This is a genomic window from Gammaproteobacteria bacterium (assembly GCA_016200485.1).
Taxonomy (GTDB): domain Bacteria; phylum Pseudomonadota; class Gammaproteobacteria; order Tenderiales; family Tenderiaceae; genus JACQEP01.
This window is the reverse complement of sequence record JACQEP010000006.1, coordinates 1-57671: the sequence shown is the minus strand read 5'-3', so window position 1 is coordinate 57671 and position 57671 is coordinate 1. Positions and strand designations below refer to the sequence as shown.

The 57671-nt window shown below is 51.2% G+C and carries 48 protein-coding genes, 7 tRNA genes and 3 pseudogenes; 46 read left to right on the top strand and 12 right to left on the bottom strand.

Annotated features, from left to right (window positions below; translation table 11 throughout):
* The first annotated feature begins 105 nt into the window (after positions 1-105).
* The 10 genes from HY272_03130 (at position 106) to HY272_03085 (ending at position 11341) form a co-directional block, all read left to right on the top strand.
* A complete protein-coding gene (locus HY272_03130) occupies positions 106-1317 on the top strand; it encodes a hypothetical protein (GenBank protein MBI3771675.1) in 1212 nt (403 codons plus the stop codon).
* Positions 1310-6844 (top strand): VCBS repeat-containing protein, encoded by a 5535-nt coding sequence (locus HY272_03125; GenBank protein MBI3771674.1) that lies wholly within the window; start codon positions 1310-1312, stop codon positions 6842-6844. The genes HY272_03130 and HY272_03125 overlap by 8 nt, the downstream gene beginning before the upstream one ends.
* Positions 6841-7119, top strand: coding sequence for a hypothetical protein (locus tag HY272_03120; GenBank protein ID MBI3771673.1), 279 nt, complete (start codon positions 6841-6843; stop codon positions 7117-7119). Before HY272_03125 ends, HY272_03120 begins: the two co-directional genes overlap by 4 nt.
* A 285-nt stretch (positions 7120-7404) precedes the next feature.
* A complete protein-coding gene (locus HY272_03115) occupies positions 7405-7932 on the top strand; it encodes a transposase (GenBank protein ID MBI3771672.1) in 528 nt (175 codons plus the stop codon).
* Positions 7933-8014: 82 nt separating this feature from the next.
* Positions 8015-8863: a hypothetical protein gene (locus tag HY272_03110; GenBank protein MBI3771671.1), complete on the top strand. Its 849-nt coding sequence runs from the start codon at positions 8015-8017 to the stop codon at positions 8861-8863.
* Between the two features lie 26 nt (positions 8864-8889).
* Entirely contained in the window at positions 8890-9237 is a 348-nt protein-coding gene (locus tag HY272_03105) for a hypothetical protein (GenBank protein MBI3771670.1), read from the top strand.
* Positions 9238-9414: 177 nt separating this feature from the next.
* Positions 9415-9651, top strand: coding sequence for a hypothetical protein (locus tag HY272_03100; GenBank protein MBI3771669.1), 237 nt, complete (start codon positions 9415-9417; stop codon positions 9649-9651).
* Between the two features lie 250 nt (positions 9652-9901).
* The gene (locus HY272_03095) at positions 9902-10246 is read left to right on the top strand and encodes a hypothetical protein (protein ID MBI3771668.1); all 345 of its coding nucleotides are present in this window, start codon (positions 9902-9904) and stop codon (positions 10244-10246) included.
* Between the two features lie 173 nt (positions 10247-10419).
* Positions 10420-10764, top strand: coding sequence for a hypothetical protein (locus HY272_03090; protein ID MBI3771667.1), 345 nt, complete (start codon positions 10420-10422; stop codon positions 10762-10764).
* Between the two features lie 253 nt (positions 10765-11017).
* Complete coding sequence (locus HY272_03085) at positions 11018-11341, top strand: hypothetical protein (protein MBI3771666.1); 324 nt, start codon at positions 11018-11020, stop codon at positions 11339-11341.
* 37 nt (positions 11342-11378) lie between these two features.
* On the opposite strand, the pseudogene HY272_03080 reads toward HY272_03085, so the two are convergent.
* Positions 11379-11721 (bottom strand): annotated as a pseudogene (locus HY272_03080) (HEPN domain-containing protein).
* A gap of 914 nt (positions 11722-12635) precedes the next feature.
* Between HY272_03080 and HY272_03075 the strand changes: the two are divergent.
* From HY272_03075 to HY272_02970, 22 genes are all read left to right on the top strand, one after another.
* Positions 12636-13019 carry a response regulator gene (locus HY272_03075; GenBank protein MBI3771665.1) on the top strand — a complete coding sequence of 128 codons (384 nt, stop codon included), beginning with the start codon at positions 12636-12638 and terminating at the stop codon, positions 13017-13019.
* A gap of 88 nt (positions 13020-13107) precedes the next feature.
* Positions 13108-14226, top strand: coding sequence for an alanine dehydrogenase (gene ald / locus HY272_03070; GenBank protein ID MBI3771664.1), 1119 nt, complete (start codon positions 13108-13110; stop codon positions 14224-14226).
* Positions 14227-14450: 224 nt separating this feature from the next.
* The gene (locus HY272_03065; protein ID MBI3771663.1) at positions 14451-15149 is read left to right on the top strand and encodes a hypothetical protein; all 699 of its coding nucleotides are present in this window, start codon (positions 14451-14453) and stop codon (positions 15147-15149) included.
* A gap of 22 nt (positions 15150-15171) precedes the next feature.
* The gene (gene prmB, locus HY272_03060) at positions 15172-16134 is read left to right on the top strand and encodes a 50S ribosomal protein L3 N(5)-glutamine methyltransferase (GenBank protein MBI3771662.1); all 963 of its coding nucleotides are present in this window, start codon (positions 15172-15174) and stop codon (positions 16132-16134) included.
* A gap of 65 nt (positions 16135-16199) precedes the next feature.
* A complete protein-coding gene (gene hemN / locus HY272_03055; protein MBI3771661.1) occupies positions 16200-17588 on the top strand; it encodes an oxygen-independent coproporphyrinogen III oxidase in 1389 nt (462 codons plus the stop codon).
* Between the two features lie 57 nt (positions 17589-17645).
* The gene (locus HY272_03050) at positions 17646-18401 is read left to right on the top strand and encodes a hypothetical protein (GenBank protein MBI3771660.1); all 756 of its coding nucleotides are present in this window, start codon (positions 17646-17648) and stop codon (positions 18399-18401) included.
* A 63-nt stretch (positions 18402-18464) separates the two neighbouring features.
* Positions 18465-19574 (top strand): chorismate synthase, encoded by a 1110-nt coding sequence (gene aroC / locus HY272_03045; protein ID MBI3771659.1) that lies wholly within the window; start codon positions 18465-18467, stop codon positions 19572-19574.
* Positions 19575-19590: 16 nt separating this feature from the next.
* Positions 19591-20751, top strand: a complete 1161-nt coding sequence (locus HY272_03040; protein MBI3771658.1) for an MFS transporter — start codon at positions 19591-19593, stop codon at positions 20749-20751.
* Between the two features lie 92 nt (positions 20752-20843).
* Positions 20844-20920: transfer RNA gene (locus HY272_03035), tRNA-Pro, on the top strand.
* 68 nt (positions 20921-20988) lie between these two features.
* Positions 20989-21065: transfer RNA gene (locus HY272_03030), tRNA-Arg, on the top strand.
* A 49-nt stretch (positions 21066-21114) separates the two neighbouring features.
* Positions 21115-21190 (top strand) — tRNA-His (locus HY272_03025).
* 6 nt (positions 21191-21196) lie between these two features.
* A tRNA-Lys gene (locus HY272_03020) sits at positions 21197-21272 on the top strand.
* Positions 21273-21364: 92 nt separating this feature from the next.
* Positions 21365-22426 (top strand): GGDEF domain-containing protein, encoded by a 1062-nt coding sequence (locus tag HY272_03015; protein ID MBI3771657.1) that lies wholly within the window; start codon positions 21365-21367, stop codon positions 22424-22426.
* Between the two features lie 110 nt (positions 22427-22536).
* Positions 22537-22621: transfer RNA gene (locus tag HY272_03010), tRNA-Leu, on the top strand.
* A gap of 71 nt (positions 22622-22692) precedes the next feature.
* Positions 22693-24000, top strand: coding sequence for a trigger factor (locus HY272_03005; GenBank protein MBI3771656.1), 1308 nt, complete (start codon positions 22693-22695; stop codon positions 23998-24000).
* Positions 24001-24079: 79 nt separating this feature from the next.
* Positions 24080-24697 (top strand): ATP-dependent Clp endopeptidase proteolytic subunit ClpP, encoded by a 618-nt coding sequence (gene clpP / locus HY272_03000; protein MBI3771655.1) that lies wholly within the window; start codon positions 24080-24082, stop codon positions 24695-24697.
* Between the two features lie 73 nt (positions 24698-24770).
* Positions 24771-26066, top strand: a complete 1296-nt coding sequence (clpX, locus tag HY272_02995) for an ATP-dependent Clp protease ATP-binding subunit ClpX (GenBank protein ID MBI3771654.1) — start codon at positions 24771-24773, stop codon at positions 26064-26066.
* A gap of 153 nt (positions 26067-26219) precedes the next feature.
* A complete protein-coding gene (gene lon, locus HY272_02990; GenBank protein MBI3771653.1) occupies positions 26220-28670 on the top strand; it encodes an endopeptidase La in 2451 nt (816 codons plus the stop codon).
* Between the two features lie 307 nt (positions 28671-28977).
* Positions 28978-29250, top strand: coding sequence for an HU family DNA-binding protein (locus HY272_02985; GenBank protein ID MBI3771652.1), 273 nt, complete (start codon positions 28978-28980; stop codon positions 29248-29250).
* 16 nt (positions 29251-29266) lie between these two features.
* Positions 29267-29342 (top strand) — tRNA-Val (locus HY272_02980).
* A gap of 20 nt (positions 29343-29362) precedes the next feature.
* Positions 29363-29439: transfer RNA gene (locus HY272_02975), tRNA-Asp, on the top strand.
* 90 nt (positions 29440-29529) lie between these two features.
* Positions 29530-31449, top strand: coding sequence for a SurA N-terminal domain-containing protein (locus HY272_02970; protein ID MBI3771651.1), 1920 nt, complete (start codon positions 29530-29532; stop codon positions 31447-31449).
* Positions 31450-31562: 113 nt separating this feature from the next.
* Here HY272_02970 and HY272_02965 read toward each other — a convergent pair whose 3' ends face one another.
* Positions 31563-32348: an enoyl-ACP reductase gene (locus tag HY272_02965; protein ID MBI3771650.1), complete on the bottom strand. Its 786-nt coding sequence runs from the start codon at positions 32346-32348 to the stop codon at positions 31563-31565.
* Between the two features lie 195 nt (positions 32349-32543).
* On the opposite strand from HY272_02965, the gene HY272_02960 reads away from it, so the two are divergent.
* The 7 genes and pseudogenes from HY272_02960 (at position 32544) to trxC (ending at position 41950) form a co-directional block, all read left to right on the top strand.
* The gene (locus HY272_02960; GenBank protein ID MBI3771649.1) at positions 32544-34748 is read left to right on the top strand and encodes an ABC transporter substrate-binding protein; all 2205 of its coding nucleotides are present in this window, start codon (positions 32544-32546) and stop codon (positions 34746-34748) included.
* A 4-nt stretch (positions 34749-34752) separates the two neighbouring features.
* On the top strand, positions 34753-35730 hold the full coding sequence (locus tag HY272_02955) for an ABC transporter permease (GenBank protein ID MBI3771648.1): 978 nt from the start codon (positions 34753-34755) through the stop codon (positions 35728-35730).
* Positions 35727-37129: pseudogene (locus HY272_02950) on the top strand (ABC transporter permease). The gene HY272_02955 and the pseudogene HY272_02950 overlap by 4 nt, the downstream one beginning before the upstream one ends.
* 6 nt (positions 37130-37135) lie before the next feature.
* A complete protein-coding gene (locus HY272_02945) occupies positions 37136-39145 on the top strand; it encodes an ABC transporter ATP-binding protein (GenBank protein MBI3771647.1) in 2010 nt (669 codons plus the stop codon).
* Positions 39146-39233: 88 nt separating this feature from the next.
* Complete coding sequence (locus HY272_02940) at positions 39234-40016, top strand: dienelactone hydrolase family protein (protein ID MBI3771646.1); 783 nt, start codon at positions 39234-39236, stop codon at positions 40014-40016.
* 691 nt (positions 40017-40707) lie between these two features.
* Complete coding sequence (locus HY272_02935; GenBank protein ID MBI3771645.1) at positions 40708-41340, top strand: PEP-CTERM sorting domain-containing protein; 633 nt, start codon at positions 40708-40710, stop codon at positions 41338-41340.
* 172 nt (positions 41341-41512) lie between these two features.
* Positions 41513-41950, top strand: a complete 438-nt coding sequence (gene trxC, locus HY272_02930; protein ID MBI3771644.1) for a thioredoxin TrxC — start codon at positions 41513-41515, stop codon at positions 41948-41950.
* 2 nt (positions 41951-41952) lie between these two features.
* Here the strand turns inward: trxC and HY272_02925 are convergent, their stop codons facing one another.
* Positions 41953-42717 (bottom strand): hypothetical protein, encoded by a 765-nt coding sequence (locus tag HY272_02925; GenBank protein MBI3771643.1) that lies wholly within the window; start codon positions 42715-42717, stop codon positions 41953-41955.
* A gap of 24 nt (positions 42718-42741) precedes the next feature.
* Complete coding sequence (locus HY272_02920) at positions 42742-44403, bottom strand: hypothetical protein (GenBank protein MBI3771642.1); 1662 nt, start codon at positions 44401-44403, stop codon at positions 42742-42744.
* A 152-nt stretch (positions 44404-44555) separates the two neighbouring features.
* On the opposite strand from HY272_02920, the gene HY272_02915 reads away from it, so the two are divergent.
* Complete coding sequence (locus HY272_02915) at positions 44556-44717, top strand: hypothetical protein (protein ID MBI3771641.1); 162 nt, start codon at positions 44556-44558, stop codon at positions 44715-44717.
* 99 nt (positions 44718-44816) lie between these two features.
* Here HY272_02915 and HY272_02910 read toward each other — a convergent pair whose 3' ends face one another.
* Entirely contained in the window at positions 44817-45071 is a 255-nt protein-coding gene (locus HY272_02910; GenBank protein ID MBI3771640.1) for an RNA-binding protein, read from the bottom strand.
* 127 nt (positions 45072-45198) lie between these two features.
* A complete protein-coding gene (locus tag HY272_02905) occupies positions 45199-45405 on the bottom strand; it encodes a cold-shock protein (GenBank protein ID MBI3771639.1) in 207 nt (68 codons plus the stop codon).
* Between the two features lie 328 nt (positions 45406-45733).
* Between HY272_02905 and HY272_02900 the strand changes: the two genes are divergently transcribed.
* Positions 45734-46933 (top strand): NnrS family protein, encoded by a 1200-nt coding sequence (locus tag HY272_02900; protein MBI3771638.1) that lies wholly within the window; start codon positions 45734-45736, stop codon positions 46931-46933.
* Between the two features lie 246 nt (positions 46934-47179).
* Here HY272_02900 and HY272_02895 read toward each other — a convergent pair whose 3' ends face one another.
* From HY272_02895 to HY272_02875, 5 genes are all read right to left on the bottom strand, one after another.
* Positions 47180-47578 (bottom strand): hypothetical protein, encoded by a 399-nt coding sequence (locus HY272_02895; protein MBI3771637.1) that lies wholly within the window; start codon positions 47576-47578, stop codon positions 47180-47182.
* A 250-nt stretch (positions 47579-47828) separates the two neighbouring features.
* Positions 47829-48233 (bottom strand): response regulator, encoded by a 405-nt coding sequence (locus HY272_02890; protein MBI3771636.1) that lies wholly within the window; start codon positions 48231-48233, stop codon positions 47829-47831.
* 11 nt (positions 48234-48244) lie between these two features.
* The gene (locus HY272_02885) at positions 48245-51169 is read right to left on the bottom strand and encodes a PAS domain S-box protein (protein MBI3771635.1); all 2925 of its coding nucleotides are present in this window, start codon (positions 51167-51169) and stop codon (positions 48245-48247) included.
* 111 nt (positions 51170-51280) lie between these two features.
* Entirely contained in the window at positions 51281-52750 is a 1470-nt protein-coding gene (locus HY272_02880) for a methyl-accepting chemotaxis protein (protein MBI3771634.1), read from the bottom strand.
* A gap of 59 nt (positions 52751-52809) precedes the next feature.
* Positions 52810-53451 carry a hypothetical protein gene (locus HY272_02875; protein MBI3771633.1) on the bottom strand — a complete coding sequence of 214 codons (642 nt, stop codon included), beginning with the start codon at positions 53449-53451 and terminating at the stop codon, positions 52810-52812.
* A 259-nt stretch (positions 53452-53710) separates the two neighbouring features.
* Here HY272_02875 and HY272_02870 point away from each other — a divergent pair, with 259 nt between their 5' ends.
* The gene (locus HY272_02870) at positions 53711-54187 is read left to right on the top strand and encodes a hypothetical protein (GenBank protein ID MBI3771632.1); all 477 of its coding nucleotides are present in this window, start codon (positions 53711-53713) and stop codon (positions 54185-54187) included.
* A 42-nt stretch (positions 54188-54229) separates the two neighbouring features.
* Here HY272_02870 and HY272_02865 read toward each other — a convergent pair whose 3' ends face one another.
* Complete coding sequence (locus tag HY272_02865; GenBank protein MBI3771631.1) at positions 54230-55087, bottom strand: Tim44 domain-containing protein; 858 nt, start codon at positions 55085-55087, stop codon at positions 54230-54232.
* Positions 55088-55183: 96 nt separating this feature from the next.
* On the opposite strand from HY272_02865, the gene HY272_02860 reads away from it, so the two are divergent.
* From HY272_02860 to arsB, 4 genes and pseudogenes are all read left to right on the top strand, one after another.
* The gene (locus HY272_02860) at positions 55184-55522 is read left to right on the top strand and encodes a helix-turn-helix transcriptional regulator (protein ID MBI3771630.1); all 339 of its coding nucleotides are present in this window, start codon (positions 55184-55186) and stop codon (positions 55520-55522) included.
* Positions 55519-56004, top strand: coding sequence for a glyoxalase/bleomycin resistance/dioxygenase family protein (locus HY272_02855; GenBank protein ID MBI3771629.1), 486 nt, complete (start codon positions 55519-55521; stop codon positions 56002-56004). The genes HY272_02860 and HY272_02855 overlap by 4 nt, the downstream gene beginning before the upstream one ends.
* Before the next feature lie 9 nt (positions 56005-56013).
* A pseudogene (locus tag HY272_02850) lies at positions 56014-56503 on the top strand (arsenate reductase ArsC).
* A 35-nt stretch (positions 56504-56538) separates the two neighbouring features.
* Entirely contained in the window at positions 56539-57567 is a 1029-nt protein-coding gene (gene arsB / locus HY272_02845) for an ACR3 family arsenite efflux transporter (protein MBI3771628.1), read from the top strand.
* The last annotated feature ends 104 nt before the right edge of the window (positions 57568-57671 follow it).

Below are 57671 nucleotides of genomic sequence, written 5' to 3'. Positions count from 1 at the left end.
AATCAAGGTCAAGTAGTTGGAATATTAGAATTCAATAATGGAGTGCAGGTACCTAAACCGCTTAGGCCCGCCTCTAAAAATAACAATCAAGAGTGGGGATCAAGGATGTTTGCACGTAAAAGCCTGTTGTTCATTGGACTGTCTATTCTTGCCAGCCTGGCGCAAGCAGCAATGGATGGAGCCACTCCCGCAAGCTTCGCAGTCAATGCAAATGGCTCGGCTACCTACACAATCCCAATCCAGGTTCCGCCAGGTTTCAACGGTATAGAACCCAAACTTGCCATTATTTATAACAGCCAGCAAGGTAATGGTCTGCTCGGGGTGGGCTGGTCGCTGTCCGGGCTTTCAGCAATCTCCCGCTGCCCGGGCACCATCGCAGTCGATGGTGCCCGCAGTGGTATTGATTTAACTGCCGAGCGTTTTTGTCTGGATGGGCAACGGCTGATTAAATCTGCAACAGGAACAGGCTACAACGAATATCGTACCGAGATTGATTCCTTCTCGCGTATCCGTGCCTACTTTACGGGCTCAGGAACCAGCACAGCAATTAATCCTGATTACTTCAAAGTGTGGACCAAATCAGCGCAGATTCTCGAGTATGGAAATACATCAGGAAACACCTCAAATTCAAAAATACTCATGGGGACTTCGGCGCTGACCTGGGGCCTCAACAGGCAACAAGATATAAGAAAAGACGCAGGCGGAAATGATGTTGCGGGCAACTTCCTTAATGTTACCTATGCCACGACTTCAGCGTACATTCCCAACAGCACCCAAGCATTTGGCGCAGGCGTGCTTTATCCAACAAAAATCGAATATTCAGCAGCACCATATTCAGGTTTCACCCCAGTATTACGCTCGGTTGAGTTTGTCTATCAGACGCGTACCGACAATAAAAATACCAAATATGTGGCGGGTTATAGTGTCCTGACGAATGCCTTGTTGGATAAAGTGGTCACCAAGTATTCCGGTACCACTGTTCGCTCCTATGACCTTGATTACGAAAATGAAACCACAGGCGCCGCCCGCTCGCGACTAACTAATGTATATGAAGGTGGAACCGACAGCGTCAATTTGACCAAACCGATTTCAATTGTCTGGCGGGCAAGCTCAAATGCAGCGCCTGCAATGGCGAGCGCTGGTACTCAGGCAGTAGCGACCGCATCAGGCAAGACATACGCCGATCTGAATAAACACATCGATGTAAATGGCGATGGTTGGGTGGATCTGATTACAGCCGATCCGTCTGCCGGGTCTGCAACAGTCTATTTGGCAAAGAGCACGTTGGGGGGGGCAGGTAAGCGCAGGCGTGTTTAATATCGAGTCCGCTGACAAAACGCTGGATAAGTGGAATGAAATCGCTGATCTGAATGGTGATGGAATAGTCGATATTCTCAAGATTTCAAGTACGGGTAGTGCCGCGGTTTATTATGGAAATGGCTCATCATTTTTTCAGTTTGTTTATAATGGAACGTTCACTATCAGCGACACGGCAATAGATGCGCGTGGTTTTCGTTATGCCAATCAGCTCATCGACATGAATGGCGATGGCCTGATGGACATCGTGAACGTGAGTGGGGCCAGTTTTAGTGTTCGTTATGGCCAAATTAGTTCTGGTAATTTTAGTTTTGGCACGGCCCAGCCCAAGGGGGCACTATTGGCTAGCTACGATACTACTTCAGCGGAGGGGTTCCGTAGCAACAACATGTTTGCTGACGCCAATGGTGATGGACTCGTTGATGTAATACGAATGACGAAAACTCAATTAGTTCAGGTCGTTATGGCTAGCCCAGATGGCTCATTTAGTGTGAAAGGGGGATCTCAGCTGTTGTCGAAGTCTAATTACATTGGTGCCACTAATGGGCAATATCCCACCTTTACCAATCAGATGGTGGATGTGAACGGCGATGGCATTTTGGATATTGTGAGTATAGGCTTCGATGCCTCTGATTTCACCAAGACGAATTCCGCACATTTTGTTAAGAAACAATATTTCTATTTTGATGGAGCTAATAATCTTGCATGCCCTAATCCAGATGGAACTCCTTTTACGACGAAGGATATAAACCATAAATACGCAAGCTCGCCTTACGGCAGCGATCCAAAATGTCAACAATATTATGGTACTAACTTTAGTTATGTGCCTGCCAACCGCGTTTACTATTATTACACAGATGACTATACCGTTAATAATAATGTTAATGTAGCAATTGGTACTGGGGATGGTGGCTTTGTTAATGTCGGAAAAAGTATAAACGTCATTGAGTTAGCGGGTATGAATATCATTCCCGCCGATGTAAGTTCTACATGCAATTCGCATGTTGATAATCCGAGTAATGAAACTGCGTTTCAAACGCTTGCCACGATAGATCGGTTTGATGATTCAGGGTGTACTGCAGTAAGTTATAAGTTGGATAATTATAAGGGGTTCACTAATAACAACCAGTTCGCCGACATCGATGGTGATGGCTTCGTTGATATTGTCAGTGTGACCGGTACCACCATGTATGTCGCCTACGGCGTGGGCGATGGTACGTTCAAAAATCGAGTTTCAATTTCCAATGGTCCTGCAGTCGCGGTTGACTCTGTCGGAGGCTTCCGCGCTTGGAACCAGCTAATGGATTACAATGCCGATGGCATCACAGATATCTTTAGCGTAACAGCGCCCGCTACATCGCCTAGCCAAGGAACGATGTATACCGGTAGTTCATTGATGCCCAGTCTCGTTGAATCATTTAGCAATGGGGTTGATCTCAAAACGACAGTAACATATTCCAATCTCACAAAATATATGGGTGGCCAGTTTGGTGTGGTCGGAGCATATCCGCAGCGATATGTGACGCCGCCCATGTATGTAGTGACACAGCATTCTGAGCAGGATAACAGTCCTGCTCAGAATAGCCGTATCTATGGCTATAATTTCGCGGGTGCCAAAATCGACTTTACGCGCGGCTGGCTGGGCTTTGGGTTCATGGGGCGGGAAGATTTTAACGGTAGTGGCACCTATGAAAGTACTACCTTCCGCCAAGATTACCCCTATATCGGTAAGATCAGTTCGGTGTCGTTGAAAAAGCGAACTTCCACCCAGAAACTCAGATCGGCGGCATACGTTTGGGGTAGCTACCAAGCCCCGAATCAGAACTATCGCATGATATACGAGGCCTCTCATACCGAAGATCAGTATGACGATAACTCAGCGATTGTTAATACGCGTACCACCACGTATCAAGATACGAGTGCAGACGGTGTGCCGTATGATAGCTACGGCAACCCAGAAAAGATTTATGTGACCAATACTAAAGATGCGCACACGAGTACCACAACCTTTAGTAATACCTATCATGCTGACACGGTAACCAATGTTCTCGGGTTGCTGAAAACGCAGGATGTAACCACGACCCAGGTGACGCCAGAGGGTGGCTCAGGGAGTAGCAGTGCCCATCGCGAGTTTGACGCAGCGGGCCGTTTGACACTGGAACAAGCGAATTCCGCTGATCCGCTCACGCTTAAAAAGCAGTACACCTATCACGATTTTAATATGGTGAAAGATGAAACGGCCACGGGTTGGGATGGCAGCTATGATGCGAGTGGCAATACGCCTACTGGGACAAATAAGACGCGTACGACGTCGTACGACTATACGGGCTTAAACAACGCCCGTTATTGGATCAAAACGACCAAAACCACCGTGGGTGCAACGACTCATGACGATGCTATGCAATATGATGGTTACTGGGGTGTGCCCGATGAACGCACCACGCCAGACCTCATCAAAACCAAATGGGGTTACGATGCGCTCGGTCGGGTGACGGGCGAAACGCGATATAGCGGTAGTACCAGTCCGATTACAACCAGCACAACGTACAGTGCGACCTGTCCGACAGGTGTGGTATGTGCCACCAGTGCCCGCATGGTTGTCACGGTTACCGTGCCAGGCCAAGGGATAACGGTTAAACAAATCGATGCTCTGGGTCACGAGGTACGCACCGCAACGCAAAATGCGGCAGGCACGTACACCTACGTTGATACTGAGTACACGATAGCCGGCATTATCTCGCGTGTCTCTGAGCCCTATACCACTTCCGCGGCTCAATGGACAACCTACACGAATCTGGATGCGTATTCACGCCCGCAAACCGTAACTTCTCCCAACGGTTTGGTGGTGACCACCACACGGCAGAACGCTGGCTATACGACACTTGTAAATCGAACCACCACGGATCAACCGAGTACCGCCACCACATACCTTCGTGACAGCCAAGGCAATGTCGTGGACGTTACCGATGCCAAAGGTGGTCAGACCCATTACACCTACAAACCATTCGGCCTGGTGACACAAATCAAGGGTGAACTCGGTAAAACGGATGCCAGCGCCATCAGCACCATGGGTTATGACGTGTTTGGCAACAAACTTAGCCAAAACGACCCTGATTTGGGTAATTGGCTTTATCGTTACAATGCTTTTGGCGAAGTCGTTTGGCAAAAAGACGCCAAAGGCCAAATCACCGGCTATGAATACGACGAACTTGGCCGTCTGAAAAAGCGCACAGAAGTGGGAACAGGTGCCATCACTAGCTGGAGTTACGATACCGCCGGTAAAGGTTTGCTGGACAGTATTGTGCGCGCCGGTGTCACCGTTAGCTACGGCTATGACGCCAAGAAGCGACCAACGACCGTCACCACCAATAACGGTACCAACTATATCGTGACCACCGCCTACGATGACGCCAATGATCGTGTGGATACGCTCGAATACCTCACAGGTGTTCCCGAAGCACTTAAAGTAAAGTATGGCTATTACAACAATGGCTTGTTGAAAAACATCACCGAGGTAGCGACCAGCAAACTTCTGTGGCAGGCCGATACCTATACCGAACGCAATCAGGTCAACACTGAAAACTGGGGCACCAGTGGCGTTGCCAGCACCCGTGGCTACGATCCTGCCACCGGGAAGCTGACCAGCATCGTTACTAACAAAGGCATTAACGCCCTCCAAAATCTCGGCTATACCTATTTCATGTCGGGCAATCTCTGGAAACGCAACAACACCCTGGCCGGAGTCTCGGAGATATATAGCTACGATGCGCTCGATCGGTTGACGGGCGTTATCCCCAGCAATGCCGCCGCGATCAGCTATGAATATGATCTCGAAGGCAACATCAAGTACAAGAGTGGTGTCGGCACTTATACCTATGGTGCTGCTAACACCCGTCAGGATCCTATCACTGGCAATTTTACCGCCAAGGCCGGTGCGCATGCGGTCACCGGCATCAGTGTTGCCTCGGTAGCGCCGTATAGTAACAACGACATCACGAATACCGTGAATCAGATTATGGAGCGTAGCACGACCGGTGGCGTTAATTGCCAGAATGACACGGCGATGAACGTCCTCGACGTCCTTTGCATGTACAAACGTAACGCCGACATTAGTGCCGGTGGTGTAAGTACCACCTACACCTATGATGCCAACGGCAACGTACTCACCGGCAACGGCCGCACGTATACTTATAACTACTTCAACAAACCGCTCACCATCAGCGCCACCGGCAACAGCACCAGCTACACCTACGACCCCGATGATCAGCGCCTCACCAAAAACGTCAACAACGGCGCCAAGGTCACCACCTACATCGGCAAGCTGTATGAAAAAACCGTCAGCGGCGCCACCACCGAACACCGCTACTTCATCAGCGCCGGAGATCGGCTCGTCGCCCAGATCAACACGGTCGGCGCCACCAAGACCTACTACAACGTCCACACCGACATGCTCGGCTCAGTCGACGTCATCACCGATGCCAGCGGCGCCAAAGCCAGCGACATCAGCTTTGACGAATTCGGCGACCCACGTCCCGGCAACTGGGGCACTGGCGCGCCTAGCCTCAGCATGACCAGCCGCGGCTACACCGGCCACGAGACAGACGCCGAATCCGGCCTCATCAACATGAACGCACGCCTGTATGACCCCGTCATCAGCCGCTTCGTCAGCGCCGACACCGTCATGGATGACATGTTCAATGCCCAGAACCTGAATCGGTACAGCTATGTGCGGAATAATCCGTTTGCCTATACGGATCCGACGGGGCATGTGCCGTACCTAAATGGTAATTTCGATAATTATTATGTGCCGTCGGTAACTCAAATGGCGGGTACGTGGTCCAACAACATCAGTCTCTCGGGTTACAGTTCCAGTCCGATGATCTATATGCCAAATACGCAACCGTTCAATGGCGTTGGTTCGGAAACGGGGAATCCAAATACTGGGGCTATTGTCTTTCAGTTTGCTACGCAGCAGCAAAATTATCAGCAGATGACGCATGAATCGCCAAGTGCGGCGCCGGAATCCGTTATTGCATTCAATGATTATGTTGAACGTGTTGTAACTGGTCAGGTGTTTAAGAATAATGTTGACAAATTGTATTCCGATCTCACAAGCGGTGATCCGGCATTATTGATGAATGTATTGCCGATTGGACGTGCGGCTCGGATAGCGGAAACGGTTGAAGCAAAAGCGTATTCAACTTTATTTGAAACAGAACTTAAGACCAGTTCATATCCCAGAGTGTCTCGGCAACGGCATTTTCAGGAGTCTAATGAAAATCTACTGCGCCAAATGGAAGGGGATTCTGAATTTGCAAGTATGATGCAGAATTCAGGCGTGAATTTGTCGCGGACTTCAACTGGGCTGGCTCCACGCAAGCCACCAGAAAACTTTACATGGCACCACGAACAGGAGTCTGGAGTAATGAGATTGGTACCAAAAGAGCAGCACACGCCAGGCAGTTCATTTTGGAATGTATTACACCCAGAAGGTAAAGGTGGTTGGTCAATATGGGGTAAACAATGACATTACTTGATGCGATAAAAGTTCTAGATAAACTAGATGAAAATCTTACCATTTATGCTCAAGCGCCGTGGGAGTTATCGTCCAATGTGTCTATCGAGTTAGAACCCGATGATGGAAGTTTGCCAATGTCCGCGGATGAAAATTCACACGTATATTTCTTAGAGGTTTTTATTGCTAAGGAGTTTGTTGATGGATGGATATCTAGTTTAGGCAAGCGGCCTTCAGACGAGGAAATCTGCAAGAGACTGATTTCTTACGCGATAAATGATGCATAACCCATAACGTTGGTTTGTAACGCGGTAACGTAATGGAATGGACGCCCACTTTCTAAAACGGCATCTAAGTGCCAAAGCAAGCGTAGCCCGGATGGAATGAAATGGAATCCGGGGAACGGATGTGATGAACATGCGGGTTGATACGAACACGAACGGCATTATGGGGTGCGGAATGATATCCCGGATTTCGCTGCGCTGCATCCGGGCTACCTTGATGTTTTTTGATGGCGTGTAATCTGGATGAAATGAAATGGAATCCGGGGATATAAACGACGGGCGGTAATGATGGTCGCCTATCGACGCAGCCGTGTGGCGGGAGGAACCTATTTCTTCACGGTCACGTTACGAGACCGCGCATCGCGGCGGTTGGTGGAACATGTGGCCGAATTGCGCGAGATTATTCGTGTTGTGATGCGCGAACGGCCGATGAACATCGACGCCATGGTGGTGATGCCGGATCATCTGCACGCGGTGTGGACATTGCCGCCGGGAGACGAAGACTATGCGGGGCGCTGGCGGATGATCAAATCCCGCTACACACGTACCCTTGCCCGGGCGGGTGTGGAAATGATGCGCAACGAAAAAGGCGAATACGACCTGTGGCAACGGCGGTACTGGGAGCATACGGTACGTGATGAAAAGGATTTGGAGAGGTGCGTGGATTATATCCATTACAACCCAGTGAAACACGGCTGGGCGAAACGGGTAAACGAATGGCCCTATTCGACGCTCCATCGCTATGTGCAAAAGGGTATCTATCCGGTTGACTGGGCGGGCGCGGTTAACGAACCGAATGAAACTTATGGCGAATGAACCCCGGATTCCGTTTCACTCCATCCGGGCTACGCTTGTTAAATTGAACGCAATCACAAAACATGACGTTAAGGTGAGAAAAATGATTAAAAAAATACTTCTGGGGATGAAACGCGTACCGGCTATTCTGCTGATATGGATGATCGGGCAGGCGGCCTACGCTATCCCTGGATACACGATCACCAGCAGCGTCACCAACTACCCTTATGTGGATGTCACGGTCGAGCTTACCAATAACGCCACCACTGCAAACTACAACCCAATCGCCGGCCTGCAATTCGATTTGTTCTACCCCGCATCTACCTTGCAATATGTATCGGTAACCCCCGGTGCTTTGGTCTCGCCATTAACGAATAGGGATCAAAATGCAGCAGCGCAGAACGGATCGGCATTGCGGGTGATGATGTATTCGCAAGCGAATGCCAGCATTGCGCCCGGTAGTTATGGCCAGGTCGCCGTAGTCAGATTTAAGAAAATTGGAGTCACAACTGCTTCGCCATTCACCTTGCTTTATTCAATATCGGGAGACCCAACGGCTAATTCAGTGGCAGTGAACGCTGATTCAGTCACCACCAGCTTTAACTGGGGGCCAGATACTGATAGCGATGGCACGCCCGATACCTGGGATGAAGATGATGACGGCGACGGCATGCCAGACATCTGGGAAAATAAATACAGTGCGATACCGGGTGGCGCAGCTGGGTCCGGATTCAATTCATTAAGCCCGCAAACAGGGACTAGTTTTGCAGTCAGCGCCGACTACGATGGCGACACGCTAACCAACCTTGCGGAATCGCAAAAAGGCACTAATCCATTCCTTCAGGACACTGATGGCGATGGTGTAAATGATAACCTGGACATAAATCCACTGTTGGATAACAAATTGATTCCGGCGATTATCTCGATTATCAACTCCTTGTTGCTGAACTAGTGGGTTGTTGAAGAAGGGTGTAAATCATGAAATCGCTAATTAAGGTAGCAATTCTTTTGGGTTCAATGGCGTCATCAGTCGTATTTGCGGCTAGTGGCTCGTGGACAGGTACTCTTTTGGGTACTTATTGGGACGCAAAAAGAGTTGGGGCTGGCGTAGGCGGATTAACAGGTACTGGTTGTCCACTGCAAGGTCTGATGATCTATGACGGAAATGTTCCCGGTAACACCGATTTGGCAGCTGTTGCCAGTAGCTTGGATGTTGCGTACACCACGGGTAAAACGATAACGATTTGGTATAACGGCTGTACTGCGAGTGGCCATCCTGCGATTACTAATATACAGGTGGGTGTGTTTAATCATTTGGGAAATTAATTTTCGATTGGTGAATTTGGCTGAAGCACAAAGCCCAACATTTGCGGGTGATGATGGATGTGAGAGAAGTGGTATGTATTGGATAGCATAGTGCGATTAGCTATGAAAGCGATTTAAAAAGAAACAGTCGTTTCCTGTTTGACAGCTGTAGAACAGAAGTGTAGAGGATAAATGATAATGAGATATTTGGCTCTCGCCGGAATAATTATGCTTTTACCCATTGCCGCGAATGCTGCAAATGGGTCGGCAACGTTTACTGTGAATTTTGTTGGCGCTGACTCAACTGCTGATCCAAACACTGTGGTACGAGATATGCCAAATGTTATGTTCGACAGTACCGTCCAGTTGGGTGCTTGTCCTTTGGTTGATGGCATGGTCTATTTCGAAAGTATTGGAGCGGATACAAAAATCTAGACACTCTTGTTGAGCGCAAAGGTTAGTGGCAGGCCCGTGAAGATATATTGGGATGATAACTTCCGTAATACACGAGGATATTGTTTGGTTAAAGCTGTAGAGCTGCACTAGCGAGTCCGGTGGCACGAGGCCCAACGTGAGTTCGTCGTTCACGTCTTGGTCAATCCGGCCGCCCGTGGGGGCGTGGTGTGTATTGGTGGGTGTAGGAAATCGCGCTCCGACTTTGATTGTGTTTATTACGAGGTGAGAAATGAAAAAATTGATAGGGCTTGTTATTGTTATGTTTTCTGTTAATTCATATGCTGGCTCTGCGGCTAGCGGAACAATCAGTAGCCCCTCCTTTTTTAATGATGGACAGGTGGTTGTATATACGAATGGCGCAAGAACTGGATATCCATTATCGTCACCATCATGTAGTGGTGGCAACCCATCTGCCTTTGCGTTTGATGGAAAAACCGCAGAAGGGAAGGTGCTGCTAGCGGGCCTATTGTCTGCATATACTACAGGAAAACAAGTAGCAATAATTGGCACCGGTTCTTGTCCGGTATCATTTACCAATATGGAAGCAATTAGCTATTTCTACATCACAAATTAAATAAAAATATTAAACCAGCAGCCTTGTTACAAAACACGGCCGGAATATTGGAATGAAAACGTTGAGACTGATTTTGGTATGGCTGGTGGTATGGTGGGAACTTTTCAGGAAATGATTAAATGGATCGATGTCATGGTTTTGTCGCTTATTGATTTTGAGGGTAACTGAGAAATATGAAAAGATTAAAGATAGTCGTCATATTAATTCTTTTGGCGTCCGCGCCATCATTGCAAGCTGGGGCAGGCTATACCGCTTGGGCTGTTCCATCGCAGATAATAACAACCAATGATGGGATGTTAATTGTAGGCGCGTTTGGTAATCCTGGTGGATGTGGAAGTAACTATGGGGTAATCGTTCAAAACACTGCTTCTGAATATAATTTTATTAAAGCAACGGTTTTGGCGGCGCTCATGGGCGGTAAACAAGTACAATTTTATATTTACGATTGCTATAACGGGTACGATAATTTGAATCTTGGCTTGGTCTATCCATATCGATATATATCAATAAAAAACTAAGCAACTGTACTCCGGATGAAGTGAAATATAATCCTGGATAGGCGGTGGAATAAACGATAGCTCTCTTGGTTCCGCTGGCTTGGTTCCGAGTCTATCAGGGATCGGATCGGAACTATGCTCAATTGTCGTGCATGTCGCAGCGGTCGTCAGCGGGCGATGGGTGTGGAGGATAAACATAGGAGGGTGAGGTGAGATTGTGTGCCGCCCCTGATTGTTGTTGATTGCTTTATTACATATGCTGAAATGATAGAATATGAATTTTCTTAGTAATTCTTTAGTGAAACGAATCCTAGGCACGGTAATATTGGCGCTAATATCAATGTCCTCAAGCGCAGCAATGTATGAAACTGATATTAAGCTAATTCGTTCTTGGGGGGCGGGTAATTTTACATTTCAAACATCAGCTAACAACACCTGTAATGGTGCTAGTTTCTGGTGGATATTTGATTCGACGGTCGATAAGGCCTATGCAGTGTTAGTTACAACAGCATTTACAACAGGTAAGAGAGTTCAAATTTGGGATAATGGTTGTGATGGAATTTATGCCAAGATAGGCGATTTCAGAGTATTAAAATAATCCAGACAAGATAAGAGTGTAGTAAGTCTGTTCAAGTTCATAGATCCGAAGCCCGCGCAGTAATAATGGTCTGCATTGCCTGGATAAATACTTGAGCTTGTGATGCTGCCCAGCTGCGTTTTTCCGTTCAACTGGATCGCCTGTGTAGTCGGCCGCAAAGCGGAGTTCTTCGTCTTTATAAAGTGTTTTGCCAATCTCTACTGAGAAATGGCCTGTTTTAACGAGGTGGAGGCTGAAAGCAGATATCAAACACGTGTGTGTTCTGATGTTCTCGAGTTGAACAGAGGTGCATTAGAGGCGAGCAATGCTGCACGTGCTGCGTCGAACATGGCGTAATAGGCGCGGTTACATGCACCATCGACATCGCCGGCATCAAGCATACTTTGACTGAAGCCGCCGCTCTAAGTCGGCCGCCAGGGAAACAATGCGTAAGCGAGTGATGGCGGCTGGCCCCCGGGTAGGCTAGGGCCGGATGTTTTGTCGGAATCTGCGCGGACGCAGGACAGCCCGAGTCTTGCCGCCAATTTTTCGCTCCTTTTGGGGACTTGGATGTCCCAAAAGGTTTCGCGAAAAATGGCGGCACTATCACTGGTACACTTAACTGGTACACAAACTCACTTATACATTTGCGTAACTATTTGTTATTCAAAATAATAAGTGATTTGGTGGAGTGTCCCTCCCTCTCCGCCAAATTTACTTTGCTCGAAATTATTTCCAAATTTCCTAACTTTGATTTGTTCTTAAGGGTTCGAACCCTCGGGTCAAACAGTGGTTCGACGACCGAGCGCTAAAGCGCGAGGGCCGGACTGTGCTACCAATAATCTCTTCTCCGTCGATGTTTTTTGAACTGTAATTTAACGTTTGGCCAAAAGGTCAGGATTGACACACAAAATGGTACTTGCCGGTGTGCTGACCTAATGTCCGCGATTGCAATTACCTTATCTCTGGGAGTCTAATTAATTGTAAATATTGTTCAAAATCCTAATTCGCCATCAGGATATCGAATTGAGGGTATCTTAGACAAGGAAGTCTTAAACCTATTATCGTCAGTTGAAGTTTCGTCCCAGTCACTGATATGAAAAAAGGCCGTTTGGCAGGATAAGCCTAATTGGCCAAAACCGATTGATTTAAACATTCTTCTGCAGGCGGTCGATAGTCTGGTAACTAGAGAAAACCTCTACTAATCTGTACATTAGTATGGTTATTATTGAGGCGGATCTGGAGATGTTTTTGTAATCAACGAGAAACATGCTGAGCCTCGCAACCATCAGTAAAGATGCGGCAAGGAGAGTATATGGCTAATGAGTTACGCAAAATTCTTTATGTTGAAGACGAGCCGGATATTCAGGCTGTGGCACAGCTGGCGCTTGAGGCCGTGGGTGGCTTTGAAGTAAAGATTTGTGGTTCCGGGCAACAGGCTTTGCAAAATGCCGTTGCGTTTAACCCCGATCTATTCTTGCTGGATGTCATGATGCCGGGGATGGATGGGCCGACTACCTTGGGTAAGTTACGGGAGATTCCGCAACTGGCCTCAGTGCCTGCAATTTTCATGACTGCCAAAGTGCAGCCACAAGAGGTGGCGCAATTTAAATCCTTGGGGGCGCTCGATGTCATCGCCAAACCTTTTGATCCGATGACGCTGGCCCAACAGATTCGTGATTCTTGGGCCCGGCGGTAGGGGCGGGTTAACGGTAGGGGCGATTCGTGAATCGTCCTTACTCATTCTGGCGCACAGAATTACATCATAACGGAGGATTTCTGAATTTATGCGCATCGGTATTCCCAAAGAAATAAAGGATCATGAATTTCGTGTCGGCGCTACGCCTGCCGGTGTGCAGGCACTTGTAAGCGCCGGACATGAAGTGTGGGTGCAGACCCAGGCGGGTACTGCGATCGGCTTTGATGATGATATGTATCAGGCCGTAGGTGCCAAGATTGTGGCCGGGCCGAAGGATGTTTATGATTGTTCGATGGTCGTCAAGGTAAAGGAGCCGCAGGCCAGCGAATTTCCATTGTTGCATGAAGGCCAGTTGTTATTTACCTATTTGCATCTGGCGCCTGATCCTGAGCAAACAAAAAATCTGCTAAAACAAAAAATCGTCGGCGTTGCCTATGAAACTGTGACCGATGCTCAAGGTGGCTTGCCGTTATTGGTGCCGATGAGTGAGGTGGCGGGGCGGGTCGCTATGCAAGCCGGCGCTACAGCACTGCAAATGATTAACGGTGGTCGCGGCGTGTTGTTGGGCGGTGTGCCCGGTGTTGCGCCGGGTAAGGTGGTGATTGTCGGTGGCGGGATTGTCGGCACTGAGGCGGCGAAGATGGCGCTGGGCCTGGGCGCCGATGTCACCATTCTTGATACCAATCTCAAACGGTTGCGGGCGCTGGATGATTTATTTGGTCCGGCGTTGCGGACGCGTTATTCAGAGGCGCATGCCCTGGAAGAGTTATTGTTGGCAGCGGATTTGGTGATTGGCTCGGTGTTGATCCCGGGGCATGCGGCGCCAAAACTGATTCGTCGTGATCTCGTCAAGCGCATGAAAAAGGGCGCCGTGATTGTCGATGTGGCGATCGATCAGGGCGGTTGCTCTGAAACCTCACGCCCGACTACACATTCGGTGCCTCTGTATATTGATGAGGGCGTGGTGCATTATTGCGTCACCAATATGCCCGGGGCTTGTGCCCGTACCGCGACCATGGCACTTACCAACGCAACTTTGCCCTATGTATTAAAACTGGCCAAGTTGGGGCATGTCGAGGCGTTGCGGCAGGATGTTGGTTTGCGCAATGGCTTGAATGTGTGTCTGGGACAGGTGACCAATCAGGCCGTGGCCCAGGATTTGGGTTATTCTTATGTGACTGCGGAGTCGGCGTTGGGGATTGCTTGACCTGGTCATTATTCACCACAGAGGCACAGAGTACACGGAGTGAGCGCTTAGGCGCTTACTGAAAAATGTTTTATTGTTCCGTCCCTCCGGGAGAAGGTTTGTAGGGGTGGGTTTCAAACCCGCCCCTACTGCTCAATATCGCTGTGTCCTTCGTGCCTCTGTGGTGAATCGTTGCTTTATTTGTAACGCGTCTATCGGCAAAGATCGCGGTTATAGGGGTACAAATGAAAGTTTTTAACGTTCGTTATCGATTCCGATTCAATGATGGCCGGGAAAAAGTTTTTGTTGAAAACTTTCGTGCCGATACTTTGGAACCCATTGGTAAACCCTCCAGGCCTCCGGCGTGGACAGCACTCGAATATCATCGTTGCAGTAATTGTCCACTGAATCCGGCGCAGCAGGCCTATTGCCCCGCTGCGCTCAGCCTGGTGAAACTGATCGAAGAATGCGCCGAACTTGATCCCTTGGAAGCAGTAATATTGGAAGTGACGACGGCGGAACGAGTCGTCACGCTTTCGACGACGGTGCAAAATGGGGTCGGCAGTCTGATGGGGCTGGTGATCGCCGCCAGCGGTTGTCCGCATTCGTCATTTTTTCGCCCGATCGCCCGCTACCATGTGCCGCTGGCCAGCGAGGAAGAAACCATATTCCGGGTTGTCTCCATGTACTTTTTAGGGCAGTATGTGCGCCAACAGGCCAAGCTGGGTGGCGAATTGACGCTGGATGGCCTGTTCGAGGTGTACCGCCAGTTGGAAACGGTCAATAATGGTATTGCCCAGCGGCTGCGGGCCGCAGGTGAGGCCGAGATCAGCGTCAAAACGCTGATGGGATGGGATGTGTTTTCCGGCATGTTTCCCATGCGCACCTCAGAGATTCTTGAGCGCATGAAACTTCTGTTCGCGGCATATTTGAAGTCATCATAAGCAAGTTTTCCGGGTTAATTGCATGTCTGTATTATCCAAAGAAAGTGCTGCAGAAGCAGTCGCGCAGTTGTTCACCATTGCTGACTTTGTGCGTTGGGGCGCCAGCCGTTTCAATGAAGCGGAATTGAGTTTTGGTCATGGCACCAGCAATGCGATTGATGATGCCTTGACGCTGGTGCTGCATGCCTTGCATCTGAAGCCGGGTTTGCCGCCGGAGGCGATGCAGGGACGGCTCACAGAATCCGAGCGCCGGGCGGTGGTTGTCTTGTTAAGCCGGCGTATCAATGAACGTCTGCCTGCACCTTATCTGACGCATGAAGCCTGGTTTGCAGGCCTGGATTTTTATGTCGATGAACGAGTATTGGTGCCACGCTCGCCGATCGCGGAATTGATCGAGAAACAGTTTGAGCCGTGGCTTGATCCGGATCAGGTATCTAGAGTGCTGGATTTGTGTACTGGCGGCGGTTGTATTGCCATTGCCTGCGCCTATGCATTTCCCGAGGCGGAGGTGGATGCCGTCGATATCAGCGACGATGCCCTGGCCGTGGCCGAAATCAATGTCGCGCGTCATCACCTGCAACAGCGGGTATATCCGTTGCGATCCGACTTGTTTTCCGATCTGCCTGCGGGTGTCCAATATGATCTGATCGTCAGTAATCCGCCCTATGTCGATGCGGAGGACATGGCCGCGCTGCCACAAGAATATCATCACGAGCCGCAACTGGGATTGGCGGCGGGGGAGGATGGCCTTGATGTGGTGATTCAAATACTGGCGCAAGCCGCTGATTATTTGAGCGATCACGGTTGTCTAGTGGTGGAGGTTGGCAATAGCGGCCACGCCCTGGTTGATCTCTTCTCCGAGGTTCCCTTCGTCTGGCTGGAATTTGAACGTGGGGGGCATGGTGTCTTTTTATTGACCTGCGAATCCTTGTTAGAACATAGAGATAGCTTTGAACGCGCCCGTTCCCAACGGATGGCAGTTTAACCAGAAGTACCCTAGGCGTAGAAATTCTTTATAATTCGACGATAGGGTGGTTTTAGGAGTGTGCAGTGGATCAATCATTAATCTTCGATCTGGAATTAATCAAACGCTACGATAAATCCGGCCCGCGTTATACCTCCTATCCAACGGCGGTGCAGTTTCATACCGGTTTTGGCGAAGCAGAGTATCGCCAGGTGGCGCAGGCGACCAATAGCGAAGCGCAGCCGCGCCCGTTATCGCTTTATTTCCATATCCCCTTTTGCGATACCGTTTGTTTTTATTGTGCCTGTAACAAGATTGCGACTAAAGATCGTTCCAAGGCGCAGCCATATCTGAATCGCGTTTATAAAGAGCTTGCGATGCAAAGCAAGTTGTTCGATCGCTCGCGTCCTGTCGATCAATTGCACTGGGGCGGCGGTACGCCAACCTTCATCAGTCACGAGCAGATGCAGGAATTGATGCACAAGACACGAGAGAGTTTTACCCTGCGTGATGACGATAGCGGCGAATATTCAATCGAGATTGATCCTCGTGAGGCAAGCCCGGAAACCATCACCCTGTTGCGCCAGCTTGGGTTTAATCGCCTGAGCCTGGGGGTGCAGGATTTCGACACTGCCGTGCAGGAGGCGGTGAATCGCCTGCAAACGGAAGAAGAAACATTTGCTGTATTGCAGGAAGCGCGCCGCACGGGTTTCCGCTCCATCAGCATCGATTTGATTTATGGTCTGCCGCTGCAAACACTCAAGGGATTCGGCAAGACGTTGGACAGAGTGCTGGCGCAGTCGCCGGATCGGCTGTCGGTATTCAACTATGCCCATCTGCCGGAGATGTTCAAACCGCAACGGCGGATCAATGTTGAAGAGCTGCCTTCAGCGGCGGAAAAACTTGAAATCCTGCAAATGGCGAGTGAAAAGCTGGCGGCCGCAGGCTATGTCTATATCGGCATGGATCACTTCGCCAAACCGGAAGATGAGTTGGCGGTGGCGCAGCGTAATGGCCAACTGTATCGCAACTTCCAGGGCTACTCGACGCATGCCGACTGCGATCTGATCGGTTTTGGCGTAACCTCGGTCGGTAAAGTCGGCAATAGCTACAGCCAGAATGTCCGTACCCTGGAAGAGTATTATCACAGTATCGATCAAGGACGCCTGCCAGTATTTCGTGGTATTGCGCTTGATAACGATGATCTGTTGCGCAGGGAAGTGATTACCCAGTTGATTTGTAATTTTGAACTGGATAAACAGGCGATTGCTAAAAAATACAACGTCGACTTTGATGAATATTTTACCGATGCTGCAACAGATCTGCAGCAAATGCAAACCGATGGCCTGATTAAAGTGGATGCGCGTTCAATCCATGTTCAGCCGGGTGGCCGATTGCTGATTCGTAATATTTGCATGGCGTTCGATAAATATCTGCGGCAAGCAACGGAACAGCGATTCTCCAAGGTAATTTAATCTCTTTTCAGTGGCGCGGTTCACCGCCGCGCCAATCTTTTTTCCGGAGCCCTTTCAATGAATAGCTATATCAAGTCAAGTTATCCGCTGTTCAATGATTTACCTTCATCTTTGAAGTTGCTCTACACCATGGTCTTGCTAACACTGGGCTTAGGTTACCTCTTTGCCATGATTCAGATTTATGAAGTGCATGCGGGACGCGATGGCAAGCCCGGATTGTCTGTTCGCGACATACAGATCGCCTATCGTGGCAACAAGTCGGATAGCCGTATCGAAGCGGCAATCAAAGGGCCAATGGCCGGGATGTTGCCCGAGAATGAAAAGGTAGTGATCATCGATTGGGTACAGTCGGGCGCAACCCAGGCAACGTTTGAAAGTACGGTGAAGCCAGTGCTGAAAACGCGCTGTTTAATGTGTCACGACGGCTCGAATCCGCATATCCCGAATCTGAGCGATTTCGATCATGCCAGCCAGGTGGCGGTGATAGATACCGGAGTGAGTATTGGAACTCTGGTGCGCGTATCGCACATCCACCTGTTTGGACTGACCTTCATTTTTGCCTTTATGGGGTTGGTATTCAGTCATGCCTATGTGCGGCGGCAGTGGGTCAAGAACCTGGTCATCATTGTGCCTTTTTTCGCTATTTTCGGTGACGTCCTTTCCTGGTGGTTGACCAAGGTTGCCGATCCTTTTGGATATTTCGTGGTGATGAGCGGTGCAGTGATGGGCTTGTCGTTTGCCTATCAATGGTGTGTGTCGATGTATCAGCTGTGGTTCTTTAAATGTCCTTCGGATGAGGTCTGTGTTCCCTGATCATATTTCCAGCAGGCTGCTAAAGATTTTCCATTGAGCACATGAACCCGCTACAATAGTCGCATGTCTGGCAATACGATTGGCAAACTGTTTACCGTTACCGGCTTCGGCGAAAGTCATGGCCCGGCTTTGGGCTGTATTGTCGATGGTTGCCCGCCGGGATTGGAACTCAGCGAAGCCGATTTGCAACACGATCTCGATCGGCGCAAACCCGGCACCTCGCGTCACACCACGCAGCGCCGTGAAGAAGATAAGGTGCAAATCCTGTCCGGTGTCTTCGAAGGCAAGACCACCGGCACGCCGATTGGTCTGCTGATTCACAACACCGACCAGCGCTCCAAAGATTACTCCGACATCATGGACCGTTTCTGTCCCGGTCACGCCGATTACGTCTATCAGCAAAAATACGGCATTCGCGATTATCGCGGTGGCGGCCGTTCCTCTGCCCGTGAAACGGCGATGCGTGTCGCGGCCGGCGCAATTGCCAAGAAATATCTCAAATCACGTTATGGCATTGAGATTCGCGGTTACCTGGCGCAGTTAGGCCCGATCAAGGCCGAGCAGTTTGACTGGTCAGTGGTAGAACAAAATCCCTTCTTCTGTCCCGATGCGGGCAAAGTGGCAGAGATGGAAAAGTACATGGATGCGCTCCGCAAAGAAGGTAATTCCATCGGAGCGCGGATCAATGTTGTGGCGACAGGCATGTTCCCTGGTCTCGGCGAACCGATCTTCGATCGCCTCGATGCCGACATCGCGTATGCGATGATGTGCATTAATGCAGTGAAGGGTGTCGAAATCGGTTCCGGCTTTGCCGCCGTCGAGCAAAAGGGCACCGAGCATCGCGATGAAATGACGCCACAGGGGTTTCTCAGTAATCACGCCGGTGGCGTGCTGGGCGGAATTTCCAGCGGTCAGGATATCGTCGTCAGCATTGCACTCAAACCCACCTCCAGCATTCGTCTGCCTGGGCGTAGCGTCAATGTGCGAGGCGAGCCGGTGGAAGTGATCACCACTGGCCGCCACGATCCTTGTGTCGGGATTCGCGCCACGCCCATCGCCGAGGCAATGCTCGCCATCGTGTTGATGGATCACGCCTTGCGCCACCGCGCGCAAAATCTCGATGTGCGTTCGGCGACACCGGTAATTCCGGCGAGTCCGATTTCCAAACCCTGAGCGGGGCCTTCGGCTAATGGTGGCAAACGCTTCAGTGCCGTATTGGCGACTGTCGATGTTTTATCTGTTTTTCTTCGCTTCCATCGGCGCCTTTGTTCCCTATTGGACGCTGTACCTCAAGTCGCTCGGTTTCAGTCCGGCAGAGATCGGCGAATTAATGGCCATCACCCTCGCCACTAAAATCGTCGCGCCCAATGTCTGGGGTTGGCTGGCCGATCACAGCGGACGACGAATGCTAATTGTTCGTGTTGGCACCTTCTGTGCGTTGGTCGCATTTAGTGCCGTTTTTATCGGGCAAAGTTATGGCTGGATGGCGCTGGTGATGTGCGTGTTCAGTTTTTTCTGGAACGCCGTCTTGCCGCAATTCGAAGCCACCACCATGCGCCACCTCGGCGCACACTCGCATGGTTATAGCGCGATTCGACTCTGGGGTTCGATTGGATTCATCGCAGCGGTCATGGCGCTGGGGCCAGCGCTGGATAAGTTCGATACCGGATTGTTGCCGCAAGTGATTTTGCCGATGTTGCTGGCGATTTTTCTCGCCAGTCTGTGGGTGCCCGAAGAACGTGAATCCCCCATTGCCCATCATCATGGTTCGATTTTGTTGGTCTTGCGGCAACCGCCGGTGTTGGCGCTGTTGGGTGTCTGTTTCCTGATGCAGTTGAGTCACGGGCCATATTACACCTTTTTCACTATTTATCTCGAAGATCATGGTTATAGCCGCAGTTTGATCGGCCAGCTCTGGGGGTTGGGGGTGATGGCCGAAATCGTAGTGTTTTTGTTCATGGCGCGATTGATGCCACGTCTCGGTGCACGGCGGCTGATGATAGGGAGCCTGGGGCTGGCCAGTCTACGCTGGGTGTTGATCGCCTTATTTCCTGACCAGCTGGCGATCATCCTCTTTGCCCAGGTTTTGCACGCCGCCAGCTTTGGCGTCTGCCACGCAGTGGCCATCCACCTGATCCATCGCTTGTTCGTCGGCCGGTTTCAGGGGCGTGGCCAGGCCCTCTACAGCAGCCTCAGTTTCGGTGCTGGCGGGGCGGTGGGGAGCTTTGGCAGTGGCTATGTCTGGAGCCACAGCGGACCCGCGGTGATGTTTCTGATCGCGGCCGGGGTGAGTGCCGTGGCCTGTGTCGTGGCCTGGCGCTATTTGACTGAACCTGGCCATGAAGATTGACGCCATTGTTTCCGTTGACGAGCTTATCCTCGCCGGGTATCATGGCGCCCTTTACGCCAGTAGCATGCCGCAAGGCGACGAAGGTGCGAAATCGGGGTATAGCGCAGTCTGGTAGCGCGCCTGTTTTGGGAGCAGGATGTCGGGGGTTCAAATCCCTCTACCCCGACCAAATTCCGGATTGGTGTGGTAAGCGCCAGGGTCGGGTTAGCGTCGGAAGCGGGTAAGTCTGCGAACCACGCGCCCGTAGCTCAATTGGATAGAGCATCGGCCTTCTAAGCCGAGGGTAGCAGGTTCGAATCCTGCCGGGCGCGCCATCTTCTTCCGGTAGCGGTTTCGACTACTTCAGGCAACAAGGTATCGATGGTGGGCGTAACTCAGTCGGTAGAGCCCCGGATTGTGATTCCGGTTGTCGTGGGTTCGATCCCCATCGCTCACCCCATCTTTTGGGCCGTTAGCTCAGTTGGTAGAGCAGCTGACTCTTAATCAGTTGGTCGCAGGTTCGACCCCTGCACGGCCCACCAATTTTCTCGCAAGTAGTGGTTCCCTCGCGTTTTACTCGAATGCTATGCTGTCGGTGTCGCGGCGCTGTCGCGCTTCAGCTCAGCAGGCACGGATGGCCAAAGATAAATCGAAAAACAGTTCCGGATCAGTCGCCCGCTCATCGCACCATCCGGCGGAAATCGCTTTTATTGAAGTATTGCAAGCCATCGCGCATGCGGCGAGTGAAATGCAGGATGCCGAGGAAATCACGCGTCTCTGTCAGCAGTGGGTAGATCATCTGCAACATGGCAAGCAACCCCCGACAGAAGTGGACTCGGTAACGCCCGCCTGGGATCACGCGCGCGATTTTGCCATCAAATTACTGCGCCGCGAACATGATTACACCGTCACGCGGCTCGGTGATTTCCGGCAAATGATCTGGGTGGTGATTCAGGGTTTGCGGGAAGCATTTCGCGACGAGCAAAGTTCAGATCAGGAAGTGACCGTGCATCTGGATCGGTTGCGCAATGCAGTGGAAACCGACTCCATCGACGAGTTGCGCAATGAAGTGGTGGCGGCCGTCGTGATCATCGCCCGCACGCTGGAAGATCGTAAACGGCGGCAGCGTATGCAGTTGGAGGAATTGGGTGCACAGCTCACACGCATGCGCAGTGAACTGTTGCGTGCGCAACAGGAAATGGCGCTTGATCCGATGACGCGCCTCTATAACCGATCCTCGTTCGATGAATTGCTGGGCAAGACTATTCAGCTCAGCTTGTTTTCCGGCCAGACAGCCTGTCTGTTGCTGATTGATGTCGATTATTTCAAAAAAATTAACGATACCTGGGGCCATAGTGCGGGTGACCGGGCCATCCTGGCCGTGGCCGAGGCATTGCAAAAAACATTTCCGCGCAAAGGTGATTACGTCTGCCGTTTTGGTGGCGACGAATTTGCCGTCATCCTGCAGGATACGCATCTCAACGATGGTGAGATGCTCGCTAAGCGCGTCCTGGCCGTGATCAAGGCCGTGGATCTCGGTCTCGAGGAGGGGACAGCGATTCCGCTATCGATATCGATCGGGGTGGCAGAGCTGGCAAAGGGGGATGAGCCTCGTGACTGGATCAATCGCGCCGATCAAGCCCTGTATCAGGCCAAGCGAGCGGGGCGGGGGCGCGTTGGGTGTGGGGAAAAATGATGTTTTGCCCAAGGCGTGCAGCAGTGACAGAAATTTGCCGCTCGGGGTTACCCCGCGAGCGTCTATCTGTATAATACAGACCACCCATAGAGCGGTATCAAAGGTTGATTGCGAAAGTGGCGGAATTGGTAGACGCACTGGATTTAGGTTCCAGCGGGCTAGCTCGTGAGAGTTCGAGTCTCTCCTTTCGCACCATTTGATAACTGCCAATTCTTTAGTAATCACAAATTCATCGAATGTTGGCCATCAGGCCCTGAGGAATGAACATGCAAGCATCAGTGAAGTCAGTAGAAGGTTTGGAGCGTCGTTTGACGCTGGAAGTCCCCGCCGAGCGCGTTGTGCAGGAAGTGGAGCAACGCCTGAAGTCGATGGCCGGACGTATCCGGCTGGCAGGTTTCCGTCCGGGCAAGGTACCGCTCAAGGTCGTGAAGCAGCATTACGGTGCTCAGGTGCGGCAGGAAGTCGAAGCCGATCTGACCAGTCGTGCGTTTTACGAAGCGGTGCAGCGCGAAAATCTGCGTCCTGCGGGCGCCCCCAAGTTGGAGCTGAGCGCTTCCGGTGACGATAAATTGTCCTTCACTGCAACCTTTGAAGTTTATCCTGAAGTGAAGGTGCAGATTCCGAGCAATTTCACTGTCAACAAAATAACGACGACTATTGCTGATAGCGATGTCGATAACATGATCGATAAACTGCGCAAACAACGCGCAGCCTGGGAAAATGCCGATCGTGCGGCGCAAGACGGCGATCGCGTGACCATCGATTTTCTCGGCCGGATCAATGGTGAAGTCTTTGCCGGTGGTGAGGGTAAGTCCTATCCGCTGGTATTGGGTTCCAAGCGCTTTATCGCAGGTTTCGAGGAGCAAGTGATTGGCGCCAAACTCGGTGAGCATCGTGAAGTGGCTGTCACCTTCCCTCAAGCCTATCAAAACCAGGAATTGGCAGGTAAAGCCGCCATATTCTCCGTTACCGTGCAACGGATCGAAGGGCCAAAGTTGCCGTCGCTGGAAGATCCCGAATTCTTGCGCTCCCTGGGCGTGACTGAAGGTGGCTTGGCAGCGCTGCGTAAAGATGTGCACGACAGCATGCAGCGTGAGCTGGATCAAACCCTGTCCAATCAGGTGAAGCAGGATGCCCTGGACAAGCTGTTGGCCGCCAACCCGATTGCGCTGCCGAGTGCCCTGGTGGAAACCGAAATTCAGCAGATGGCCGATCAGGCCCGTCAAAGTATGGGCATGCAGGGTCAGCAGCCAGTCACCGATGAAATCCGCGCTGTCTTTATCGAAGGTGCCCGCCGTCGGGTTGCGCTCGGATTGCTGGTCGGAGAACTGGTCCGTGCCCAGGGATTCCGGGCCGATCCAGAACGCGTGCGCGCCCGTATCGATGCCTTGGCCGCCAGCTATGAAGATCCATCAGCTGTGATAGAGTGGTATCAAAAGGATCGTTCCCGCCTGAGCGGGGTCGAGGCCTTGGTTCTGGAAGACCAAGTGATCGAATGGTTGCTGTCCCAGGCGAAGGTCGAGACTGTCACCAAAGGCTTTGATGCAGTGATGGCCGAGCCGGGGCGCGCCTAGAAATTGTTTTAAAAACAAATTGTTATACAAACAACTTAAGAATTGCCATCTAAAGGGAATGAGATTAATGGCCGATAATATGTTTAAGGGCGGAGCAAATCGCGAAATTACCGCTACTTTGGTGCCCATGGTCGTCGAGCAGACCGCTCGCGGCGAACGGGCCTATGACATTTACTCCCGTCTGCTCAAGGAACGCGTTATTTTCTTGACGGGGCCGGTGGAAGATCATATGGCGAATCTAATCGTGGCCCAGTTGCTGTTTCTCGAGTCAGAGAATCCTGACAAAGATATTCACCTGTATATCAACTCGCCTGGCGGTTCGGTCTCCGCGGGCCTGGCGATTTATGACACCATGCAGTTTATCAAGCCTGACATCAGCACCATGTGCATCGGCTTGGCCGCCAGCATGGGGGCTTTGTTGCTGGCCGGGGGCGCGGCAGGCAAGCGCCACAGCCTTCCTCACTCCCGGATCATGATCCATCAGCCGCTGGGCGGTTTCCAGGGTCAGGCCTCGGATATTGACATTCACGCCCGCGAGATTTTGCTGGTACGGGAACGTCTGAATAAAATCTTGTCTAACCATACAGGGCAACCGTTGGAGAAAATCGCCAACGACACTGATCGCGACAATTTCATGAGTGGTGAGCAGGCTGCCGAATACGGTTTGATCGATACCGTCTTGACCCAGCGTGGCTAAGGGATTGGATGAAACAGGAACGGATTTTGCTTAAGTTTACACAGAGACTCGGTCCAGCGTGTGAGGTAACGGCATGAGCGACGATAGAAACAAGGGTGACGAGGGCAAGAAACTGCTCTACTGTTCCTTCTGCGGCAAGAGCCAGCATGAAGTACGCAAGCTGATCGCCGGTCCTTCGGTGTTTGTCTGCGATGAGTGCGTGGAACTCTGTAACGATATTATTCGTGAGGAATTACAGGAAAGCTCTGCGGTCGGTAAGGGGCGCAAGCTGCCGACGCCACGCGAGATCAATGCCATTCTGGATGAATATGTGGTGGGCCAGGAACGCGCCAAAAAGGTGCTCTCCGTAGCGGTTTATAACCACTACAAGCGCCTGGAAGTGGGGCAGAGTCAGAAAAAGGATGAGGTCGAGCTGGCCAAGAGCAACATCCTGTTGATCGGTCCCACCGGGAGCGGTAAGACCTTGCTGGCCGAGACTTTGGCACGTCTGCTTGAGGTGCCGTTTACCATCGCCGACGCCACCACGCTGACGGAAGCGGGTTATGTCGGTGAGGATGTCGAAAACATCATTCAGAAATTGCTCCAGAAGTGTGATTACGATGTCGAGAAGGCGCAAACGGGTATCGTCTACATCGACGAAATCGACAAGATTTCCCGTAAGTCTGACAACCCCTCGATCACCCGTGATGTCTCCGGCGAAGGTGTGCAACAGGCGTTATTGAAATTAATCGAAGGCACGGTGGCGTCTGTGCCGCCGCAAGGAGGCCGTAAACATCCGCAACAGGAATTTTTGCAGGTGAATACCTCCAACATCCTGTTTATTTGCGGGGGTGCGTTTGCCGGCCTGGAGCGCATTATCCGTGATCGTTCCGAGAAGGGCGGGATAGGCTTCTCGGCGGAAGTGAAGAGCAAAATCGACAAGAAGCGGGATAGCGAGCTATTGCATCAGGTAGAGCCGGAAGACCTGATTAAGTTCGGTTTGATTCCTGAATTTGTCGGCCGTTTGCCGGTAGTGGCGACGCTCAACGAGCTGGATGAAGATGCCTTGATTCAGATCCTGACGGAACCCAGGAATTCCATTACCAAACAGTACATAAAATTGTTTGAGATGGAGGGCTGCGAAGTTGAGTTCCGTGAGGATGCGCTACGTGCTATCGCCCGCAAGGCGATGGACCGTAAGACGGGGGCTCGTGGCTTGCGCTCCATTCTCGAACATGTCCTGCTGGATACCATGTACGATTTACCCTCGCTGGATAATGTTTCCAAGGTGGTGATCGACGAAGGTGTGATCGGCGGCGAATCGAAACCGATCCTGATCTACGATCAGAGCGAACAAGTGCAACCGTCGGCAAAGACGGCGAATAATTAAAATGGGCCGCCCTGGGGCTTGAAATTCCCAGGGAGGGCCTCTATCTCTAGAGGCACTGACGTCGCTGGGGTGGTCGGTGCTAACAAGTTCCAGTTTGCTTCCCTAGATGTTGCAGAGCAGAAATCCCATTAGCTAAGAGGCGGCTAAACAGATATGGAAAAAAATCCGCAGAGTCACGATACAAAGCTAACACGCAGCAAAGTGTTGCCGGTGTTACCGCTGCGTGATGTGGTTGTTTATCCCCATATGGTGATTCCATTGTTTGTGGGGCGCGAAAAATCGATTCGGGCCCTTGAGTCGGCGATGGAGACCGAAAAACAGATCCTTTTGGTAGCACAGCGTAGCGCCTCGCTGGATGATCCAGGTCCGGACGATATCTATCACATCGGAACCTTGTCGAATATTTTGCAGTTGTTGAAGTTGCCGGACGGCACCATCAAGGTATTGGTGGAAGGGGTCGAACGGGCGCAGATCGGTGAATATGTCAATCAGGAACCTTTCTTCACGGCCAAGGTAGAGGTGTTGCCGGCGGCGCCCTTGAATGAGCGTGAAGCGGGAGTCCTGAGTCGTTCGCTACTCAATCAGTTTGAACAATACGTCAAGCTCAATAGTAAAGTGCCACCTGAAATTCTGTCTTCCTTGGCGGGTATTGAAGATGACGGCCGTTTGGTAGATACCATCGCTGCCCATATGTCGCTCAAGATTGACGAGAAGCAAGTCATTCTCGAGTTGGTGAGTGTGCGCGAGCGCGTCGAAAAAATGATGGGCGTCCTGGAATCTGAAATCGATCTGTTGCAGGTGGAAAAGCGGATTCGTGGCCGCGTCAAGCGGCAAATGGAAAAGAGTCAGCGTGAGTACTATTTGAATGAACAGATGAAAGCCATTCAGAAAGAACTCGGCGACATGGAAAATGCTCCGAACGAAATCGAGGATCTTGGCAAGAAGATTGAAAAGGCCGGGATGAGCAAAGAAGCCAAGACCAAGGCTCAGGCTGAATTGAATAAATTGAAAATGATGTCGCCGATGTCTGCTGAGGCGACCGTGGTGCGCAACTACATTGACTGGATGGTCAATGTGCCCTGGAAGAAACGTACCAAGATCAAGAATGATTTGGCAGCGGCTGAGGCTATTCTCGAGGCCGATCATTACGGGTTGGATCGGGTCAAAGAACGCATCCTCGAATACCTTGCAGTTCAACAACGCGTGAACAAGCTCAAGGGACCGGTATTGTGTTTGGTCGGGCCGCCAGGTGTTGGTAAGACTTCCCTGGGCCGTTCCATTGCGCGGGCAACAAATCGTGAATTCGTGCGTATGTCACTGGGTGGCGTGCGTGACGAGGCTGAGATCCGCGGTCATCGCCGTACCTATATTGGTTCGATGCCGGGCAAGATTGTGCAAAACATGGCAAAAGTAGGTACCCGTAATCCGTTATTCCTGCTGGATGAAGTCGATAAGATGTCGATGGATTTCCGGGGTGATCCTTCGTCGGCGCTGCTCGAGGTGCTGGACCCGGAGCAAAATCACACTTTTAACGATCACTACCTGGAAGTCGACTATGACCTGTCGGAAGTGATGTTTGTGGCGACGGCCAATAGTCTCAATATTCCTGGGCCGCTGCTTGACCGCATGGAAGTGATTCGCATCTCGGGTTATACCGAGGATGAGAAGGTCAATATTGCGCAACGTTATTTGCTGACGAAGCAAATTGAGGCCACTGGTCTCAAACCTGATGAGATTAGTGTTAATGAGGCAGCGATTCGCGACATCGTTCGTTTCTATACGCGCGAAGCAGGCGTGCGCAGTTTGGAGCGCGAGATTTCCAAGATCTGCCGCAAGGTGGTGAAAAGCATCTTGCTGAAAAAAGGCAAGTCGAAGAAACGGATTTCGGTGACTTCACGGAACCTGGAACAATATCTGGGTGTGAAGCGTTTCCGTTATGGTCAGGCAGAAGAGAAAGATCAAATCGGTCAAGTCACAGGATTGGCCTGGACTGAAGTCGGCGGTGATTTGTTGACGATAGAATCTGCCGTGGTCCCTGGTAAAGGCAAGCTGACGATCACCGGACAATTAGGTGATGTTATGCAAGAATCGGTGCAGGCGGCGATGACGGTGGTACGTAGCCGTACGGAGCGTCTAGGTATCGATTTAGAGTTTTATCAGAAAAATGACGTACATATTCATGTGCCTGAAGGTGCAATTCCAAAAGATGGTCCAAGTGCGGGTATTGGCATGTGTACGGCGTTGGTATCGGCATTGACGCAGATTCCAGTGCGTGCCGATGTGGCAATGACGGGTGAGATTACTTTGCGTGGTGAAGTGTTGCCGATCGGTGGCTTAAAAGAAAAATTATTGGCAGCACATCGCGGTGGTATTCGCATGGTGTTGATCCCGGCGGAAAACAAGCGTGATCTCACGGAGATACCGGAGAATATTAAGGATCAACTCGAGATTCGGCCCGTGAAATGGATTGATGAAGTGTTGGAGTTGGCATTAAAACATATGCCGGTCTCCAAGGAAAAAGCAAAATCTGTTTCTGAAATTGCGGGCAAAGTTGTTGCTAATAAAAGCAAAAAAGGGAAACAAGATCGCGTGCGTCATCATTAGACGCGCGTTTTGCTTGACATCAAGTGAAGTGAATTGCTATAAGTTCACCCCTTGCGGAACTTCTTGGCGATAAGATAACCAAGTGATGCTCGGTGAAGTGTTAGATAAGTTGGGCCGAGAGTTGCAAATTCGTTCCGATAAGGGTCGCCACTAAATTCAAACATTTGCGTGTCCTTAGGACATATTGGTGATGTCTTCGTGACTGAAGATCATGGTGATTCATTGTGAGGGTGGGCCCGGCAGACAATTAAAATTGCTGAGGCGAGATGCTGAATCATAAAGACTATTTAAAGAGGAGTTTGCTCAAATGAATAAACAAGAATTGATTGATGCTGTAGCGGATTATGCTGACATGACGCGTGCGGAAGCAGGTCGGGCTGTGGACGGTGTGATGGCGGCTATTTCCGATTCGCTGAAAAAGGAACAGGATGTCGCCTTGGTGGGTTTTGGCACCTTTACCGTCCGCGAGCGGGCGGCACGTACCGGCCGTAATCCCCAAACTGGCGCCACCATCGAGATTGCAGCGGCAAAAATTCCTGCATTTAAGGCTGGTAAGGCGCTCAAGGATGCCGTAAAATAGCGGCTCTTTTTGCCCAGGGTGCTTAGCTCAGCTGGGAGAGCGTCGCCCTTACAAGGCGAATGTCGGGGGTTCGATCCCCTCAGCACCCACCAGAACACAAGTTTTAAAGTGCGGAGTGGTAGTTCAGTCGGTTAGAATACCGGCCTGTCACGCCGGGGGTCGCGGGTTCGAGTCCCGTCCACTCCGCCATTTATTCTGCCTAAGGGTGCATCGCTGGGTCAGCGTGCGCCCTTTTTGGCATCTGGGGACATCGTCGAACAACGGGTAAGGATAAACATCATGTTACAGGCCATTCGAGACAGAGCGCAAAGCTGGATAGCGATCGTGATCATAGGGATGCTGATTTTGGCGTTGGCAGCCTTTGCCTGGGACGCTTATTTTGGCCCCGATCCCAAAGTGCCGGTGGCGAGTGTCGATGGTGAGAAGATTTCGCAGAGTGACTTTCAGCAAGCCTACCAGAGAGAACGTGCCCGCTTGCAGGCGATGCTGCCGGCCGGTGCCGATATCAATCAATTGATTCCCAATGATGCCGAGTTCAAGAAAAATATATTGCAGAGCCTGATCAATGAACAGTTGATCTTCAAGTCGGCGCAGGATGCAGCTTATCGTGTCAGTGACCAATGGATTCGTCAGCAAATCCAGGGCTATGAAGGGTTCACCACGGGTGGCCACTTTGATCACAATCTTTATGACCAATTCCTGCGCCAGCAGGGGGCCACTGCGAGCGGGTTTGAGGCCAAGCTGCGCCGGGATGAATTGGTCAATCAATATCGGGCTGGGGTTGCCCTGACGTCGTGGGTGACTCCGGCGGAGCGTGATCGCATCCTGAATTTGCAGCAGCAACGCCGTGATCTTGGCTATGCCGTGGTGCCGGTGGCCAAGTTCATGAGCACTGTGCAAATCAGCGATGCTGAACTACAAAAATACTACGATGCCAATCCTAAAAAATTCGTTGCTCCTGAACGGGTAAGCATCAGTTACATTGAATTGTCGGCGGTGGATTTGATGTCGCAGGTAAAAGTAACTGAAGAAGCGATTCAAGAACTATATAAAGAGCGTCAAGGTGATTTTGGTTCACCTGAAGAGCGTAAAGTGCGGCATATCCTGTTTGAAGCGCAGGGTTCTGACGAGGCGGCGTTCAAGAAGGCGGGGTCTCAAGCGGCGGATGTTTTGAAACAGATTCGCGGTGGAGCCAATTTTGTCGAGATGGCGAAGAAGTATTCGAACGATGTCGGTTCGGCGGCGAGTGGTGGTGACCTTGGTTTCCTGAGTCGTGATGCGATGATGGATCCTGCATTTGCGCAAGCAGCGTTTGCATTGAGCAAAAATCAAATCAGTGAGCCTGTAAAAACACGTTATGGATATCATTTGGTTCAATTGCTTGATATCAAGGCAGGCAAGGTGAAGCCTTATGCCGAGGTGCGTGCACAATTGGAGCATGATTATCGCCAGCGCGAAGCAGAGGAATTGTTCTTTGATCGTAGCGAGCAGTTGTCTAATCTAAGTTATGAGACTCCAGATAGTCTGGAGCCGACAGCAAAGCAATTGCAATTGCCGATCAAGACGACGCCAGCGTTTTCCCGTGATGGTTTGGGTGATCTTGCCTTGGATCCCAAGGTGAAAGATGCAGCGTTTTCCGAGGATGTGTTGCACGGCAATAATAGCGAGCCAGTCGAGATTGGACCGAATCACGTCATCGTGTTGCGCATGAATGAGCACTTCCCAGAGAAACAGCGCACCTTGGACGAGGTAAAAACTGAAGTGATGGCGCAGCTGCGTCAGGATAAGGCTGAAGCCGAAGCCAAACGTGTTGGTGAGGCATTGTTGGCTAAGTTAAAGGCGGCGGCAGACGTCAAGCCAGCGGATGTGGTCAAGGCTGAGGCATTGATTTGGCAGTCCCTGGGCTTGGTGCAGCGTGGTAGCGGTGTTACCAATCTCGAAGTGCTAACAGCAGCATTCCGTATGCCGCGGCCGGAGGGGGGTAAGCCTTCGTTTAATGGCAAGGCGCTTTCATCTGGCGATTATGCCTTGATTGGAGTCTTCGCAGTTGTTGATGCTGATCTAGTCAAGATTGATGAGGCTCAGAAGCAGGAATTGAACAAGCAGCGTCAAAACGCAATCGCAATCTCGGAAATTATGGGTGCCCAGAATGCGCTGAAGAAGAAAGCAGACATCAAGGAATACCCGGAGAATTTCTAAATAGCAGGGGAAAGGGGAAAGATAAAAGGGTTGGAATGCTAATGCACTTCAACCCTTTTAATCGCCGACCGCAGGCCGGCACATATTCTTTTCCCTTTTATCTTTTTCCTGATTTAGTCTCCATACGCCATCCCAATAATGTTGTATCCGCTATCGACATAGATATTTTCGCCAGTGATGCCCGCCGCCAGGTCGGAGCAGAGGAACGCGGCGGTATTGCCGACGTCTTCGATGGTGACGTTGCGGCGCATTGGGGCATATTTTTCGACGTGATGCAGCATGGAACGGAAGTCGCCGATACCGGCGGCAGCCAGGGTTTTGATCGGGCCGGCGGAGATGCTGTTGACGCGGATGCCATCTGGACCGAGGCTGTTAGCCATATAGCGGACATTGGCTTCAAGGCTGGCCTTGGCCAGGCCCATGACGTTGTAATTCGGCATGGCCCGTTCGGCGCCCAGGTAGCTCAGGGTGAGGAGGGCGCCATTGCGGCCTTCCATCATGTTGCGGCCGGCTTTGGCCAGCGCCGCAAAGCTGTAGGAGCTGATGTCATGGGCCACGCGGAAGCCTTCGCGGCTGACGGCGTCGAGATAATCGCCTTCCAGCGTTTCGCGGGGGGCGTAGGCGACGGAGTGGATGATAATGTCGACGTGATCCCAGAAATCGTCCAGGTGGTTGAATACAGCCTCGATTTGTTCGTCGCTGCTGACGTCACATTCAATGGTGATATCGGTATCGAGTTCGGCGCCCATCTTTTCGACACGTTCGCGCAGTTTATCGTTTTGGTAAGTGAGCGCCAGTTCGGCGCCTTCACGCTTCATGGCTTGGGCGATGCCCCATGCGATCGAGCGGGTGCTGGCCAGGCCGACGATCAATGCACGTTTACCTTGTAAAAATCCCATAGCTGTTGTCCCTTATTGTGATATGCGGTGGCCATCGCCACGCCGGTTGTCGTTAAAAATACCGGATTTGGCGTGGTGGCGAAAGTCCCTAAACCGCTATGATACACCGCTTGGCCGATGCTGTAACCGTAGACGGCCAGTTACACAGGCTGCTGATTTTGATACCTTATGACAGGTTGTGGGAAATCTGGGGCAATGACGATATTGAACCGCTGTTTTGGTTGGAATGGATTGCTGCTTGCAGTGCTGGCGCTGATGATCTCGGGTTGCGGCAGCGAGGCGCTGAACAATCCCTATCCTGACGCCGATGCCCGCAAAAATATTCTCTATTCTTCTTTTGAGGAACGTCCCAAGCATCTCGATCCGGCGCGTTCCTATAGTGCGGTGGAATATGAGTTCATCGCTCAGATTTATGAACCGCCACTGCAATATCATTTCCTTAAACGTCCCTACACACTGATTCCGGCGACGACTACCGCTGTACCGGTGCCGGAATTTTTTGATGCACAAGGGCGGAAATTATCTGCCGATGCCCCAGCGGCAGCGGTGGCGCGCAGCGTGTATGAAATTCAGATCAAGCCGGGAATCATGTATCAACCGCATCCGGCGCTGGCACGCAACACGCAGGGTGAATATCTCTATCATCATTTAACGTCACAGGATTTGGCCAAGATACATACCTTGGCAGATTTTCCGCAGACCGGTACTCGTGAACTGGTGGCGGCGGATTACGTCTATCAGCTCAAACGATTGGCGCATCCCGGCTTGCACTCGCCAATATTGGGCATCATGAGCGAGTACATTGTTGGGCTGGGCGATTATGCCAAGACGTTGCAACAAGCCTACGATGGTGCGAAGTCAAAGACGGATGCTGAACCGGCGTATCTTGATCTTGAGAAGTATCCGCTGACGGGTGTTGAAGTGGTTGATCGGTACACCTATCGCATTACCGTCAAGGGCAAATATCCGCAGCTGTTGTACTGGATGGCGATGCCGTTTTTCGCGCCGATGCCGCCGGAGGCGGATCGCTTTTATAGCCAGCCCGGGATGCAGGAACGCAATATCAGTCTCGATTGGTATCCGATCGGTACCGGTCCGTACATGCTGACGGAGAATAATCCAAATTTACGGATGGTCCTGGAGCGCAATCCCAGTTTTCATGGCGAGGCCTACCCCAGTGAAGGTGAAGCCGGGGATGCCGAGCGCGGGTTGTTGCAAGATGCGGGTAAGCCGATGCCATTTGTGGAGAAGGTAGTGTTCAATCTGGAAAAGGAAACGATTCCCTATTGGACCAAATTCTTACAGGGTTACTATGATACCTCTGGTATTAGCACCGATAGTTTCGACCAGGCGGTGCGTATTGGGTCCGGCGGCGAGGTGAGCCTGACAGAGCAGATGCAGGAAAAGGGGATCGGTCTGGCGACAGCGGTGGCGACTTCAAGCATGTATCTTGGCATCAACATGCTTGATCCCGTGATCGGTGGTAACAGTGAACGTGCACGCAAATTACGGCAAGCAGTATCGATTGCAGTGGATTACGAAGAGTTCATTTCGATTTTTCGCAATGGTCGTGGTATCTCAGCACAGGGGCCGATCCCACCGGGAATCTTCGGCTATGTTGACGGCGAGGCCGGTGTTAATCGCGCTGTCTATGATTGGCATAACGGCGCTCCACAGCGTAAATCGATTGCTTATGCCAAGCGATTGTTGGCCGAGGCCGGTTATGCCGGTGGGACAGATTCAATGACAGGGAAGCCTTTGGTATTGTATTTCGACGCCACCGGTTCCGGTCCAGAATCAAAGTCGATGTTTGAATGGTTTCGCAAGCAGTTTAGAAAGCTCGATATCCAACTGGATATTCGCGATACTGATTACAATCGTTTTCAGGACAAGATACGCACTGGAAATGCTCAGCTGTTCATCTGGGGCTGGAACGCCGATTACCCAGATCCTGAGAATTTCCTGTTTCTGCTTTATGGCCCCAATGGCAAAGTTAAGCACGGAGGGGAGAATACTGCCAATTACGATAATCCTGAATTTGACCACTTATTCGAGCAAATGAAAAATATGGACAACAGTCCACAACGCCAGTTGATAATCGACCGTATGGTCGAGATCGTGCGCCGTGATGCGCCATGGTTGTGGGGCTTCCATCCTAAGTCCTATTCGCTGTATCACGGTTGGTATAAGAATGTGAAGCCGAATCTGATGGCGAATAATTCGCTGAAGTACCGGCGGATCGATTCCGAGCAGCGTGCCAGATTGCGGCGCGACTGGAATCACCCCATCGTCTGGCCTTTGTGGCTGATTGGCGGGCTATTGATATTGGGAACAGTGCCTGCGGTGATGGTGTATCGGCGTAAAGAGCATCATCCTCGTCACACGGTGAGTGGAAGTTAAGGTCGTGTTTGCCTACATCATCCGCCGCATCCTGTACGCGATTCCGATTCTGATCGGCGTCAATCTGATTACGTTTGCCTTATTTTTTGTCGTCAACAGTCCGGATAATATGGCGCGTATGCAGCTGGGGATGAAACACGTTACTCCTGCGGCGATTGAGAATTGGAAGGCTGAGCATGGTTACGACAAGCCGCTCTTCTATAACGCGCAAGCGCAGGGATCGGCAGCAGTGACCGATACCATCTTTTTTGACAAATCGGTCAAGTTGTTTGTTTTTCAATTTGGCACCTCTGACAGCGGCCGTGAAATTGGTTATGACATCAGCAGGCGTATGTGGCCGAGTTTGGCAATTGCTTTGCCTAGTTTAGTGATTGGCTTATTCGTTTATGTCACTTTTGCGATGTTGGTTGCGTTTTTCCGTGCCACCTATATCGACGTATGGGGTGTGGTGTTGTCTGTAGTATTAATGTCGGTGTCGTCGATGTTTTATATCATTGGTGGGCAATATCTGGTTGGTAAATTACTGCATCTGGTGCCCGTCTCGGGTTATGACGTCGGAACCGAGGCAGTGAAGTTTATTGTTTTACCGGTGATTATCGGCATTGCATCGGGTATTGGCGGTAGCACGCGCTGGTATCGCACCATTTTTCTAGAAGAGATCGGCAAGGACTATGTGCGTACTGCGCGCGCCAAGGGGGTGCCGGAACTCACTGTATTATTCCGCCATGTGCTCAAGAATGCCATGATTCCGATCCTTACCGGTGTGGTTGCGGTATTGCCGCTGCTGTTCATGGGAAGTTTGATAACGGAATCTTTCTTCGGTATCCCTGGGTTGGGCAGTTACACGATTGATGCCATTAATAGTCAGGATTTTGCAATTGTACGGGCAATGGTGTTCCTGGGTTCAGTGCTCTGTATCATTGGGCTGATTCTGACCGATATTTCCTACACCCTGGTCGATCCGAGGATACGTCTGCAATGAAGATGGTATTCCTCTGGACCGATGCCTTGATCTTCCTGTTGGTAGTGACCGTGATTGCAGGTGTGATTTATGCCCGTGGCAAGGAACATCTGCGTGCACCGTGGCGCCTGGTGGCGCGCAGCAAAATGGGGATGGCCTCACTGGTGGTGTTGGTGGCTTATGTTGCGATAGGCTTGCTGGATTGTGTGCACTTTCGTCAGTCCTTGCCGGATAAGGATGTCAACGGTGAGATGGTCTACTCTGGTGAAGTATTAAGCATACTTGATGTTATTGTCTGGCCGTTGAAGGCGGGTGTGGAAAAGACCTATTCCGCACCATTCGCTGCTTATGCCTTTACCAAGGAAACCGTCGAGTTGTCCGATGGCACGCAGCAACGTGTTTTCCCGCGTTTGCGCTACGGTGGCGCGCACTTGCAAAATCCTGAGGTGGATCGAAGCGGAGATATTTTGCAGCGGAGTGCGATTGCCATCATTACGGGTCTGTTGATTTCATTGACATTAGTGATAGCCGTTGCCATATCGATTGCGCATCGTCACAACCAGACAACAGCAGTCATTTTAAAACGCATCGGGCGCGGGCAGCTGGAAATTCCTTGGCATGTGATTCTCGGTACGGCAACCGTTGTAATAGTGATTCTTACATGGTCCCTAATATTGAGCACCAAATATCACATTCTGGGTACTGACATGGTCGGCCAGGATGTGTTTTATCAAGCGCTCAAGAGTATTCGTACCGGCCTTGCGATTGGTACATTAACGACACTAGTGATGTTGCCGTTTGCGGTGATGCTTGGAATTACCGCCGGCTATCTCAAAGGCTGGGTCGATGATGTAGTGCAATATCTCTACACCACCCTGAACTCCATCCCCGGCGTGTTATTGATCGCCGCCGCCGTGCTGATGTTACAGGTCTATATGGCCAATAACCCGGATATGTTCGATACCGATGCCGCCCGTGCGGATATTCGTCTTGTGTTTCTCTGTATCATCCTCGGTATCACCAGTTGGACCGGCCTTTGCCGCATGTTACGTGGTGAGACCATGAAGCTGCGCGAGGTGGATTATATTGAAGCGGCTGTTGCCTTTGGTGTTAGCAAATTCAAGATTATGACCCGCCACCTGCTGCCGAATGTCATGCACATTGTCATGATCTCGGTGGTGCTTGATTTCTCCGGCTTGGTGCTGGCTGAGGCGGTGTTGTCCTACGTCGGTGTCGGCGTCGATCCCACCATGAACAGCTGGGGCAATATGATCAACGGTGCCCGTCTGGAGATGGCGCGTGAACCCATGGTATGTGGTCGCTGTCGGCGGCCTTTATCTTTATGTTTATTCTGGTATTGGCCGCCAATCTGTTTTCGGATGCAGTGCGCGATGCCTTCGATCCACGTTTGCGGAAGTGATGCAGCATGAATACATCGTTATTGAGTGTGCGCGATCTTAAAACCTGGTTCTCAGCCGGTGTCACCACTGTGCGCGCCGTCGACGGCATCAGTTTCGATATTCAGCGCGGCGAAACCTTCGCCTTGCTTGGCGAGTCCGGTTGTGGCAAATCGATAACGTCGCTCTCCATCATGCAACTGGTGCCGCAACCGGCGGGTCGTATCGCCGGCGGTCAGGTCATGCTCGAAGGCAAGAATCTGCTCGAACTCTCCGAAGCCAATATGCGCAACGTGCGGGGCAACCGCATTGCCATGATCTTCCAGGAGCCGATGACCTCGCTCAACCCCGTGCTTACTGTCGGCCAACAAATCGGTGAGACGCTCCAGCGCCACAAAGGTTTAAGCGGGGCCAAGGCGCGGCAACGGGTGGTGGAACTGCTCAAGGCTGTCGGTATCTCGTCGCCGGAGCAGCGCATCGATGAATACCCTCACCAGCTCTCCGGCGGCATGAAACAGCGTGTCATGATCGCTATCGCCCTTGCCGGGGAGCCGGATCTGTTGATCGCCGATGAACCCACTACCGCGCTGGATGTCACCATTCAGGCCCAGGTGCTCAGTTTGCTGCGTCAGCTGCAACGTGATACCGGCATGGCCATTATGCTCATCACTCATGACCTCGGCGTCGTCGCCGAAATGGCCGACCGCGTCGCCGTCATGTATGCCGGGCAGATCGTCGAGCAGGCCACCAAGGCCGACTTCTTCGCCAATCCCCAGCACCCCTATAGCAAAAAGCTGTTCGACTCCCTGCCAACCATGGCCAAGCGGGGCCAGAAGCTGGATATCATCCGCGGCTCCGTGCCGTCACTGGACAAGGAATTCAACTGCTGCCGTTTTGAGGCGCGCTGTGACTTTGCCTGGCAGGTTTGCCGCGATACCATCCCTGCCTGGCTGCAACCGGGCGATCACGGCGTACGCTGCCATTTATATGATGCCAAGTTCGCCGCCTCCCGGCCGCAGACCGTTGTCAGCACCAAGGTTGTGGAGGCGCATGCCCGTCATAGTGAACAGGGCAGTGGCGAACTGCTCGTCGTTAATGATCTCAAGGTGCATTTCCCGATTCGGAAGGGGTTGTTCAAGAACATTGTCGGCCACGTCCATGCGGTTGATGGCGTCTCATTGCGCATCAACAAAGGTCGCACCGTCGCCCTGGTCGGCGAGTCCGGTTGCGGTAAAACCACCGCTGGCAAAGCCATCCTGCAACTGATCAGGCCGACGGGTGGTGAAGTGTTGTTTGAAGGTGAAAATCTCGGCACGCTGCACGGCGAAGCCCTGCGCCGCAAGCGCGCCGATTTTCAGATCATTTTCCAGGACCCGTTCTCATCGATGAATCCACGAATGATGGTCGGCGACATTATCGAAGAAGGTATGATCGCTCAAAGCATCGAACCCGATACCCAAAAGCGCCGCGCCCGTGTCGATGCCTTGCTTGAACATGTCGGTCTCTCTGCTGAAATGCGTCACCGCTATCCGCACGAATTTTCCGGTGGTCAACGGCAACGCATTTGCATCGCCCGAGCGTTAGCAGTGAATCCAAAATTGATTGTCTGTGATGAGCCCACCAGCGCGCTGGATGTTTCCGTGCAGGCACAAATCCTCAACCTGCTGGAAAAACTGCAAGGCGAGCTCGGACTTTCATTTTTGTTTATTACACACAATATCTCCGTCGTCGCCTATCTCGCCCATGAAGTTGCCGTGATGTACTTAGGTCGCATCGTTGAGCAGGGCAGCGTCAAAGATGTTTTGGAAAATCCAAAACACCCCTATACCCAGGCGCTACTCTCCGCCGTGCCAACGATTGATCCGCAAACCCAACGTGAAATTGTTCGCCTCGAAGGCGACATCCCATCGCCTGTCAATCCACCCAGCGGCTGTTATTTCCATCCGCGTTGTCGTTTCGTTAAGCCAGAATGTAAGGAAAAGTACCCGGATGCTACACAGCATGGGGAAGGGCATCTGGTGAGGTGTCATCTATATTGATACTTCGCCCGTATTGAGGGCGAATGTTCGGTATGTAACGCTCATGGCGAATTGCTGATTTTTTATTAGATAAAATTTAGGAAAAGATATGATTCTCACTGAAGACTATGTTGACCTTGAGACGCCCACTGGCATGATGAGAACTCACCGTTTTCGTCCGGCGAATCCAGGGCGGTATCCAGGTTTGGTGTTGTTTTCAGAAATATTCCATGTGACAGGTCCGATTCAGCGTACGGCACGCTTGTTGGCAAGTCAGGGTTATGTCGTGGCGATTCCGGAGATATTTCATGAATTCGAGCCGCGCGGCTCTGTATTCTCTTATACCCCTGAGGGTACAGATAAAGGCAATCGTTACAAAATTGAGAAAGAGCTGGCAGCATATGATAACGATGCGCGAATTGTGCTTGATCATCTTAAAAGTATGCCCGAGTGCACAGGACACTTGGGCTCCATCGGAATTTGCATCGGTGGTCATTTAAGTTTCCGTTGTGCAATGAACCCGGATGTGCTGGCATCTGTGTGCTTTTATGCGACCGATATTCATAAGCGCTCCCTGGGAAAAGGTATGAATGACAACAGCCTGGACCGTGTCGCCGAGATTGAAGGCGAGCTGCTGATGATTTATGGTAAGCAGGATCCGCATATTCCTCAGGCCGGGCGTGATCTGGTGTATAGAACGCTGACGGATGCTGGCGTGAATTTTACTTGGCATGAGTTTAATGCCGAACATGCCTTTATCCGTGATGAGGGGCATCGCTACAATGCTGCTCTAGCCCAGATTTGTTATGCCATGACATTTGAATTATTTCAACGCAAACTCTATGCCAGTGAGCACGCCACATTCAAGACTGGAGCTGAGGCATGTCATTAAATTGTTCTGAATTGGATCGCGCTTTCTCAGTGAGCATAGCTCGGATGGAATGAAATAGAATCCGGGGAGTTCTGTGGGCTGAGTATCAAAGTCCTCGATTTCGTTCGCTCTGCATCGAGCGCTCCGGGCACATTCTTTTTGGGAATATCAAAATGCGGTATTATGAGATTCTGCGCCAGTTCTATGGAATTCGGTGTAGTCAGAAATAGTCGTGAGAAGTCTGGGTTTGCTCGAAATTAACGTGAATTGATTTTGTTCATGATTCTGATTGAAATCTCCACTCGATTCCAACCAAGCCAATCTTTTCAACGAAATACTTTGACAGTGCCGAGACCCCAAACTATACCTGTTAGGCTACGTTTATAACGAAAACGAGGGGGACACATCATGAAGCGCCAAGTGGTTTTCTATTTAACCGCATTATTTTTCGTAGTACCCAATATCAGTTGGGCGTTGGTCGTGGGGGCGAATAATGGAAGCATTACTTTCTCGGAACAAAACGTCGGTGCAGCAAGAGTAGGCGCACCCCTGTTCGATGCCAACGGGAAGTTAATCGGTCCCGGCGGCGGATTCAAAGATTTGAACCCGCCCACGCCTCCGCAACAGGGTGTGGCAGGAGCGATCGCACCACCATTGGCCGCGGTTGCGGCACCGGGGGGGGATAGGTACAGGTCAGTTCGGTGCTGGCGCGATGAAGGTGCAGGCTCTGGGATTTGCAAATGGTGGTGGTATATTTTGGGGGCCGGGTTTTGTGTCTGACGCGGCGACTAATAATATCGCTTCAGTGGTTGATTCCACAGGGACGGTCACGTTGTTCAATAATGGCCCGGTTCCTTTTGTTGGTTTTGGAGGAGGCTGGCTTGCCGTCCAAGGGCACCTTGGCGGGCCCGGCGAATATGTGGCTGCTTCATTGGCCGGTAGTATTGGTAACATTCCGTTTGTGCCGATTGTGATTGCGGCGGATGGTTTTGGCGGCGCACTCGATGGTGTATTGTCGGCCGGTACGGCATCGGCATTTTTGCCAACGATTAACGGCTTGGATTTCTTGGCTTGGGGTGTGAGCATTATTCCTGGAGTATTCAATATTCCAGTGGGAGGTAATATAACGCTTCAGGGAACATTAACTTTGGCGGCTGATCCCATGTCAAGTATGATTTTTGTCGATCTGCCGACGGGGGTGCCAAGACCGGATCTTGGCATTGGGGGTGTTCCGGAGCCTGCGACAATATTACTTTTTATGCTTGGTCTGTTCGCGATTTCACGGTTTATGGGAATCCGGGGTAGACAAACCCATCTTTTAAGCTCCCTCATCAAATTTGATTAGGGCATAGCGGGCAATCGCCTGCGGTAACCGTCGACTTCGAGATTTTACATACAACCTCGGGGTCGTAACGAATTGTCTTGATATTCCTTTAGCGGTAGGATGCGATAAGGTACAAACCGCATCCTACCCAGGTTGTGCTGAACACAAATTGTGTTTGCTACAGGAATTTTTCATGAGTGATTCATTACATGTTGTCTGTCCACATTGTGATGCGGTGAACCGAATTCCCCAAGAGCGGTTGCGGGAACATCCTAAATGTGGCCAATGTCATGAGGTGCTATTCAGCAGCCATCCCGTTGAATTGACGGCGGTCAATTTTGATAAACATATCGGCAATCATGACGTGCCGGTGTTGGTGGATTTCTGGGCGCCGTGGTGCGGGCCATGCCAGGCAATGGCGCCCGCCTTCGTGCAGGCAGCGGCGCAGCTGGAACCGGCGATGCGGCTGGCGAAAGTAAATACCGAAGCCGAACAGGCGATCGCGGCGCGGTATTCGATCCGAAGCATTCCGACCTTGCTGCTGTTCAAGAATGGCGGCGAAGCCGCCCGTCAACCTGGTGCCATGGGTGCTTCCGACATCGTGCGCTGGTCGTTGGCGCATTCTAAATAGTACTATTGAGCCAGGATTACATATTCCAGAATGTATGTACCTCCTTCGGCGATTCCAGCGTGCTTCTTTGAGGGTACAACCTTATTGTTGATCCGAATCAGGACGCGATACTTAGTACCACCGAGGGTGATATCTTGTATCTCATCAGAGGTCAGCGGTTTTTGTGTTCCATCAGCACCAGCGATGGTTGCTGCTAATCCATAGGTGGTTTCATATGCGGTTTCAGCCAATGTGCGCTGAGTTTCAGCTTGTTGCGCAAGGGTGATGTTATCTCCGATTTTGGTTTGCTGAGGGGTCTCGCCTATCAGCCGCCCACTGGCGGCTACAGTTTTTTCGCCACGCTTGATGCTGAGTTCATGTCCTAATGTGGCTTTGTATCCCTTAGGCGCGCGTTTTAGTTCGATGGCGTCTCCTACGCTGAGGGGGAGACGCAATTCATTGGGAAGACGATATGCCAAAGTGGCAGATTCATTCTGATCGGTTTTGATGAGCAGCTTTCCTGAAGGCATTGCCGTAATTGTGCCCCGTACATTCCAATCTGCAGGCATGATTCTTTGCCCCACGCTTAATGTGAAGCCCAACTTTACCTGTTCTGGAATCGATGCCGTCCCCACCATTTCAGTTGTTTTGACAGGTGGGTTAGGCCGCAACACACTTGCGGGTTGTCGTGGCGTTGGTGGGCTAAGCTGCTGAGCGAAGGGGGCAGCGGGCATAAATAACATGGCGCCCAACATGTATGCCATGACGTTGCGAGTTCCGTATTTCATGGGGTTCTCCTTTGCAATCGCGGCTTAGTTGTTGCCCCAGTTTGATCCAGTGGCGCGAAAGTTAAGTTCTATGTTGGCCCAATCGGCATGGTCTCTGATAGTGCTTAGGGCGGCATTATCATCGATATTGGTGGATACATTAGCCTGCATTGCACCATTTCCGTTCCAGTCCCGTGCTATGTTGTCGCAGATACCGGAATTTTCATTGAGGCTGTTTTCATCCAGATCGCGGCGTTGTCCCTGAGAGTACGTGAATTCGCCATTGACGTTTAAGAGATTACAGTCGGTGTCGATGCCGCTAAACTGGCTTGGGCTAAATTTGTTGTTTTGGCCAGCCACTGTCGTCCAATTGTTGCCGTATTGCATAATACTGTTGTAATTATCCTTCGAGTTGGTATCTTCAAAACCACCATGCCTGAGATTAAGCGTGTGTCCGAGTTCGTGCATAAAAGTGCCCACTTGAAAGTCGGTACGTTGACCATCTGCGCCCCAGCTACCCAGTGATACAAAAAAGTCATTCGCCCAGATATCCTCTGCTTGGCCACTGCTACCGACCCAATGGCCATTGTCCCAGGCGAATATTCCATAGCGATAAATATTCAAACGATTGGCATTGAAATTATTTTGCTTGATGGTGTGGAAGTTTGCATAAGTGAGGTTCCGGTTGGGGGTGCTGTTGTCATAACGAATGGCATCAGCGTAGGGGATGATGGTGCCACCACCACCGCCAGTACCAACTCCTCGGTCGATGTGAATAGCAATACCTTGGCTGCCATCGGAGTTTAGGATTGGGGCGTTGGCGAACGCTGTTTCAATGTCAGCCCAGATGGCATTGTTGGGCGCAGCGGCATTCATCCAGTCGACCTCAACAAACAGGTCTTTCCGCATGGGATTGGCACCCAGTGTCGGGAGATCAACATCAATGGTGCCATCATTGTTGGCGTCATAACCGTTTGTTTCCCAGTCGTCCAGCAGACCATCACCATCGCTGTCGAGTGCGGCCATGGAGGCCGCGATGTGATAATTGAGATTATTGGATGCACTACCGTTGAGGTTGCGTACGGACACAGAAAGATCTGAGTTAGGGGCTTGATCGCTCAAAATACACCACACGGTGGCATAATGAAAAATTGGATAGCCCAGGGTAGCGGCATCCGTCGCATTCATCGCCTGATTGCGTAGCAGGCGAGAAAAGAACGAAGTTTGATCGACGTTATTGACCAGGATCGTGGCGCCAGCATCGATATTTGCGCCATGAACCATGAGAATCATGGTGGCCTTATTATTGGTGTCTATGCTGAACATGGATACCGTAATGTCATCCACGCGAGGTGCGGGGTGAGCTACGCCTTGTGTTACCGTAAAGTTGATCGTGTTGTCTGAATACTGGTTATCTCCATAAAGTCGAACAGGGTGAGCGGCGAGGCTGGCGGTATAGGGTACGCTGAAAAAACGCGCACCAAGAAAGTTACTGGGCAGCGTTTGTTCGTTTGCAGTATTCGCATCCCAGCGAACCGACGAGGCGAAGAGATCTTGTCCTATAACTTCCACGATCGTTCCTCGCTCACCACTGACAGGGTCTAGGGCGCTAAGCGTTGGCTTATGAGCACAGCCAGCGGTAATGGCCACCATCGCAAGTGGTAAAGCCAGCTTGGTGATGTGCGATAGATTTAGTCGAAAAAGCATATGTATCCCTCCCCATCGCGTAAGGTATTTATTAATTAATAACTTCGAACTGATGAGTAATTATGTGAAGCTGTTTCTTAACACTGAGTATAGATTCAATATTCAGTCTGTCTATAGGTGTTTGTCGCAAGATATTATCTGACTGCCGCGGTATGGGTCATACCGGGGGTGAAAGTAAATACGAAGCCGAGCAGGCGATTGCGGCGCGATTTGTAATCCGCAGTATTCCGATCTTGATGATGTTCAAAAATGGTCGTGAGGTTGACCGTCAAGCGGATGCGATGGGGATTGCCTGGGTGATGATGCCGCGCTGAATTAAATGAGCACTGCTGTCGTTGATTTTGTAGTGCAGCCCGGATTGATTACCAGTGAGGTGTGAAGTCCAGTTTGATCAATCCAGGCGAAGTGTTCTATTACCGCCTAGTAGGCCTGGGGCTCTCAAAATTTACCTTCAATTGCTTGCCACCGAAAGATTTACCGTTCAGTCCGGTGATCGCAGCGCGGGCCTCGTGGCCTTCCATCTCGATGAAACCAAAGCCTTTGCATTGGTTAGAGAACACGTCGGTCGCTAATTTGAGTGAGCGCACTTTGCCATATTGGGAGAATAATTCTTGAAGGTCATTTTCTGTGGTGCTGGACGGCAGATTGCCGACAAATAGTTTTTTCAAGGCTCAATCCTCCTGGTTGTTCAATAGATGTATGCTGATATTCTTGTCGTGGGGTATCGGGTATTACTACAAAACAAAAGCCCCGCTCGGCTGAGCGGGGCTTTGTCAGTGGATTCTGCTTTTGAGTTTAGCCTTGCAGCTGAACTTGAGCAGCCTGCAGACCCTTCGGGCCTTTTTCCACCACGAAGCTTACCTTTTGACCTTCGGCCAGGCTTTTGAAGCCGTTGCCAGTGATCGCGCTGAAGTGTACGAATACGTCATCACCGCCATCTTGAGGAGAGATAAAGCCAAAACCTTTTGATTCATTGAACCATTTCACAGTACCGATTTTCATTTTGAGATCCTTAAAAACTAAAAAATGTTACATGCAGGTGAGCAGACTGGATTCAGGGAGATACCGAAAAGGAGCTCGAAGAGTCTGGGCTGGCCATCGCAAGCGGTCTCACTATAAGCTATTTTCCAGTAAAAAGCCCGTAATATATTTTCCGATGCCCCAGGAGGGTGGCGGGAATATCAGAAAATCGTGGTTAAACCAGGGTTTTGATAGGAAAAAACCAGCAAAATCAAACAATAAGGGCGGTACTCTCGTTGGCGCCAGTGAGTGATGGATCTTTATCTGAGGTAAACTTGGCCGTGGACGTTGTGTTCCGAGTGCGAGTACCTTGACGCTGATCAATAACGAGTCTCTGCAAAAAACCATTCCGCCTGGCCGTTTTTCTCTGTTTGCCTTGGGATTTCGGCCCTTTTTTCTGATGGCCGGGTTGGCTGCGTTGGGATTGATTAGTCTGTGGTTGTTAACAGTGAGCGGCAGGATTGATCTCGACACTTATTACGGTCAGATCGGCTGGCACAGTCACGAGATGGTGTTTGGTTTTGCTGTGGCGGTGATCGCAGGATTTTTGCTGACTGCTGTCCGCAATTGGACCAATGTGCAAACGCTGCATGGGCCATGGCTGGGGGCGCTAGTGGGGGCATGGCTGCTGGGGCGGATAGCACCGGTGCTGCCGGGGGTGCCACCGGGATTGGTCGCGATTTGTGATCTAACGTTTTTGCCCTTGCTGGCTGCAGCAGTTGCAGTACCCATCATACGCAGCAACAAAAAGCCGCAATTGATCTTTGTCGCAGTATTGTCGCTGTTGTTTACGTCCAATTTGCTGGTGCATTTGCAATGGCTGGGGGTGACTGCGGATACGGCCAGCTTAGGCATCACACTGGGAATCAATACTGTGGTGTTACTGATTGTCATCATGGCGGGAAGGGTGTTCCCATTCTTTACTGTGCGTGGAGCACCGGGTGCCAAATCGCAGACCTGGCCGTGGGTGGAACGGTTGGCATTTGCTTCACTACTATTGTTCATGGCGACTGAATTGATTATCCCGCAATCGTTGTTGCTGGTGCCATTGGCGATCTTTGCGGCAGTTGTGCATTCAATCCGTTGTTGGGGTTGGTTCTCACGCGGTGTATGGAAGGTGCCGCTGCTCTGGGTACTGTATCTCGGTTATAGCTGGTTAGTACTGGGCCTTTGCTTCAAGGCTTTGGCCGTCTTAACATGGTTACCGCAAACACTGGCGCTGCATGCACTGGCGGCGACTATTGGGGTGCTGTGCCTTGGGATGATGGCACGTGTCGCATTGGGGCATACCGGCCGTTTGTTGCAACCAGCCAAGACAATCGTCGTGGCCTTTGCTGTGATTAATGTGGCGATGCTGGTGCGCGTGTTCGGGCCGCTGTTTGTCGCCGTGGACAAGGTAATGAACGTGGTCATAATTGCAGGTTTGTTATGGTTAATTGCGTTTTCGATTTTTGTGGTGATTTATTTTCCAATGCTGGTGAAGGCACGAATTGATGGCCAGCCGGGATAGGTGACATCTTCATTTAAGCAAAAGGCTCCCAATCGATCATTCTCAAATAAACATTTCCCCTCTCAGTGGTACCCCTCGCTGGCAATCTGCCGGCGCAGGGCATCATTCTGGCGGCTACAGTATTTGGCGCGGATCAGCATTAACTTGATCGCCAGAGAAGCCCAATAAATCAACTGGGGATTTTTGGATTAAAGAGGAGATATGGCGCACCGTTTGTTGGTGCGCCATTGATCGTAGATCAAGCAATTAATCTTTTGGTGTCTCGCCGTATTGAACCCAGTTTAATGGAACGAACTTCTTGCCAGGCTCTAACCGGTGTTCTATCGTGACAGGAATGTTGTTGATATAAGCCGCCCGTAAAGTATCCACCATTGATTGCGCGGCAGAAGATGCCTCGTGAAGTCTCACACCGAACACCATCCCAGGTTTTGTATCGAGCGTAATCAACACCTCAGAATCTAACATCTGTGCATTCTTGCCAATCTCCATCCCCATTATTTGACTACGGAAAAGGTTGATTTTGCCCGATACAATTACGGCATGGGGGTGAGGGGCGGATAGTGATGCCGGTGTGTCGGCAAAGGCCGAGTGATTGTTAAGCGCGATAGCGATTAGAACAATCAAATATTTTGCTGCATGTTTCATAAATATTTCCTCCTTGAAAAGTAAAAACATTGCGTTGTTGGTGGTTGTCGCTGCACCTCTTCCTTGTGTAGTTATAGTTAACAATCTGAACTATTTCATCCATGTGTTTTATATTGGATATATACATCTGGTATTGGTATGGGCAATTTATGGCATTTTATTTTAGTTATTTGATTTTTAATGGAGGCGCCAGGTAGCTGGTGAAGCTTAGTGTTGATGTTCGCAATATTGTGGTGCTGCATCTGTTTCTTTACCGACGTTGGTTATTCATCGCATCATTGAGCTTTGCAAGTAGAGTGCTGGAATCATAGGGCTTCTGCAGGAAGCTGCTGATGTTCAGCGCTTTGGCCCGCTGTTCATCTATCGTTTCGCTATATCCTGTGCAAAGGATAAAGGGCAGGTCTGGTCGCAGGGCGAGCATGGCAATTGCCAGTTCAGAGCCGGTCATGCCGGGCATGGTCTGGTCTGATATGACTACATCTATTTCATCGGAGGCTGTCTCGAACTGACGCAGGGCAGCGATGGGGTCGTTGAATATTTTTACGTGATAACCTCGCTTTTCCAGCAGTGTGCGCAGGAAGCCGGTGATAATGACTTCGTCATCAATGACCATTACACGGGACATGGTTGCTTGATCTGCTTGGGTGGAACCCATTGTGATCTCCTCTATTCTGGTATGTGTGGAGTAAATAACAGCCGGAAGCAACTGCCTTTGTTCAGCTGACTCTCTACCAATATGTGACCTGATCGATCATGCACGATGCCATGCACCACGGCCATGCCCATGCCGGAACCCTTGCCGACTTCTTTGGTGGTGAAAAATGGTTCGAATACCCGCTGCAAGGTGGCATGATTCATGCCGTATCCGGTGTCGCTCACAAGGAGTTCAACGCAGTCGCCAGAAAATTTGATGTGGCAAGAAGTACATGTCGCATCTCGCAGCGACACCTTGCGCACTGTAATGACCAGTGTGCCCATGCCATCCATGGCATCGCGACCATTGATGCAGAGGTTCATGAGGATCTGTTGCAGTTCGATGCTATCAAGTGACACGGGGGGCACTGAGGCATCCAGCTCGGTCCTTATTGTGACGCTGGAGGGTATTAGGGGACGTAGCAGTGTCAACATCTCCGGGATGACAGAAGACAATAGGATGGGCTGTGGTGTGGTAGTAGCACGACTGCGACCAAAGGCCAGCATCTTGATCACCAAATCACGAGCCCGCTTACCGGCATGGATGACTTCATCGAGATAGCCGTATAGAGTTTTATCACCGAGTTCACGTGCGGTCTCCTGCGCCAATTCGGTATAACCAAGAATGCCCGACAACATGTTGTTGAAATCGTGTGCCACGCCACCGGTCAGTTGACCAATAGCCTCCATTTTCTGCGACTGGGCAACTTGTTGCTGGAGCCGGAGGTGCTCGACTTCAGTTTTCTTACGGTCTGTGATATCTCGAATGAGACCAATGAACAGGTGTTTGTCGTGATGGTTGACGTCTGAGACCGCAAGATCCATCGGGAAGGTGCTGCCATCTTTACGCAGCCCCCGTACCTCACGACTAAAACAGATAATAGGCGCCATGCCGCTGGTGTAATAATTCTCGAGATAACCATCATGTCGACTGTGGTAGGGTTCTGGCATCAGCATATTGATGTTTTTGCCGATGACTTCCGCCGCAACATAGCCAAATATTCTTTCAGCGGCACGATTAAACGATTTAATGATCCCCTCTATATCAATAGTGATAATACCGTCCACTGCATTGTCGAGAATTGCCTGGGTGTGCTTGACACTCTCCTGTAGTGCCTCTTCTGCTTGTTTGCGGTCGGTAATATCAAGTGAAATGCCGAGCAGATGTGTGGTCGCTCCAGTCTTATCGCGCAGTGCAACTTTTTTAGTGTAAAGATAGCGTGTTTCGCCGCTAGCGGTTTTGATCGGTTCTTGCAGAATCTCGGTGACTTCGGTTGACGCCAGAACTCTACGGTCTTCGGCAGTGAAGGCATCGGCCTGATCTTTGGGGAAGAAGTCGTAGTCGTTTTTGCCGATCAAATCATTACGGGAATAACCCAGTAGCATCTCCCCGGCACGATTGAACAGTTCGAAACGCAGATCGTCCGCGCGCTTGAGAAACACCATTGCCGGGATGTGATCGACAATGGAATCCAGAAGTTGGGTGGTTCGATGCAGGGCCTCATCAGTTTGTTTGTGCTCAGTGATGTCTGTAATAAAGCCATGCCAGAGCACAGAGCCGTCCGGTTCTTGTTGTGGTAGTGCGTTGCCGAATAACCAGCGCACTGTGCCATCGTCAAACTTTATTCGGAATTCACGCCGCCATGGGGCCAGGCGTTGTGCCGAGACCTGGATAGAGACCATGATGTCATCTAAGTCATCTGGATGGATTACGGCAAATGCTTTGGCTGAATCTTCGCGAACATCTTCCGGGTTGATCCGGAAGATATCGCGGATGGCGTCACTGGCGAAGGGAATACAGGAGCTGCCATCGGGACGCCGTCTGAACTCATAGACAACGCCGGGTACCCGGCTGGCAATTTTATGCAGACGGTCCAGAGTTTCCTGTCGTTTGTCATCTGCCAGCTTTTGCTCAGTGATATCCAGGACAGTGCCATGCATACGAATGGCCTGCCCAGCGGTATTGAACACGACTTCGCCACGGCCATGAATGTGGTACATGCTCCCATCGGGCCACACTATCCGATGCACACAGTCATAGATTCGCCCTCCGTCCAGCGCGCTGCGAACGGTCTCCTCCAGGCGCATCACATCGTCAGGGTGTATCCGCTGGCGGAAGATTTCATAGTTAGGCGTTACACTGTGCGGTTCGAGGCCCCACAGTCGAAAATGCTCGTCTGACCACGTTAATTCCCCTGAAATCGGGTTCCATTCAAAACTGCCCAAGCGGGCGACCCGCTGCGCCTGGTTCAGACGTTCCTCGCTTTCGCGTAGTAGCTGTTCACGTGAGTTCCCAATGAAGCGCAGAGTCACACTCTCGCGCAGGTGGCGATGGGTGCGTTGGGCGATCAAGATGGTTAGCAACAAAAACAGCGTTGTCATCGTGCCCATTGCGATCGGGATCTCCTCGCCCTCAGCGAACAGGCGCAGGATCAAGGCGGTGAGCGCGGGGAGTGTGAATGCCAGGACCGAGACCAGATCGATCGACAGAGTGGTGATGGCGCCCGCCGTCATCCCCGCAAGCGCGAAGGCCAGGAAGGTCTGATGAGGGACATCATTGACGGGATACAGCAGGAAGCTCGCCAGCCCCCATACTACGCCAGTCGCCGCGATACCTGCGCGGAAGCTCGGTAACCAGTTGTTATCGGCGTCACCCTGGATGCGGCGATATGCGACAAACAGCAAGGTGCGTGCGGTCAGCACGAAGATCAGGAGTGCCAGCCAGCCGAGGATGGCCGTCGTCGCAATGGTGCCCCACTGCACCCCAACAAGAATCAGTGCAATTATCATGTTCGCGGCTAACGATATAGGAAAACTGGCATAAAGCGATTGAATTTTCTCGGCGCGAAGTGCATCCGATTCGTGGGCTGCAGTAGGCATATTTGCGTGTGTTTGCATGCGAATTTCAGCAGTTAAACTATGAAAAAAGGAAGCGCATAAATAATTCAGGGAAATGGGTTTCCGAAAAGTTAATTTGTCTGGGGATCATCAGAACAAGTCCATATTTGATCACACTTTAAATTGCCCGACGAGTTTTTCCAGTTGTCCAGCGAGCTGGTTCAAATGGCCACTCGTTTCGGCGGCTCTGTCCATTGCGGTCGCGCTATTCTCGGCCGATTGATTGATGGTGAGAATGTTGCGATTTATTTCTTCGGCCACGGCCCCCTGCTCTTCGGCAGCGCTCGCAATTTGTGTATTCATGTCGCGGATGATGCCGATTGCACTGACGATAGACGTCAGGGCCTCACCCGCCTTGGCAGCATGATCGACACTGGCTTTTGCCTCGCCTCGACCATCATTCATCACTTGCACTGCATTTTTGGCGCCCTGTTGCAGTCGCTGAATCATTTCTTGAATCTCGGCCGTGGACTGTTGGGTGCGGCTGGCCAAGGTTCTAACTTCATCTGCGACGACGGCGAAACCACGCCCTTGCTCACCGGCACGTGCGGCTTCTATAGCGGCATTCAGGGCCAACAAATTGGTTTGTTCGGCAATGCTCTTGATGACATCAAGGACAGATCCGATCTTGTCGGTTTCTGATTCCAGTGTTTGAATTACACTGCCGGCATTTTCTACTTTATGCGCCAGACGAGTGATCGCCTCAACGGTTTGAATAACTATTTTGTGCCCATTCTCTGCTACATCATCAGCGTTAACCGCAGCCTTTGCCGCTTCATCGGCGCTACGAGCCACTTCCTGCACGGTCGCCGTCATTTCGTTCATGGCAGTTGCTACTTGGTCGGTTTCACTCCGTTGTATTTGTGCGCCTTGGTTGGCCTCATTGGTAATATTGGTCAGACCAACGGACGTGCTGGATAATTGAGCGGCAGCCGCTCTGGTTTTATTGATCGCATTGTGAACTGCCTCCATGAAGTGGTTAAGGCCGTGTCCGATGTTGCTTCTGACATGTGCCTGTCGGAAGGTAAGGTCAATCTCTTCTGTCGAGACACTCATGTGTTGGGCGAACTCTTGAACTTCTTCCGTCTGAATGGCCTCGCGATGGAGTTGTATCGCCATATATACCAGAACCGCGACTTCAAATACGACGTAAGCAGCGTGTATCAGGACGATGTGAATTCCAGTCCTGTTTTCGAAGATAAAGACACCATAGTTCCATTCCTGAAAGAAATTGAACGCGATATGATGTACCGCAATCACTGCAGCTGCAATGACGATGGGTAACCAGTCGCGGTAATACAACAAGAAGGCGAGTAGTGCGAAAATGCCGAAATGGAGTTCGACCATTCCGTGCGCTTGATGAATTGTCAGTGCCGACATCACCATGAAGCCAATGCCTGCCGCAATGCGGGTCACGCGTGCGCCGGGGGCGAGGTAGCTGAGCACAAATGGCACGGTTACTGCCGGGAGGCCGATTAACAGCGAAACGGTCCAGGTGTCATACCAGCTGGCGAGGCCTAATGACATGATCATGTAGGCGCATAGTACCCCTATCATGATCTTATCTCCCTTTTGATACATCTTTAGAAGACCATTTGCGGTCTCATGGGGCCTATTTGTTCCGCTAAAATTCGACATCTTTAACTCCTCGTTAAGCTATTACAATAACAACCAAATTCTTTAACCTGAGTGCTAGTGAATTTCTCACCAGCAAGTAAGTTATTAATGGCGGTCTCTACCGGGCCATTTTTATTGGCGCCGCAATTCGGTGAGTCACTGTATGGCCCGAAATATGCCATCGTGCCCTTACTGTCCAATACGGCGGCAGCGGGAGTCTTGACAGGGAAGGCGGCACTATCCAGTTGGGCGATTATCGCTTCGCCAAATCGCTTGTTTGACGCATATCGATACCCGGTATCTGGGGTATGCCCTCCTGGGCGAGGGATAACGACAAAGCGCACGTCACGAGATTTATAGGTGTCCATCAATTGGCGCACATGGACATCAGTGAACTTACTGCAAGAACAATCGGTATCCCAAAAATATAAAACCGTCACTTGGGCAGGGGCAGCTTGTGTAGTGACATAGCTTTTCCAGGCTTGTTGCGCATTGATTTTTTGGTGCAGGTGCATTTTGGCTTGGGGTTGGTCAGTAAATGGCTGGAGTAACCGAAATTCAAACCACCAAAATCCCCATAGAGTGAAGATCAGCCACAACACAAATAACCCATAGGCTACCCATAATCGATGTTTTGGATGGCTATTCGAGAGGGGATATTTCATATGCCTATTTCAAAATAAAAATCTCATCTCTTTATCGGCATTTTTTGTGATGTACTAGAGATCAAGATCGTAATCTTCGCAAAAAATATGGAGGCCAGGCTTTTCCATTAAAAATAGATGGGAGCTGGGTGCGGACAACGAGTGATCCTGCAGGTTAGGTTAGGGCTGGCCGGGGGGCATGAAACTGGAGAAGAGTCCAATATATTGGATATTATATGGTTATGGGTGACGAGAAAGGAGATAGGTCGACATGGCGCTGATGATCCGTGATATTGCGACAGAGGGATTATCAAGTTTACTGGGGCGATATGGAATGAAAGTGCGGTGGGTGGCGGATGGGGCGGCAATTCCCGGAAGCTACTGGGGCGACAGTGAGGCTGGGGTGATCGCCAACGAATTATTAATACGTAGTGATACGCCGCTGCACTCGGCGCTCCATGAAGCTTGTCACTATGTGTGCATGGATCAGCAGCGTCGTTCCGGGCTGCATACTGATGCCGGCGGTGGTTACGATGAAGAAAACGGCGTTAATTATTTGCAAACATTGCTGTCTGACTTGATTCCCGAGTGTGGTCAAGATCGGATGTTTGCCGATATGGATGCCTGGGGTTACAGTTATCGTTTAGGCTCGGCGCGTGCCTGGTTTGAGCAGGATGCGGATGATGCGCGGTTGTGGTTAGTGGGGTATGGCCTGATCGATGAGATATCTCGGCCGACATGGAAGTTACGCCAGTAATCGGTGCAGCGCGCTGCTTGGCACGCTGCACCGGTACCCGTGTTACATAGCCATTGCTAACGGGGTTTGCTGAATCCCGGCAATATGCCAATTGGCATTGGTCTGGGCGTGCGAGCGTTGTACATGCCAGATCTCATCGAAGGTTTCGATAGGGCCATTCGCCTGTTCGCGGATTTGACCCGTATAGCGGACGCTGGCGATGGTCAGGTCACCTTCGTTGTAAACGTCTAATACCTTGGCATCGACGGAGATCACTTCAGTGTGTTGTACGGTATCGCCAAGCTCCTGCATTTGGAGACTGATCTCGGCGAATATTTCCGGCGTGGTGTATTCGCGGATGTCATGCAGATCCCTGGCATCATTGGCGGCTTGCAACCGGATAAAGTGGCTCTTCGCCAAACGGACAAAGTTATCTTCGTCAAACCATGATGGGCGGGTGCTGGTGCCACCACCGCCGGAAGAAGACATGCCACTACGTTCCTGCGAGGCATCTATGACCGGGGCGGGGCCACCGTCGCTGTGTCCAGCGTATTGAACCTGGCCCCTGGCCGGGGTAGGTCGACGCATGGCGCGAATCACAAAGAAAATGAGTGCCGCAATGCCGAGCATCAGCATGATGTCGAAGGGCTTGATGCCATCGAAGCCGTGTCCCATAAACAGCGAGGCGAGCAAGCCGCCTGCGGCCAATCCCATCAAGGGCCCTAACCAGCGATTACCACTCTTGGCCGGGGCAGAGGCGGGAGCTTGCGTCGGCGGGGCCTTAGGGGCAGCCTGCTGGCTCACGTTGTTGCGTTGGTAACCAAAACTCTTGCCGCCGCCAAAGCGCTTGGCCTCGGCCTGGCCGATAAACAACGTGCTACTGATTAGAGCGATAACAAACAACTTGATAAATCTGGTCATGGTTGACTCCATTCAATGAATGCCGCGCTAGTGTATCACTGGATGGGGCAAGGGTAGGGGCTTGACTTGTTTCCATGTTTCGACAATAATTGAAGTGTGGAAACAAAAACAGCACTTTCTGCCTTATCAGCACTGGCCCAGGAATCCCGGCTGGCGGTCTTTCGTGCCTTGGTACAGGCCGGACCGGAGGGGTTGGCTGCGGGTGCGATCAGCGAGCATACCGGTATCCCGCCATCGTCACTGTCTTTTCATCTCAAGGAATTGGCGCACGCCAATATGGTGGAGTCTCGGCAGGAAGGGCGATTCGTTATTTACAACGCCAACTTTTCCACCATGAATGAGTTGCTCTCGTTCATGGCTGAGAATTGTTGTGGCGGTAATAGTTGTGCGCCGGTCTGTGTGCCGGATAAGAAGGCTAAAGTGAGGTCAAAATGAAACGTTTTCATGTGCATGTTGCGGTAGACAATCTGGCGGAGGGTATCCGTTTTTATTCAACGATGTTCGCAGTCGAGCCGACTGTGGCCAAACCTGATTATGCAAAATGGATGCTGGATGATCCACGGGTCAATTTTGCCATCTCGCAGCGCGGTGCTGAGGTTGGTCTGGATCATCTGGGTATTCAGGTAGAGTCGGCGGACGAACTTGCGGAAATGAACGCACGCTTGCAGAAGCTACAGACAGGTGTCGCTGAAGAAGTGGGTACGGCCTGTTGCTATGCGAAGTCTGACAAATACTGGACGGCTGATCCGTCCGGTATCGCTTGGGAAACATTCCATACCTTGGATAGCATTCCAGTCTTTGGCGGCGCAGCGAGCCAGCAAATGGATTGCTGTGGTCCTCAGGCAAAAACGGAAACTACCTCTCCCTGTTGTGTGCCCGTGAGTATAAGCAAGACACCTTCCAAGTCCTGCTGTTAGGAAATATTCATGAGCAAAACATACAACGTTCTGGTGCTGTGCACCGGCAATTCGGCGCGCAGCATCCTGGGTGAGGCGCTATTCAATCATTTTGGCGCAGGGCGCATCCGCGCTTTCTCAGCGGGCAGTCAACCTGCGGGTAAGTGTTGCTTTGGAGACACTGGTGCATCATGGTATCCATGTCGCTGATGCCCGCAGTAAATCATGGGATGAGTTTTCAGGTCCGGGGGCAGTGAGCATCGATTTTTTGTTCACGGTTTGCGCCAATGCGGCTAATGAACCTTGTCCGATATTTCCGGGGCAGCCAACGACGGCGCATTGGGTTATTCCTGACCCAGCACATGTCGAACCAATGAAGGCTCGGCGTGCAGCGTTTGAGATAGCCTATCAACAATTGGAGCAGCGCATTCGCGCCTTTTTGGAATTGCCGCTGGATTCGATGGCGCGAGATGAAATTGTCGCCGCTGCACGCCGTATTCATGAAATTAAATCAGTGTGAGCACAGAAAGCGATATCTTGGCTGAACCTGTGGCGATGAATTTTTTCGAACGCTATCTGACGTTATGGGTGGCATTATGTATTGTAAGCGGAATTGCGCTCGGGCAAGTTTTTCCCGTTCTATTTCAAAGCATCGGCCGGATGGAGGTGGCACAGGTCAACCTTCCGGTGGGGTTGCTGATCTGGGTGATGATCATCCCAATGTTGATCAAGATCGACTTCGGCGCGTTGCATCAGGTGACGGCGCACTGGAGGGGGATCGGAATCACACTGTTCATCAATTGGGCCGTAAAGCCATTTTCCATGGCCCTGCTGGGTTGGTTGTTTGTGCGCCAGCTGTTCGCTCCTTATCTTCCAGTCGAGCAAATTGATAGCTACATCGCTGGTTTGATCTTGCTGGCGGCAGCGCCATGCACGGCCATGGTGTTCGTTTGGAGTCGGTTTTCCAATGGCGATCCCTATTTTACGCTCTCGCAGGTGGCGCTTAATGACCTGATCATGATCTTCGCTTTTGCACCAATCGTGGGACTGTTGCTCGGCATGTCTTCGATCATCGTGCCGTGGGATACGCTGCTGACCTCGGTGCTGCTCTACATCGTGATCCCGGTCATTCTGGCGCAACTCTGGCGCAAGGCATTGCTACAGAAAGGGCAGACTGCTTTCGATGCCATGCTGGCAAAGATCGGTCCATGGTCGATCGGTGCCTTGCTGGTGACGCTGATATTGCTCTTTGCGTTTCAGGGCGAAGCCATTCTGAATCAGCCATGGGTGATCGCAATACTGGCGGTGCCGATTCTGATTCAGGTGTTTTTTACTTCGGGGTTGGCTTATTGGCTCAATCGTAAAGTAGGTGAGAAACACAATATCGCTTGTCCTTCAGCGTTAATCGGTGCTTCCAATTTTTTTGAGCTGGCTGTCGCTGCGGCCATCAGTTTATTTGGATTTAATTCCGGCGCGGCATTGGCAACAGTGGTCGGAGTGTTGATCGAAGTGCCCGTAATATTGTTGGTGGTGCGGATTGTAAATTCGACACGAGGTTGGTACGAAAAGGAAACCAGCCGTTGAGGCTGTAGAAAAACCCAAAACCACCCAATAAATCGCCCCCGCGATCTGCCATAATTTCACTGCGAAATAAAACAAAGGTGGACGCGACATGGCACGGTTCAAAG

What these genes read in the sequence shown, in the direction of transcription:
- HY272_03130 (MBI3771675.1), top strand. Translation starts at nt 106, where the DNA reads ATGTTTGCACGTAAAAGCCTGTTGTTCATTGGACTGTCTATTCTTGCC.
- HY272_03120 (MBI3771673.1), top strand. Translation starts at nt 6,841, where the DNA reads ATGACATTACTTGATGCGATAAAAGTTCTAGATAAACTAGATGAAAAT.
- HY272_03115 (MBI3771672.1), top strand. Translation starts at nt 7,405, where the DNA reads ATGGTCGCCTATCGACGCAGCCGTGTGGCGGGAGGAACCTATTTCTTC.
- HY272_03110 (MBI3771671.1), top strand. Translation starts at nt 8,015, where the DNA reads ATGATTAAAAAAATACTTCTGGGGATGAAACGCGTACCGGCTATTCTG.
- HY272_03105 (MBI3771670.1), top strand. Translation starts at nt 8,890, where the DNA reads ATGAAATCGCTAATTAAGGTAGCAATTCTTTTGGGTTCAATGGCGTCA.
- HY272_03100 (MBI3771669.1), top strand. Translation starts at nt 9,415, where the DNA reads ATGAGATATTTGGCTCTCGCCGGAATAATTATGCTTTTACCCATTGCC.
- HY272_03095 (MBI3771668.1), top strand. Translation starts at nt 9,902, where the DNA reads ATGAAAAAATTGATAGGGCTTGTTATTGTTATGTTTTCTGTTAATTCA.
- HY272_03090 (MBI3771667.1), top strand. Translation starts at nt 10,420, where the DNA reads ATGAAAAGATTAAAGATAGTCGTCATATTAATTCTTTTGGCGTCCGCG.
- HY272_03085 (MBI3771666.1), top strand. Translation starts at nt 11,018, where the DNA reads ATGAATTTTCTTAGTAATTCTTTAGTGAAACGAATCCTAGGCACGGTA.
- HY272_03075 (MBI3771665.1), top strand. Translation starts at nt 12,636, where the DNA reads ATGGCTAATGAGTTACGCAAAATTCTTTATGTTGAAGACGAGCCGGAT.
- ald (MBI3771664.1), top strand. Translation starts at nt 13,108, where the DNA reads ATGCGCATCGGTATTCCCAAAGAAATAAAGGATCATGAATTTCGTGTC.
- HY272_03065 (MBI3771663.1), top strand. Translation starts at nt 14,451, where the DNA reads ATGAAAGTTTTTAACGTTCGTTATCGATTCCGATTCAATGATGGCCGG.
- prmB (MBI3771662.1), top strand. Translation starts at nt 15,172, where the DNA reads ATGTCTGTATTATCCAAAGAAAGTGCTGCAGAAGCAGTCGCGCAGTTG.
- HY272_03050 (MBI3771660.1), top strand. Translation starts at nt 17,646, where the DNA reads ATGAATAGCTATATCAAGTCAAGTTATCCGCTGTTCAATGATTTACCT.
- aroC (MBI3771659.1), top strand. Translation starts at nt 18,465, where the DNA reads ATGTCTGGCAATACGATTGGCAAACTGTTTACCGTTACCGGCTTCGGC.
- HY272_03040 (MBI3771658.1), top strand. Translation starts at nt 19,591, where the DNA reads ATGGTGGCAAACGCTTCAGTGCCGTATTGGCGACTGTCGATGTTTTAT.
- HY272_03015 (MBI3771657.1), top strand. Translation starts at nt 21,365, where the DNA reads ATGGCCAAAGATAAATCGAAAAACAGTTCCGGATCAGTCGCCCGCTCA.
- HY272_03005 (MBI3771656.1), top strand. Translation starts at nt 22,693, where the DNA reads ATGCAAGCATCAGTGAAGTCAGTAGAAGGTTTGGAGCGTCGTTTGACG.
- clpP (MBI3771655.1), top strand. Translation starts at nt 24,080, where the DNA reads ATGTTTAAGGGCGGAGCAAATCGCGAAATTACCGCTACTTTGGTGCCC.
- clpX (MBI3771654.1), top strand. Translation starts at nt 24,771, where the DNA reads ATGAGCGACGATAGAAACAAGGGTGACGAGGGCAAGAAACTGCTCTAC.
- lon (MBI3771653.1), top strand. Translation starts at nt 26,220, where the DNA reads ATGGAAAAAAATCCGCAGAGTCACGATACAAAGCTAACACGCAGCAAA.
- HY272_02985 (MBI3771652.1), top strand. Translation starts at nt 28,978, where the DNA reads ATGAATAAACAAGAATTGATTGATGCTGTAGCGGATTATGCTGACATG.
- HY272_02970 (MBI3771651.1), top strand. Translation starts at nt 29,530, where the DNA reads ATGTTACAGGCCATTCGAGACAGAGCGCAAAGCTGGATAGCGATCGTG.
- HY272_02965 (MBI3771650.1), bottom strand. Translation starts at nt 32,348, where the DNA reads ATGGGATTTTTACAAGGTAAACGTGCATTGATCGTCGGCCTGGCCAGC.
- HY272_02960 (MBI3771649.1), top strand. Translation starts at nt 32,544, where the DNA reads ATGACGATATTGAACCGCTGTTTTGGTTGGAATGGATTGCTGCTTGCA.
- HY272_02945 (MBI3771647.1), top strand. Translation starts at nt 37,136, where the DNA reads ATGAATACATCGTTATTGAGTGTGCGCGATCTTAAAACCTGGTTCTCA.
- HY272_02940 (MBI3771646.1), top strand. Translation starts at nt 39,234, where the DNA reads ATGATTCTCACTGAAGACTATGTTGACCTTGAGACGCCCACTGGCATG.
- HY272_02935 (MBI3771645.1), top strand. Translation starts at nt 40,708, where the DNA reads ATGAAGGTGCAGGCTCTGGGATTTGCAAATGGTGGTGGTATATTTTGG.
- trxC (MBI3771644.1), top strand. Translation starts at nt 41,513, where the DNA reads ATGAGTGATTCATTACATGTTGTCTGTCCACATTGTGATGCGGTGAAC.
- HY272_02925 (MBI3771643.1), bottom strand. Translation starts at nt 42,717, where the DNA reads ATGAAATACGGAACTCGCAACGTCATGGCATACATGTTGGGCGCCATG.
- HY272_02920 (MBI3771642.1), bottom strand. Translation starts at nt 44,403, where the DNA reads ATGCTTTTTCGACTAAATCTATCGCACATCACCAAGCTGGCTTTACCA.
- HY272_02915 (MBI3771641.1), top strand. Translation starts at nt 44,556, where the DNA reads ATGGGTCATACCGGGGGTGAAAGTAAATACGAAGCCGAGCAGGCGATT.
- HY272_02905 (MBI3771639.1), bottom strand. Translation starts at nt 45,405, where the DNA reads ATGAAAATCGGTACTGTGAAATGGTTCAATGAATCAAAAGGTTTTGGC.
- HY272_02895 (MBI3771637.1), bottom strand. Translation starts at nt 47,578, where the DNA reads ATGAAACATGCAGCAAAATATTTGATTGTTCTAATCGCTATCGCGCTT.
- HY272_02890 (MBI3771636.1), bottom strand. Translation starts at nt 48,233, where the DNA reads ATGGGTTCCACCCAAGCAGATCAAGCAACCATGTCCCGTGTAATGGTC.
- HY272_02885 (MBI3771635.1), bottom strand. Translation starts at nt 51,169, where the DNA reads ATGCAAACACACGCAAATATGCCTACTGCAGCCCACGAATCGGATGCA.
- HY272_02880 (MBI3771634.1), bottom strand. Translation starts at nt 52,750, where the DNA reads ATGTATCAAAAGGGAGATAAGATCATGATAGGGGTACTATGCGCCTAC.
- HY272_02875 (MBI3771633.1), bottom strand. Translation starts at nt 53,451, where the DNA reads ATGAAATATCCCCTCTCGAATAGCCATCCAAAACATCGATTATGGGTA.
- HY272_02870 (MBI3771632.1), top strand. Translation starts at nt 53,711, where the DNA reads ATGATCCGTGATATTGCGACAGAGGGATTATCAAGTTTACTGGGGCGA.
- HY272_02865 (MBI3771631.1), bottom strand. Translation starts at nt 55,087, where the DNA reads ATGACCAGATTTATCAAGTTGTTTGTTATCGCTCTAATCAGTAGCACG.
- HY272_02855 (MBI3771629.1), top strand. Translation starts at nt 55,519, where the DNA reads ATGAAACGTTTTCATGTGCATGTTGCGGTAGACAATCTGGCGGAGGGT.
- arsB (MBI3771628.1), top strand. Translation starts at nt 56,539, where the DNA reads ATGAATTTTTTCGAACGCTATCTGACGTTATGGGTGGCATTATGTATT.